A 45,407-nucleotide genomic window follows, 5' to 3' on the forward strand; every position below is an offset into this window, starting at 1 on the left:
CCGGCCTGACTCTTTACGCCGTCCTCCGCGAACTCCAGGCCCTACTCGGCGTCTGGACCGGCGCTTGCCGTCTCTGCCTGCAACCCGTCCTGCCACGCCCACCCACCCCCGCAGACTCGACATAACAAAGTACTACTAGGCACGCACGCGGCCGAGTCGATCATCGCCACCAGGAAGGAGCGCGGCCAGTACTCCTCGTTCACCGACTTCCTCGAGAAGTCGGACCTGACCGTGTGCAACAGACGTCTGGTCGACTCGCTGGTGAAGGCCGGCGGCTTCGACTCCCTCGGCCACACCAGGCTGGCACTCGCCCAGGTGCATGAGGACGCGGTCGCGGCCGTCGTCCCGCTCAAACGGCGCGAGGCGACCGGACAGTTCGACCTGTACGGCGGCGAGGACGCCGGCCCGGCCCGGTCGTCGCCACTGGCGCACCTGCGGGTCGGCACCGAGGAGTACCCGAGGAACGAGCTGCTCGCCCACGAGCGCGAGATGCTCGGCCTGTACGTCTCCGGCCACCCGCTCGACTTCGCGGCACACCTGCTGCGCGCGCACGCACAGCCGATCGCGACGCTGCTCGCCGACCCGCCGGTGCAGGGCGAGGTGACCGTTGCCGGCCTCGTCACGTCGCTGGAACGACGACTGAACAAGTCGGGCGAGCCGTGGGCGATCTGCACCGTCGAGGACCTGGACGCCGCCGTCGATGTGCTGTTCTTCCCGAAGACGTATGCCGGCGTCGCCGGCGACCTCGCCACGGACACCGCCGTCGTCGTCACCGGCCGGGTGAACCGGCGGGAGGACAGGATCTCGGTGTTCGGCAGCACGGCGAAGCGGCTCCCGCTGCCGACCGACGGCCTTGGGCAGGAACCGCCCTTCGTGCTCCGCGCGGCTGCGGACAAGCTCGACCTGCGCGCGGTCACCGAGCTGAAGGAGGCGCTGCTGGCACACCGCGGCACGACACCGGTACGCATCGAGCTGGTCGACGGCGGCAGGACGACACTGCTCGCCGTCGACGACTACGCGGTAACCGTCTCCACGATGCTGGTGAGCGAGCTGAAGGCGGTCAACGGTGTCACCGTCGCCTAGCGGAAGGTGCCGGCGGCGGGAACGTCAGGACCGTGCAGCCGCGGCGCTTCGTGTGTCCACTCCCGAACGCGGCGTCCTCCCAGGGAGTACCGCCCCTTCCGTGCTTCACACAGAAGAGGTGTTCGGGCAACTGGCAGCGCATGAGACCGGCTTGGACGTGCGTCGGGCTGCTCATAACCCAGAGGTCGCAGGTTCAAAATGCTGCCCCCGCTACCAAGAAGGTTCAGGTCAGAGGCCCGGAAGCCGGAAACGGCGACCGGGCCTCCGTCGTTCCGGTGTAACTGCAGCCGAACGGACTCTCATGGCTGCTGCTCCTTGCCGTTCACCGGCGAATCAGCGTGGAGATCGTCTCGGCTGCTTCGCGGTCGTGGCGGCAGAGGGCTCGGTCCAGCCCTGCCTGTAGGTGTGCACCGCCCTGCGGGCCGTCACTGCGGCGGCTACGTGCAACATCGAGTGTTCTTCGGCAACGAGATTGCTGCGGTGCCATTGCTCGCCGGTGAGCACGACCTAGTGTCCTGTGTCAGCGCGTCGTACGAGACGCTCAGCGGTTGAATCCTAGCCCCATCGTGCGGCCGATGATCTCCTTCATCACCTCGGTAGTGCCGCCGTAGATCGTCTGGACCCGGGAGTCGAGGTACGCCTTCGAGATCGGATACTCGGTCCCGTTGGCGTCCTCACTCCTGTCCAAGGTGACATTGGCGCGGCTGAACGTGCTGAACAAGCGTTGAAAGGAACTCGGGGTGAACTCACGCCTGGCAGTTGTCCTCCGCCAGGGTTCGCAGCTCCTTCACCGTCATGACTCGGTTGACTCCGCCGTGCGAGGAATAGCCGAGCACCCTGGACGGCGTCGGCCGGTCGGTGATCGGGAGGTCGCGCCACCGGAATCGCGGAGCGGTACTACTGACCGTGGTCCGACTGAAGGTGCGTGTTTCGGCGAAGTGATGGATGCCCAACAGCAGCTCCGGTTCGCCCGGTGTGCTGGACGCGGCACGCCACCGTGGCGGGAGCACACCGAGCTCCCGCACCACCAGGTCGTCGTCGGTCCGGCCCGCCGCGGTGAGCAGCGACACCTCGGTCGGTGAGGGGGAGCCCGAGGGGCTGGACGCCGTCACCGACGGCGTAGGCGAAGCTGACGGCGACGGTGATGGCGACGGTGTTTCCTGCACGCCGAACACCTCGATCCGTTCGTTCCTGGCACCGGTACACCAGGCCGTCACCAGGACCAGCCGCTGGTCACTGCGGCGTGCCACGCCGGTCCAGCCGGCCAGTCCTGGGCTGCAGCCGGCGAGAAGAAGGACGCCGCCGACCGCTCCCATACCGGCGACCAGGAAACGGCGGCGGTTCACGACCGGAGCTTTGGCGTCGACGGCTGTCCGGGCGCGCGAAACGCCTCCCACGTGACCAGTTCGACAACGAGACGTGTCTCAGTAAGCTGCGAACGCAGCCGCGTCAGCTGGGTGGCGACATCGTCCATGGTCGGTCATTGTGGCACGTGCCGATCGACGGTGGGTCTCGTTGGCCACAAGACGCGCACGGCGCTCGGGACCGGTCCCGAGCCCCAGTGGAGAGCATGTGGGAATGACACACGAAGATCAGGGCATGCGGATCGCGAGCGAAGCACGGCGCGGCATGCCGACGAAAGTGAAGGTGGCCATCGTCGGCCTCTGGCTCAGCGTGGCGATCTACGGACTCGGCGTGGCGTTGATGGTGGGGGAGGCCTTGTCGAAGGTCGAGCACGGTCAAGACGGCGCACCGGTATATCTGGCTGGCGCCGCGATGGTGCTCGTGCTCGTCGCGCTGCTCGTGGTCGCCGCGGTGCTGACGATGCGGGGCAACCGGGTGGGGCGAGGGCTCGCGATCGGCATGGAGCTGTTCCTCTTGTTCTGCGCCGGGCTCGGCACGATCGGCGCCCTGGTGAGCCTGGATCCGGTCGGGATCGCCATCGCACTGGTGCCCGTCGTCATCGCCACCGGTGTCGTCTGGATGCTCTTCGCGTCCGACGCACGGGAGTGGTTCAACCGTTGAGCGTCGCCGTTGCCCGGCGGGCACGGCGATGGCTGTAGCGGCGGCACGGACTCGTGCATGAGCGCCGAGCATGATCTGCTTGTAGACCACGTGATCGGCATCTCTGCGCCCGCGCCGGCCGACGCCCACGAGGCCCACCGCTTACCGGCGCTGTTCAGGACGGTGGCCGCGCTGGCGAGCCCACCGGACTCGTGCCCGGTTGCGCCTCCGTCCAGTTCTGGTGGTGCTCGATCCACCATCGGGCGATGTCGGCCCGGCGCATGAAGATGACGTCGGATCGGTCCTGTGCGTACTCGAGGAAGTCGCGCACTGCGCATGCGCGGTTCGCCTGCCCGCTCCAGCGTTCGTGCAACCCGACGGACATCATCCTCGGGGTGCCACCCTCCGCGACCTCCTGGCACAGGTACTCGACACCTGCTCGCAGGCTCTCCAAGAAGTGCCGGGGCGTGCCGTAGGTCGGTTCGAGGAAGTACCGAGAGTCGTTGTAGACCTTCGAGTAGGGGACCACGAGAAACGGCGTGTCGTGCACGTCGACGAAGTAGGGAAGCTCGTCGTTGCACGAGTCGGAGTCGTAGAGGAACCCGCCTTCCTCGACGAGCAGCTCTCTGGTGTGCACGCTGGGGAACGAGCGCACGAACCAGCCGAGCGGATGACTCCCGGTGAGCCGCTCGAAGACCTCCACCGAGCGAAGCATGTGCTCACGCTCTTCCGCCTTCGTCAGCGAGGAGTTCTCCGTCCAGCGGTACCCGTGGGCCAGCGCCTCGTGGCCCGCGTCGACGATCCATTCGGCCACCGCGGGGTTACGTTCGAGCGCGACCGCGCAGGCACCGACGGAGACGGGGACGCGGAGGCGGTCGAAAAGCCGGGCTAGACGCCAGACTCCTACCCTGCTCCCGAACTCGAAGTGGGTCTCGGTGCCGAGATCCCGTATCTCGGACCCGATCTGGTCGGAGTGCTCCCCCCAACTGTCGTTACGGCCGTCCTCGAGCAACGAGTACTCGGCCCCGGCCTCGTAGTTGAGTACGACGCTGATCACGAGGCTGGCGTCATTCGGCCATCGGACCTTCGGGGGGAATCGGCCGTAGCCGATGAAGTCTCGAGAAGGACCGGTAGTCGGGACGTCAGGTCGACTCATCCGCGAGTTCCTCCAGCCGTGCGCAGAGCAGCTTCAGCGTGTCGAACACCTCGAACGCGGCCGCGGACGCCGGGGCGACTCCAACCCGCCGTGTCCAGCCGCTGGGCTTGAGCATGACGTACCGAACTACCGACCCAGGTGCCTGGTCGGTGGGTCCAGTACAGGTGGGTCCTGAACCGTGCAGATCTAGTTAGTAAACCAACTTAACACCTGAGTCCGATGGTGCCTACACTGTGAGTGTGACGACTGACTCAGCACAGGCCGGTGAGGCAGCGCCCTCCGGTGCGGGGACGGGCAAGCGAGAACGGTTGATCGCAGCCGCGCGCGACCTCGTATATCGCCAGGGCGTGGCGCGCACCACCCTCGCCCACATCGCCCAGGCCGCCGACGTACCGGTGGGCAACGTCTACTACTACTTCAAGGCCAAGGACGACATCATCGGCGCCGTGGTGCACACACACGCCGACCAGCTCGAATCAACGCTCGCCGAGCTGGGACAGCGGCACCGCAGCCCCAAGGCCCGACTCAAGGCCTTCGTTCGCCTCCTGGCCGAGCGAGCGGCCTCGACCCCACCGCAATACGGCTGCCCGTACGGAACACTGAGCTCGGAGCTGGCCAAACAGACCGACGGATCGGATCCACTCGCCGCGCCGCTGATGCAGATCCAGCTCGACTGGAGCGAACAACAGTTCCGCGCCATGGGCCGACGCGACGCACGCGAGCTGGCGGTCGAGCTTGTCGCCTCCTACCAGGGCAGCGCCGTCCTCACCAGCGCGCTCGGACAATCCGAGCTCATGGCCCACCAAACCCGGCGTCTCGAGAAATGGATCGACGCGCTGGCAACCTCAGCGGGAGCCCGTCAACCGAAGACGAGCCGGAAAGAAGGGCGTACGCCATCGTGACTGATCTCGCTGCGTTTGCCGAGCTGGTACCTCTCGATCATGGCTTGTGTGTGATCAACACATTGCGCGGCGACGGCACTGTCCAGTCGTCGGTAGTCAACGCTGGAGTCCTGCAGCACCCACAGCGAGCAGGACGGGTTGTCGGGCTCGTCGCCACCGGCGGCTCCCGCAAGCTGCGAAACCTGCGTGCCCAACCCCGAGCCACCATTGTCGTCCGGGCGGGCTGGCGCTGGGCCACCGTCGAGGGTGACACCGAGATCGTCGGGCCTGACGACCCGTATCCCGATGTCGACAGCGAAGCACTGAGACTGATGTTGCGGGACATCTTCCGGGCCGCCGGCGGTACTCACGACGACTGGGACACCTACGACCGAGCGATGGCAGAAGAGCGGCGAGCTGCCGTACTCATCGCCCCCCACCGCATCTACACCAACCCGCAGACCTCATGACCCGAGACGACGTGCCCGACCTGTGTGCCGTCCTGTCGGGAGTAATCGAGGACTACCCGTTCGGCGAGGGAGTGGCAGTGTTCAAGGTCGGCGGCCGGGGCGTCTGGCGGTGAGGCGGCACTATGCCGTGCGTCAACTCTTGGCAGAGATTGATCCTGGTTCGGCGGCGTTCGAGGTGCGGTAGAGGTCGCGGAGGGTCGCTATCTCGGCGCCGTGGTGGATGACCTCCCTGTTGATGTGCAGCACCAGGGTTGCCCGCGGATGCCGTGCCCACGGGCCCTCCGCCTCTCCGCACTCCTCTGCCAGGCCCTTCTCACCCCAGGAGGTGACGCCGGTGACCCACCTGTCGTACGCGTCGTCGAGAGCGGCGAGGCCGTCGGCCGCAGTTCCCGGCCAGTCCATCGTCTGCAGCCTGTTGCCGTACTCCTGCTGGGAGATGCCCTCGAAGTGCGTCGCGGCGCGCAGGCCGAGCACCAGCACGCTGATGTGCGCCAGCCGCCACGCGATGGTCGTGACCGGCGGCTGGCTGGGTTCTGTCGGCGCCCAGTCACAGGAGAAGCCGCCGCCTTCCCTGGGACGGATGGACCAGCAGCCGTCCACAGGTTCCCAGAAGTACTCGGCGTCGGTCAGGCCGTCCAGCCGCGGCCGGAGCTGACTCTTCCAGTGCCACTGGAGCTGCCCGAGTAGTTCGCGGTGATAGTCGACATCCATGTCGTTGACGATACGGTGAGTTCACGGCAGGCCCGTGTCGGGAATTCGAGAAAGTCCGGCGAGCGGCGCATCAACAAGCGAAGCATCGAGCGTGCCATCCGCGGGCTCAAGGGCGCCCGGACTCCGCCTGCTCCGCCGCGGCGTGACGCTCGGGGCCCGCCTCGGTGCGGGCCCTGCGGCGCCGCCTACGGATGAGCAGCAGCGCGAGACCGACCAGGCTGGTGAGCAACCACATCGGCTACGCACCCTGCCCGAGCTGCCGGCGGACCCAGTCCCGGGCGAGCTCGGGGTCGTCGGTCACCGTCGTGGGGCACTTCCAGACCTTGTCGCCCGACCTGAGCGCCTTGGCGCGCTGCTGTTGCGCCGTCTCGGAGAGCACGAAGGCGAGGCCGCGGCAGCGTTCGGCGAGACCGGGACGCAGCCGCTTCAGCAGCCGTACGCGCTCGACCGCACCGCTCGGCGGACGCCGGCGGGCGGCATCGTCAGCACTGCCGTCGGGCATGTGCACGACAGCGGCGAACTCGGTGCCGCGGTCCAACGCCGACTGCAGCGTCCTGGCGACGAGCGTCGCCGTGTCGTCCGCCGAACCGTCCGCGACCCGGATCTCTACCACCGGCCAGTCCGTCCAGCTCACCAGGCCGTCCATGCACCGCTCCTCGACATCGAGTTAGGCACACCTTAGTTACTTGCGGACACTGTCCGCAAGTACTGTTGCTGCCGTGACCGGCACGGCGCGACGGCAGTGGGGCAGCCTCCGGCAGGGGCAGATCGTCGACGCCGCAGTGCGGCTGGCCCGTACCGAGGGCGTGGCGGCGTTGACCATCCGCCGACTGGCGGACGAGGTCGGTGCGTCCCGGATGGCGTTGTACCGGCACGTGCCGAGCAAGGACGCTCTGCTCGACCTGGTGGCGAACGCCGTCGCCGAGCGCCTGGCCGTCCCCGACGTGTCGGTGGACAGCCCGTGGCAGGACCGGCTGCGGCAGCTCGCCCACGCCATGCGTCGCGAGCTGCGCGCGCTGCCCGACCTCGCCCAGCTGATCATGGCGCGCGGCAACCACAGCCCCGGCGGCCTGCACCTGGCGGAGGCCATCCTGGCGACCCTCACCACCGCCGACCTGGACGACGCGGCGACCGCGCGCTTCTACCTGGTGTACGTCGACCTGGTCCTGGGTCGAGCCCACCGGGAGCTCCGCGGCGACCCGACCAGCCCGAGCCGCAACGAGGCCCTCCTGGCCGGCGCCGAGCACCGCCCCGACGCCCCCCGCCTGCGCGCCCTCGCTCCCCGGTTGCGGTCCGCCGACCCCGACGAGGTGTTCGAGACCGAGCTGGACATGTTCGTCGCCGCCGTCGAACACGCGGCCCAGACTTGCGAGTCGTCATCGGACAATATATAAACGGTACCGTACCGTTTATATATGGGGGAGTGACATGCCCGAGATCCTCGTCCTCGTCGTCGGTGCCGGCCCGGTGGGGCTGACTCTCGCGTGCGGCCTGGCTCAGCAGGGTGTCGCGGTGCGGGTGGTCGACAAGGCTGCCGGCCCGGCGACCACGTCGCGCGCGAACATCCTGCATGGGCGGGGAGTCGAGGTGCTCGACCGGGTCGGCGCGCTCGGCGACCTCCCGCAGCGCGCCGCGTCCGGCTTCACGATGCGCCCGGTCATGGGCGGCAGGGTCTTCACAATCCGGTTCGGTGACGTGGACGGTACGCCCGTCCGGGCGCTGTACATCTCGCAGGCGGAGGTCGAGTCCGAGCTGCGGCGCCGGCTGGCCGAGCTGGGTACCGCGGTCGAATGGGGCGTCGAGCTGACCGACGCCCGACCCGATGCCGCGGGCGTCGACGCCGTACTGGCGTCCGGGGAGTCCGTGCGGGCGCGCTGGCTCGTCGGCTGTGACGGCGGCGACAGCGCGGTGCGTGCGCTCGCCGGCTTCGAGTTCCCCGGCGCGGCGATCAGCGAGAAGTTCCTCCTGGCCGACCTGCACGTCGAGGACTGGGACTTCGACCGCGACGGCGGGGTCGGTTGGTACCACGAGGACGGCATGCTGGTGGCCATGCCCATGCCCGAGCCGGACGGGGCTCGCGACCGAGGTGACCTGTGGCGGTTCATGGCCTACCTGCCGGAAGGGACACGGGAGCGGCTGACCGACGCACAGGTCGTGGACAGTTTCCGTCGCATCGTGCCCAGGCGCTCGGGCGTGTCCGGCGTACGAGTCCGCGACGCCGCGTGGACCTCGGTCTTCCGCATCCAGCGTCGTCTCGTCGACGACTACCGGCGTGGGCGCGTCCTGCTGGCCGGCGACGCGGCACACCTGCACTCACCGTTCGGCGGCCAGGGCATGCTCACCGGCGTCGGTGACGCCGAGAACCTCGCCTGGAAGCTGGCGCTGGTGGTGTACGGCCGTGCCCACGAGGCGTTGCTCGACACCTACGCGGCAGAGCGGCGTCCCGTTGCCGCCACGGTGCTGAAGGAGACCGGCCGAGGTACGTGGCTGCAGACGAGCGACAGCGCGATGGCGCGGGCGCTCGTACGCCGCGTCGTCGCTCCGCTGCTGTCGAGACCGTCGGTGCAGCGGCGGCTCACGCTGGCGGCGTCACAGCTCGGTGTCACGTACCGCGCCGGTCCGCTCGGGTCGCGCCGAGGCGGGCGTCCGTACCCGGGCGACCGGATTCCCGACCTCGGCTGCCGGGCGGCCGACGGCAGGGCGACCCGACTGCACGCCGAGCTGCGCGGACGCTGGGCGCTGTTGACGGCGGCAACCGGTGTGAGCGAGTGCCTCGCAGCCGCCCGCGAGCGCCTCGGGCAGTGCGTTACCGCGCTCGTCCCGGCCGCCCGTCCCGGGGACGAGGTGTGGTTGGTGCGTCCCGACGGTCACCTGGCATGGCGCGGACCGAGTGAGCCGCGAGCGCTGGCGCGTTGGCTGGACGGCACTCTCCAGCGAGGGAGGGCCGGGCGGTGAACGGCGATACGGCTGGTCGGAGCCGCGGACGCGGGCGACCGCGCGACCCGGGAGCGGACGAGGCCATCCTCGACGCGGCGCTGGCGATGTTCGTGGAACGCGGCGTGGAGGGTACGAGCATCGAGCAGATCGCCAGGCGGGCGGGCGTCGCGAAGCTGACCGTCTACCGACGGTGGAAGTCCAAGGAGGAGCTGATCGCGCAGGCCATCGATGCGGCGCGCGTCCGGCTGGCCGGCACCGCGGAAACGTCCCTCGACGGCGTCGACGACCTCCCGGTGCGCGAGCTGGTCGCCGCGATCGTGCCGGATGTGGCCGTGAGCCTCGCCCGGCCCGAGCTGCGCGCGCTGATCGCCCGCACGCTGGGCGTCACCGTGAGCCATCCCGAGCTGGCGAGGGTCTACTGGCAGCACCACAGCCAACCCCGCCGGCAGGCGACGCGGGCGCTGCTCGAGCGCGCCAAGCGGGAGGGCATCCTCGCCGAGCACATCGACCCCGACGTCCTCATGGACATGATCAACGGCGCCGTCATCCACCGGCTGCTGCAGCCGGATCCTCCCGACGCCGCCGAGATGCGCGAGTACCTGACGAAGGTCTACCGCCAGGTCGGCCTGCTGCCCTGACCAGCGCGTGACGTACGTCGTGCCACCGGGCGTACGGGCCCTCCCGCCCTGCGGCAATCGCGTTCTCAGCCACGGCGGGTTCGGATAGCGTGCCAGCTGACATGCCCGGTGCCGGGGTTGGGGATCTGGTCGGCCGCGAGCGGGAGCTGTTCCTGCTCGACGGCCGGTTGCGTGCTGCACTGGGTGGTGCGGGCCAGGTGGTGTCGGTCAGTGGTGAGCCCGGTATCGGCAAGACGCGGCTGGCCGGCCACGTCCGGGACGCCGCAACCGCGGCGGGCATGCGCTGCTTCTGGGGACGCGCCAGCGAGCAGGACGGCGCGCCGGCGTACTGGGCGTTCCGGCAGATCGTCCGTCGTGCCGTGGACGCATCCGTGCCCGATCGGCTCGGTGCCGCGGCTGCGGATCTGGCGCATGTGGTGCCCGACCTGATCGCTCTGGACGCGGGTCGTCGGGTCGACCGCTTCGCCGTCTGTGCGGCGGTCGGTGATCTGCTGTTGGCGGTCGCCGAGGAGACCGGGGCGCTCGTGGTGGTGGACGACCTCCAGTGGGCGGACGCCGGTTCGGTGGAGATGCTCGAGCACCTGGTCGACCGGCTGGTCGAGGCGCGCCTGATGCTGCTCGTGACGTACCGCGACAGCGAGGCGGGCGCTCGTCTGCACCTGGCGCACGCGCTCTCGGGCATCGCGCGGCACCCGGCCGTGACACCGATCCGGTTGACGGGGTTGTCCCGCGCCGGCGTCGCGGCCCAGCTGACCGGGTTGCTCGGCGAGTCGCCGGATGACGTGCTCGTGGAGTCGATCAACCGCCGGACTCGCGGTAATCCGTTCTTCGTCCGCGAGCTGGGCCTGCTGCTCGTACAACACCCGGCGGCGGATGACCGGCTGCCGGACGCGGTGCGTGCCGCGGTCGGTGTTCGTCTGGCGGCGCTACCTGACGACGCGCACCACCTCGTCCGGGTGGCGGCGCTGTTCGGCGGAGACGTGGACGCCACCATGCTCGCCGAGGTCGTCGACGAGCCGTTGCCGGCGGTCCTCGACGGGCTTGATGCCGCGACCCGTGCCGGCGTCCTCACCAGCAGCGCGGGGTTCGTGCACGACCTGGTCGCCGAGGTGGCTCGCGCCGAGCTGTCCACCGCGGAACGGCTGGACGTGCACGCGCGGATCGCCGCGCGCCTTGCCGCGCGCGGCGACGCTTGGCAACGCGCGGAGGAGATCGCGCACCATTGGCTGTCGTCGCTACCGGTCGGCGACCCCGTCGAGGCGGTGCGATGGGCGGAACGTGCCGCCGCCCGCGCCGCCGAGCAGTTGGCCTGGGAACAGGCCGCTGCGATGTTCGCCCGTGCCGTGCATGCGGCTGGCCGGGCCGAGCCGGCCGAGCGTGCTCGCCTGCTCCGGTTACGCGCCCGCGCCTGCCTGCGGGCGTACGACGTCTCCGCCGCTCATGACGCCGTGCGCGCGGCGGCGGCGATCGCCCGCGAGCTGGCCGATCCGGTGGCTCTGGCCGAGGCGGTGCTCTCCTTCGGCGACTTCGCGGATCCCGCGGGACGCGACGAGCGGCAGGCGCTGTGCGAGGAGGCGCTCGCCGCGCTGTCCGACAGGGATCCGTTGCTGCGCGCTCGGCTGCTGGCCCAGCTCGCCAGCCACCTCGACCCCGTCGAGTCGCGGGGCCGGGTCGAAGGGGCGACCGACGAGGCGCTCGCGCTGGCCGAGCAGGTCGGTGACGCGCATGCCCTGGCCTCGGCACTGCACGCGCGGCAAGTGGCTCGCAGCGGGCCGGAGGGACTGGCCGAGCGGCTCCGCCTCGCCGACCGGATGAGCGAGCTCGGCACGACGACCGGCGACGACGAGCGGGTGCTGTGGGGGCATCTGTGGCGCTTCGACGCGCTCCTGCAACTCGGCAAGATCGACGCCGCCGAGGTCGAGGTGCTGCGGATGGCTCGCCTCGTCGAGCGATTGGAGTTGCCACTGGCTCGCTGGCATCTGGGGCGGGCGGGGGCGGCGATAGCGTTCGCTCGCGGCCGGTTCGTCGAGGTACGTCGGTTCGCCGAGGACATGCTCGGCCGGGCCGCCACGGCCCGGCACAGAGGCGGGGTGCACCTGGCCCGGCTGTTATACGCCCTGGTCGCCACGCAGACCGGCAAGCCGCCTCCGACGGAAGCCCTGGGCGCTGACACCGCGTGGCAATCGATGGCCGGCCCGGGCGCGATCCTGCCGCTGTGGCACCTCGCGGTAGGCAACGTGGAGGAGGCTCGCCGGCTCTACGCCGGTTTCCCACCCGCCGACACGTTGCCGCCGTTCGTCGCCGTACCGACGCTGCAGATGAAAGTCGAGCTGGCGGCCGCGTTGGACGACCGGGCGGGCGCGCAGGACGCCTACCGTCACCTGTCACCATGGGCGGACCTGTTCGTCTGTGGCGGCGCCGGTGCGCTGCACTTCACCGGGTCGATCCACACCTGGCTCGGCGTCGCGGCCAGGGCGTCGGGTCGACTGGACGACGCGGTGCGCCACCTGCGGGCCGGGATCGAAGCCAACGAGCGTGCCGGGTCACCGCCCTGCGTCGCCCGCTCGCGGCTCGAGCTGGCGCGCGCGTTGGCCCGCCGTGGCCGGCCCGGAGACGCGGAGGAGGCGGCCGCCTCGGCCCAGCTCGCCGCGGCCGAGGCCGAGCGGCTGGACATGGCACCGCTGCTGCGGTGGAGCAGGGAACTGCAGGCGGCGTACGGAGGTGCGGCACCGGGTCGGCTCACCACTCGAGAACGACAGATCGCCGAGCTGGTCGCCCAAGGCCTGACCAACAGGCAGATCGCGGCCACCGTGCACATCGCGGAGCGCACCGCGGAGACGCACGTGCAGCGCTGCCTGACCAAGCTCGGCCTCACCAACCGCACCCAGCTCGCCGCATGGGTCGCGGAAAGTACGTACCGCGCGTAAGTAGATCGCCGGACGCGGAGCGCGGGACGAGCCGCGACCGTGGACGGTATGACGACGACCACACCACGGGCCACCCGCATCGTCTTGCGCGCCGCCCGGCTGTTCGACGGCGTGACCGGCGCGCTGGTACCCGACCCGCTGGTCCTCATCGACGGTTCCCGTATCTGCGCCGTCGACTCCGGTGTCCGGCCACCCGCGGATGCCGCTGTGCTGGATCTGCCCGGTGCGACGCTGCTGCCGGGGCTCATCGACACGCACGTCCACCTGGCCTTCGACGCCTCCGCGGAACCGGTTCGCCGCCTCGGTGAGCGGACGCCGGACGAGGCGCTCGCCGCCATGACGGCCGCCGCCCGCGCCGCGGCGCGCGGCGGTGTGACGACGGTCCGCGATCTCGGTGACCGCGACTACCTCGCCCTGGAGCTACGCGGTCGTCCCGGGCTGCCGACGATCGTCGCCGCCGGGCCGCCGCTGACCACACCGGGCGGCCACTGCCACTTCCTGGGCGGCGCCACCGGACGTGGTGCGACAGCCGTTCGACGCGCGGTCCGCGACCATGTCGAGCGCGGCGTGGACGTCGTGAAAGTGATGGCCAGCGGTGGCAACCTCACCCCGGGCAGCCGGCCGGAGGACGCTCAGTTCACCAGCGCCGAGCTGCGGGCCGCCGTGGACGAAGCGCACCGGAACGGCCTGCCGATCACCGCCCACGCCCATGGCATCTCGGCGATCGCCGGCGCACTGAGCGCCGGTGTGGACGGCCTCGAACACGTCACGTTCTGGACGTCGGACGGCATCAGCGCGCCGCCCGAGCTCATCCAGCACATCGCCGACTGCCGGGTGATCGTCGGCGCGACGCTCGGCGTCCGGTCGGTCCCCGGCGCGACGGTGCCGCCCCCTGTCGCCGCACGGGCACAGTCGATCAGAGCGAACCTACGTCGGCTGCGGTCTGCGGGGGCGAGCATCGTGGCCGGCAGCGACGCCGGACTCGGCGCGGCCAAGCCGCATGACGCCGCTCGCTACGCCTACGCGGCGCTGCTGGACATCGGCTGCTCACCCGCCGAGGCGATGCGCACGCTCACCTCGGCCGCGGCCGCCGTCTGTGGCCTCGCCCATCGCAAGGGCCGCCTCGCGCCCGGGTACGACGGCGACATCGTCGCCGTCGACGGTGATCCGTTCGCCGACCCCGCGGCCATCCATCGCCTCCGCGCGGTGTACGTCGGCGGCCGGCCCGTCCTGTCCGCAGCACCTCCCATCCCGAACGAGAACACGAGGAGTCGTTCATGACCCGCATCGAGGGACAGCCGAACACGATCGGCGGGATCCACCACCTGAAGCTGCCCGTCGCCGACGTCGAGCGCAGCGGTGACTGGTACGCCAGAGTCCTCGGCTTCGACGTCGAGATCCGGTTCGTCGAGGACGGCGTGCTACGCGGCTTGGGTCTGCGCCATCCCAGCGGGGTTGGACTCGCCGTCCGACACGATCCCGAGCGGGCGGTGGCGATGTCCGGCTTCGACGCGGTGGCCCTCGCCGTTCCGACCCGTGACGGGGTGGTGCGGTGGGCGGGGCACCTCGACGAGCTGGGCGAGACCCATGCCGGAACGGTCCCCGGGCATACCGGTGGGCTCGTGCTGGTCGGGCTGCACGACCCCGACGGCATCGAGATCCGGCTCTACAGTGACGAGACCGCGCCGGTCCAACGGCTGCTCGCGGTCGACGGCGGTCAGATCGCCTACACCGACAGCGGTGGAGACGGGGAGTTGGTCCTGCTCGTACACGCGGGAGTCTTCGGGGCCTGGTTCGAGCCACTGGCCGCCGAGCCCGCGCTTGCCGGCCTGCGGATCGTGCGGATGGTCCGCGCCGGCTACACCGGGCCCACGCCCGACCGACCACTGACCCTCACCGACCATGCCACCCACTGCGCCGCGCTCCTCGACGAGCTCGGCGGCGGGCCGGCCACCGTGGTCGGGCACTCCTCGTCATCGGCGATCGCGCTACAACTTGCGGTCGACCGCCCGGACCTGGTCCGCGGGCTCGTCCTCGGCGAACCACCGCTCATCGAGCAGCTGATCGACCCGGAAGACGCCGCAGCGGTACGCGACGCCTTCCGTCCGGTGGGGCAGGCCGTCGCGGCAGCCGCGGCCGGCGACGACGTGTCCGCGGCTTACGACGCGTTCATGGGCGTGGTCTGTGGGCCGCACCACCGGCAGGTCGTCACCGCGGCGCTCGGGGGCGACGGCCTGGCACGTGCCGTGCAGGATTCCGCGTACTTCTTCCGTGACGAGGTCGCTGCTGCGGCCCAGTGGGAATTCGACGCCGCGACGGCGGCGCGGGTGAGAACGCCGGTGCTGCTCGTGCAGGGCGGCGCCAGTCCTCCGCCGACGCACCGTCTCGTCGCCCGGCTCGCCGCGCTACTGCCGGACGTCGGCGTCGTCACGTTCGACGACGACAACCACCTGCTTCCACTCCAGAGCCCGGCCGCCCTCGCCCGCCTGGTCGCCGATCACACCAGGGCACGGAACTCGTTGGATCATCGGAAGGTGATGGGACCGACGGCGCTCAGCTCGAAGGCGTGAGACAACAACTCATAGGAGCGGATTCGGTCCTCGTGCCTGATGATCAGCCGTGGCACGCGGCGATCTGCGAGACGCTATCGCGAGGTCACCACACAGAACTCATGGCCGTCGGGATCGGCCATGACCACCCAGCTGACCTTGCCCTGGCCGATGTCGATGCGAGTCGCCCCGAGGGAGACGAGACGGTCGACCTCCGCTTGCTGATCACCGTGGACGGGTGGAGCGATGTCGAAATGCAGTCGGTACTTCCCGGTCTTCGGCATCAGTGGCGGACCGCCCCAGGTGATCTTCGGCCCGCCGCGCGGCGAGCGGATCGCGGTCTCTTGGTCCTGGTCCCAGACCAACGGCCACCCCAGCGCTTCGCTCCAGAAGTACCCGACCTCCTGCGAACCGTCGGACGCCAGCGCTCCGACGAATCCGCAGTCGGCGAGGAAGTTGTTGCCCGGCTCGATGACGCAGAACTCATTGCCTTCGGGGTCGGCGAGCACCACATGACCCTCTTCCGGGAGTTGACCGACGTCGAGGTGCCGGGCGCCGAGTCCGAGCGCCCTCGCCACCGTCTGCTGCTGGTCCTCGAGGGACGTGCTCGTCAGATCGAAGTGCATCTGGTTCGGGCCGACCTTCTGCTCCTGAGTTGGCAGAAATCGGATCCGGAACCCGGTGTCATCGCTCGGCAGGAGCGCAATGCCGTCGTGGGGGTCGTCGGCCGTCTCCCAGCCCAGGACGCCGGCCCAGAAGCGCGCGAGACGGAGCGGGTCGTTCGCATCGAAGCAGAGCGCGAGGAGGTGACAGGTCATTCCGCTCCGCACCTCCGATCTGTTGACTCAAGCTGCAGACAGGGCACGTCGGTCTCAGGTGTGATCTGTGGTGGTGCGGCGGGCGGTGAGGTAGGACCGGGCCGCATGGCCGTACAGGACACAGTCGCGCTGCCGGCGTCCGGGCGCAGCAGACCGGTCGCCATCGACAGCGTGGTCGTCTTGCCCGCTCCGTTCGGGCCGACCATCTCGTAGAACGAGCCGGCCGGGACGGTCAGCGAGAGATCATCGACAGCGAGCTGATCGCCGTACCGCTTGGTCAGCCCGCGTAGATCCAGGGCCGGTATGAGACTCATGACCCTATTTCTATCCGGTATCACCGTCCCCACGTGCAAGGTGAATCGCATCTGAGACAAAATCCCGGGCATCACACGCTGACCTGCGGGGTGGTCTCCGGCGTGTCAGGAGCTGCTCCGCCAGGCGTCGGCGAGGAGTTCGAAGGAGCGGACGCGGTCGTCGTGGTCGTGCGTGATGGTGGTGACGAGGAGCTCGTCCGCGTCCGTTGCTCGTTGCAGGGTGCGCAGTCTCTCCGTCACCGTGTCGGGCGTGCCGACGAACTGGGTGTCGAGACGGTCGGCGACCAATGCGCGGTCGTCGTCGGTCCAGGTGTGGTCGGCTGCCTCCTTCGGTGTGGGGAAGGGGATGGCGCCCTGGCCGCTGCGGATGCTCCTGACCCACAGGGCGTACGGCGACGCGAGCTCGCGCGCGGTCTCGTCGTCGCGGGCGACCACGACATCGGCCGACACCATCACGTACGGTCGGGGCGCGTGCGCGGACGGCTGGAACTGGGCGCGGTATGACGCCACCGCCTCCAGTACCGTCGCCGGGCTGACGTGGTAGTTGGCCGCGAACGGCAGGCCCCGGCTGCCGGCCACGGCGGCGCTCTCGCCGCCGCTGCTGCCGAGGATCCAGACGTCGAGGTCGGCGCCCTCGCCCGGCACGGCGTGCACGTCGATGCCGTCGGGAGTGCGGTAGGTGCCGCGCAGGAACGCCCGGATGTCGTCGACTTGCTCGGTGTACGCGGGGGAGTGTGCGCCCGGCTGCTGCAGCAGAGCCGCCTGGGCCCGCAGCCGTGGTGACGCCGCGAGCCGCGCGAACGAGAACGGGGGTGGGATGAGCAGACCGTTCACCGTCCTCGCCCGGGGCGGCGGCGCTTCGGTCTCCGGTCGAGTCTGGCCGGCGCCGTTCGTGGCCTCGGTACGGCGTTGCCCCGACCGGCCGAGGCCGAGGTCGATCCGGCCGGGGAACACCGCGGCGAGCGTGCCGAACTGTTCCACCACGGCCGCTGCCGTCTGATGGCCGAGCTGGACGGCACCCGAACCGACCCTGATCGTGCTCGTCGCCGACGCGACCAGGGCGATCGTGACGGCAGGCGCCGAGCTCGCAACACCGGGCGCGAAGTGGTGCTCGGCGAGCCAGTAGCGCGCGTACCCGAGGTCCTCGGCACAGCGAGCGAGCTGGACGGTGTTGCGTAACGCGTCGCCCGCGGTGCGGCCGGACACCACGGGGGCGAGATCGAGGATGGAGAGCGGGACGTTCTGTGCCACGGTGGATGCCTCCGGGAAACGTGGTGTCGGCTCAGCGGACGGGTGACGCGGGGAACGGCCGGCTGGGGATGTCCCCGGCGCAGGACGAGCCGTCGCGCGGCGGCGGATGGTCGTCGGGTGCGGGGCATCGGCGTCTCTCCTGAGGTCACGAGGCGGAGGGTGAGCGCAAGAGGTCGGGTATCTCTTCGTCACTGCGGAACTGGGGGAGCACTCCTTCGCCGAACGCATAGGCCTCCTCCAGGTGCGGGTACCCGGAGAAGACGAACTCGTCGATGCCGGCGGCACGGTAGTCGTCGATGCGTTCCGCGACCTCGTAGTGGCTGCCGACGAGTGCGGTGCCCGCGCCGCCGCGGACGAGGCCGATCCCGGCCCACAGGTTCGGCGCGACGACGAGTCCGCGCCGGTCCCCGGCGTGCAGGTCGAGCATGCGGCGCTGCCCGACGGACTCCAGCCGCCGCATCGCCGCCTGCCGCTGCCGGACCGTCGTGTCGTCCAGCGACTCGATCAGCCTGGCTGCGTCGTCCCATGCCTCGCGCGACGTGTCTCGCGTGATCACGTGGAGGCGGATGCCGAACCGCACGTCGCGCCCCTCTTCGGCGGCGAGCTCGCGGACGCGCGCGATCTTCTCGGCCACGTCGGCGACGGGCTCACCCCAGGTGAGGTAGACGTCGGCGTGCCTGGCGGCTACCTGCAACGCGGGCGCAGAGGATCCGCCGAAGTAGACCCGAGGGAGTGGGTCGGGCGGCTCCCTGAGCAGCCCGCCGTCGACGGTGTAGTGGGTGCCGTAGTGGTCGAACGGCAGACCGGACAGGGCCCGGCGCACCACGGCGAGGAACTCGTCGGCACGCCGGTACCGCTCGTCGTGGTCGAGCGGATCCCCGTACCCGCGCTGCTCCGCCGTACTGCTGCCGATGACGACGTTGAGCAGCAGCCGTCCGGAGGACAGGCGCTGGAACGTCCCCGCCATGTGGGCGGCCAGCACCGGGGAGAGGAGACCGGGACGCAGCGCGACGAGGAACTTCACCCGCCGTGTCGCGGCGATCAGTGCGGCGGTGGTCAGCCACGCGTCCTCGCAATGAGCCCCGGTCGGTGTCAGGACGCCGTCGTAGCCGAGTGAGTCGACGGCGCGTGCCAGCGTGGTGAGGTAGTCGAGCGTCGCGGGTCGATGCGCGGACGGCGCGCCGTTGTCTGGCACGCCGTCGCCGATGCCGACACCGTGCGACGACCGGCCGAGGATCCTGTCGTCGCCACCGGTCGGCAGGAACCAGTGGAAGGACGGCTCACGAGACGACATCGGCGGTGACCACCTTCGCGAAGCGGCGGGACGACGTCGGTGCGCCGCACGACGGGTGGGTCGGGACCGAGGTGTACCCGTGCCGCTCGAGCATCCGGACGGCCTCGTGCAGTGCCACGGCGGCGGGTTCGTACCAGTCCACGCGATGAGCCCGGATCCTGGCGGCGATCATGGCGCGTCCAGGACGGACGTGTACCTGCCGCGGTGGTACAGCAGCGGTGCGGCCGGGGTGTGCTCGGCGCGGATGACGTCGGCGACGACGACCGCATGATCGCCGGCATCGACGCGACCGCGCACCCGTAGCGCGAGCCAGGCGAGCGAGTCGTCGAGTACGGGGAGGCCGTGCGGTCCGCGTCGCCAGTGGGTGATCGCGGCGAAGCGGTCGATGCCGCTCGTCGCGAACACCGTTGCCACGTCGTGCTGTCCGGCGGCGAGCAGGTTGACGCTGAGGTGCTCGGCACGCTCGACCGTGGGCCAGCTCGACGAGTCGCGACCGATGTTGAAGCTCACCAGCGGAGGGTCGGCCGCCAACGGCACCAGCGAGGTCGCCGTGAACCCCACCGGGCTCGCGCCTCCGGTCATGATGACCGCGACGGGAGCGGCGTGGTGGCGGAACAGCCGCCTGAACGAATCCGCGTCGACGGTGCCGTCCACCGGGCCGTCTTCGGACGAGAGCACGCTGGTCATCCGTCGCCGCCTTCGCTGTCGAGGTCGGTCATCGCCGCTCCACCGCCTGCGCCTCGTGGGCCAGGTGCCGGAGCACGTCGGCGACGACGCTGCCGTAGCGATGCACCCACTCGGCGGCGATGTCTCCGACCGTTCGCGACTCGAGCTCGGGCTCGAGGACGGCGACCGCCGGTGCCGGCACGCTCGCCCCGAGCTCGACCAGCAGGTCGCGCAGGTTCGCCTGCACGGACTGCCGGTGCTCCTCGGCTGCCGCGATGGCGACCGGCACCGCGACGGCGTCGGCCAGGTCGCCGTGCGAGAACTGGTCGAGGAAGATCTTCAGCAGGCCGCTGTACGTCGCCTTGTACGTCGGCGTCGCGACGATGAGCAGGCGTGCGGCCCGCACCGGTCCGAACGGGTCGGCAACGGCCGCTCTGCCCCGCACCGGTTCTGGGTCGAACGTGACGCCGACGAGCTCACCCAGCTCCAGCACCTGGGTCTCGTACGTCGCCGGCGCCCGCGCCATGAGCTCGCCGATGAGCGCGCGGCGGATCGCGTCGGCGAGTGCTCGGGTCCGTGAACTCGGTCGCGGGTTGCCGATCAGCTCGACGACCTTGACGACTCCGTCGTCCACCTGGCTCATGCCGACACCGCCACACCGGTCGACGGCGTGGACAGGCGGGGTGGCCCGAGTCCGAGGTGACCGCGCAGGGTCGACGCGGTGTACTCGGTGCGGAACACGCCACGTTCCTGCAGCAGCGGCACGACCTTGTCGACGAACTCGTCGAGCCCTGCCGGCACCAGGATGAACCCGTCGGAGGCGTCGCTCTGCACGAACGTGTCGAGCTCCTCGGCGACCCGTGCCGGCGTCCCGACGAAGCGCTGCCGGTCGGTCACCTCGATCACCAGATCCCTGATGCCGAGCTTCTTCTCCTCCGCGACGGCGCGCCACCGGCGCGCGGTCTCCACGCGGTCGTCGTGCTGCCGCGCGCGACCCTTGATGATCGTGTCGTCCGACACCCGCGGGTCGTCCGCGGGCAGCGGGCCGTCCGGGTCGTACTCGGACAGGTCCCGGTTCCGCAGCTGTTCGAGCAACGCGATCGCCGTCTGTGGGCTGACCTGCTGGCGGCGGATGTGCCGGGTGCGCTCGTGTGCCTCGCTCTCGGTGTCGCCGAGCACGAAGGAGACTCCGGGGAGGATCTTGACGTCATCGGGCGACCGTCCGTACGCAGCCGCCTTGGACTTGACGTCGGCGTAGAACGCCCTGCCCTCCTCGAGCGTGCCGTGCCTGGTGAACACCGCGTCCGCAGTCGCGGCGGCGAACCCGCGGCCGGCGTCGGAATCGCCGGCCTGGATGATCACCGGGTGCCCCTGCGGGCTGCGTGGCACGGTGAAGTGGCCGGCGATGTCGAACTGGACGCCGGCGTGCTCGAACGCCCCGGCGTCACCCTCGGACACGAACACTCCCGCGGACGGGTCGGCGACGAGCGCGTCCTGGGCCCAGGAGTCCCAGAGCTCGCGCGCGGTCCGGACGAACTCGGCGGCGCGTTCGTAGCGCTGGGAGTGGTCGAGGTAGCCGCCGCGCCGGAAGTTCTCGCCCGTGAACGCGTCGGAGGACGTGACGACGTTCCAGGCGGCCCTCCCGCCGGACAGGTGATCCAGCGTAGAGAACTGCCGGGCGATCTCGTACGGCTCGTTGAACGTCGCGTTGATCGTGCCGGCGAGGCCGAGTCTCGTCGTCACCGCCGCCAGTGCGCCGAGGACCGTGAACGTGTCGGGGCGCCCGACGACGTCGAGGTCGTAGAGGCGACCGCGCTGCTCGCGCAGGCGCAGGCCTTCGGCGAGGAAGAAGAAGTCGAAGAGACCGCGCTCGGCGGTCTGCGCGAGGTGCACGAACGACGAGAAGTCGATCTGGCTGCCGGCGTTCGGGTCCTGCCAGACCGTGTGGTTGTTCACGCCGGGGAAGTGCGCGGCGAGGATGATCTGCTTGGGTCGTGCGGTCATGACGATCTCCTGGTCAGGTCGCCGGCGTGGCCGCTGCGGCGGTGTAGCGGCTCGCCGGTCGGGTGAGGCCGAGCAGGCCCCGCAACGTGCTCTGCTCGTAGTGGCGCCGAAAGGCATCGCGGGCCTGGAGCGCCGGCACGAGCCGTTCGGTGAGGGCGGTGAGGTCGTGCGGGAGGACGCCGGGCCGCAGCCGGAAGCCGTCGACCCCCACGCGCCGCCACGTGGTGAGGAGATCGGCGAGCCGGTCGGCCGTGCCGACGAAGACCGCCGCGTCGGACGCGTACTCCGCGCCGTCGAGCTCGTCGAGAAGCGCCTTGCGCCGTCCGGCCGTCTCGTCGTCCGTGTCGACGAACACCACGAGGTCCACGAAGACGCGCAGTGGCTCGCCGTCTCGACCGGCCGCGCGCTCGGCGTCGCGTACCGCACTCACGGCGGCGTCCGCCTCTTCGATGTCGTGCGGGGTCACGAACACGACGTCGGCCGCCCGCGCGGCGAGCAGGTACGCCGCCTCCGCATGGGCGAGTGCCGTGACGACGGGTTGCCCCTGTGGTGGTCGTGGCGTGATGGAGGGTCCCCGCACACTGAACCAGTCGCCGGCGAAGTCGACGTAGTGCAGCTTGTCGCGGTCGACGAATCGTCCCGTCGTCACGTCTCTGATCACCGCGTCGTCCTCCCAGCTGTCCCACAGCCGGCGCACCACCTCGACCGTGTCGGCGGCCTCGCCGAACAGCTGTGTGATCGCACGGACTGTCTCGGGGTCGTGTCGGCGTTCGTGATCGATCGGCGGGATCCGGCGACGGCCGAAGTGTGCCGCCTCCGTGGCCGAAGCGGACACCTTGACCTGCCAGCCGGCGCGGCCCTTGCTGGCGAAGTCGAGCGTCGCCAGCGCCGTCGAGACATGGAACGGCTCCGTGTGGGTGGTGGTCACGGTGGGGACGAGGCCGATGTGCGACGTGAGCGGCGCCACCCGCGCCGCCAGGAGTGCGGCGTCCAGCCGTCCGCGCACGTGGTCGGTGCGATCGTCGACGCCGTCGCGCCTGGACGACCGCGGTCCGAGGGAGTCCTCGATCGTGACGAAGTCGAGCGACCCACGCTCGGCGGTCGTGACGAGGTCGCGCCAGTAGTCGGCGGTGAAGAGATCGCCCGGCCTGGCACCCGGCGAACGCCATGCCGCCGGATGCCAGCCCGCGCCGTCGAGAGCGACAGCGAGATGAAGTGGAGTTGAACGTGTCATGGCATGGGTCTCCCGCATGGAGGATCGTCAGGGAAGAACGGAGTACCCCGCCGCCCGGCGCTGGCGGCTACCGACGTGTGTCGACGACGACCGTGCGGGCGCGGGTCAGCGACGACACGACGATGTCGTGATCAGGAGCAGGTCGAGGTGGAGCCTGCGGTACCGGTCGCCGCGTTCCCAGCGCCCCGGCGTCGAGACGACGCCGGCGCGCTCCGCATCAGTGTGTGTGTCCACGACCAGACCCCGACTCTCGACAGTGGCGCTCGTGACCTGCTTCCAGGTAACCACGCTCACGGGTAATCGGCAACACCAATCGGCTTAATAGGGATTGATGGTGTACGGCCGTCGTGCACTCGGTGTGAGGGATGAGTCTCAGCTCTCGATACCGACCTTGATAGTCGGCTAGTCCTATGCAAATACTTGAGATGTGCCCGTGCAGCGACTCTTCACTCTGCGACGCGTGATCGACCTCGTGCGCGTCGCCAGCTCGCTCTGTCACAGCTGAGGGTGCGCGGCGCCCGCGGGTAGGCCACGGCCGCCCTCATCGCGTGAGAGACCAGCGATCCCTGACTCATCGTGGGTGACGTCGTCGACGTCGCCTACCTCACCATGCACCGGCACACGGTGCGGCCCGTCATCGACCTGCGAGGTGCGACGAGTTGTCGACACACACTTCAGGACAGCAGCTGCACGCTCTTCTCCATGACGACGGCGAGGTCGCCGTCGTCGACCTGAGGTCTCCGCTCCGTCACGAGAACGGTCACATCGCCGCCGCGTCGAACATCCCCTACCAGGTGCTCGAGCACCGGATCGTGGCGGCGGTGCCTCGTCGTGACACGCCGGTCGTCCTCGCCGGTGAACCCAGGCTGGACGACAAGGGAGCGCGGATGCTCGAACGTCTCGGGTATCGCGATGTGCATCTTCTCGACGGAGGTCTCGAGGGCTGGCGGCGCTTCGGCGGCCGCATCTACACCGGCACCAACGTGCGCAGCAAGGCGTTGGGGGAGTGGGTCGAGCACCGGTTCGCCACCCCGACGGTCGACGCGGAGACGCTGCGGAAATGGCAGGAGACCGGTGAGGACGTCGTGGTGGTCGACAGCCGCACCACGCAGGAGTATCTCCACCACCACATCCCCGACGGGCTCCACTCCGGCGGCGGAGCGGAGCTCGTCTACCGCATCGCCGAGGCGGTGCGAGACTCCGACACCCGTGTCGTCGTCAACTGCCAGGGACGCACGCGCGGGATCGTCGGCGCGCAGTCACTGATCAACACCGGGCTGCCGAACGCGGTCTTCTCGTTGCGCAACGGCACACCGGCGTGGGAGCAGGCCGGGTTCACACTCGCCACGGGTGAGGGCGAACGTATCGGCGTACCCGCGGAGCTTCCGCCGGCCACGGTGGCCTGGGCGGAACGTGCCCTTGCGGGTCTCGGCGTCGAGACGCTGGAGCCCTCCCGGCTGCATGCCCTCCTTCGCGACCCGGCGACGACGTACCTCCTCGACGTCCGGACTGCCGAGGAGTACGCCGCCGGGCACCTGCCGGGCAGCGTGTCGACGCCGGGCGGGCAGCTCGTCCAGGCCGCAGACGAGCACATCGTGGTGCGCAACTCCCACGTCGTCCTGGTCGACTCACCCGACCGGATCCGGGCAGCGAACACGGCTCACTGGCTGCGGTACCTCCATCGCGGACCGCTGTCGGTCGTCACCTCGGACATCGGTGTCAGCCCGGGCGACTGGGGATTCACGGAGGCGAGCCCGCCGGCGGTAGAGCGAGTGGCCTGGCCCGAGCTCGCCGAATGGTTGGCCGACGGATCCGACCTGCGCGTCTTCGACCTGCGGCACTCGGATGCCTACCGCGCCGGTCACATCGAAGGGTCCGTGCACGCCCGCCGGGAGACGCTCGACCGGCTGGTCGCCGAGGACGACACGGGAACGATCGTCCTCGTGGGTGACGCGACCTTCGCACCCGAGTACGTGGCGGCCGACCTCTCCCGCGGCGGGGCGAACGTCAGGGTCCTGGACGGCGGCGTCGCGGCTGTCGAGGACGAGCTGACGCGACACGTCCCCGTCTTCGCCGGCGACATCGAGGACACGGTGGGTCCGCCCGACGTCGGACCCGAGCGGGAGGCGTGGTATCGCGACTACTTCGCCTGGGAGCTGTCGTTGCTGGAGCAGACGGCCGGCGACCCGCTCTTCGACTTCGACGGCGCCTCCCCATGACCGCGCCTCCCGTCGCCGAGTCGCCGCCCACCTCGTCCCCGAGCTCCAGCGCCGCGGCCTGTTCCACAGGGAGTACGAGTCGTCGACGCTGCGGGGAAACCTCGGGCTCCCGCCGATGTAGGGCTGCGACGGGAGCCGAGGGACTGGCCGAGGAGGATGCCGGCGAGGACGAGCACCAGTCCGCCGAGCTGTTGCAGGGTAAGCGATTCCGCGGCGATGACGGTGCCCAGGAGCACGCCGGTGACGGGGTTGAGCAGCCCGACGAGTCCCACCGTCGCGGCGGGTAGGTGGCGCAACCCGGCGAACCATGCGGCGAAGGCGAGCGCGGTCGCGACGACGGTGACGTAGCCGAACGCGGCGATCGTCGTGCCGTCCAGGACGGGCGGTGATCCTTCGACCGCGAGAGCGAACGGCACGAGTACGGCTCCTCCGGCGATGAGCTGCCACGAGGTCAGCGACAGGACGTCGATGCCTGCGCTCCATCGCTTCGCCAGGATGTAGCCCACGGAAGACATCACCATGGCCGCGAGTGAGGCGAGCACGCCCCACTCGTTCACGTTGGCCACTCCGGTGAGCAGCATCAGGGCGACACCGGCGATGCCGATTGCGGCGCCGGCGAGGGGCAGCACCCGAGGGCGCTCGGCCAGCAGCGCCCAGGCGAGCAGCATCATCATCATCGGAGAGGTCGCCATGACCGTCGAGGCGATGCTCGTCGCGAGCAGCTGCGCGGCCAGGTAGACCAGGGCGAAGAACGCTCCCATGTTCAGCGTGCCGAGGATCAGCGACTTCCACCACCACGACCCGCGTGGCAGCCTCCGGCTCACCGCCAGGAGCAGCAGTCCTGCCGGCAGCGCCCGGAACACCGCCCCGTACAACGGGTACTCCGCCGGGAGGAACTGATGGGTGACGAAGTAGTTCGACCCCCAGGCGACGGGTGCGATCGCGGTGACCAGCGACCATCGAAGAGTAGCTTCCATGGAAGGTATTGTACCTGCCGGGGAAGCTACAGTGGGTCTCGTGAACGCCTCTCTCGACCATGTGGCGCGCATCCAGGCCGAATGGGCCCGCGAGCGCCCGGACCTGGACGTGCGCCCGCAGGGCGTGATCGGGCGCCTGCACCGGCTGGCCGGCCACCTCACCGAGCAGCTGTGCGTGGTCTACCAGCGGTTCGGACTCGGTGAGGGAGAGTTCGACGTCCTGGCCGCTCTCCGGCGCGCCGGCAAGCCGTACGAACGCGCTCCGGGTGAGCTCGCCCAGTTCACGATGGTCACGACCGGTGCGATGACCAAGCGGATCGACCGGCTCGAACGCGACGGGCTGGTCACCCGCCGCCAGAGCGCGAGCGACGGCCGCGGCCGGGTCGTCGCGCTCACCACGGCGGGCAGGAAGCTGATCGACCGCGCCTTCGCCGAGCACATGCGCAACGAACGGCGACTGCTCGACGACCTCACGCCGGATGAGGCCGCACAGCTCGAAGCGCTGCTGACCACCTGGCTGGCGCGCCTCGAGACGCCGCACCCGGCGAAGCCCTGAACCGTCTCTCGCCGCTCAGCAGACGGTGTCGCGTGGCTTGGGGTTGGGCAGGCCGAAGAGCGTGCGGCTGCGCAGGCCCACCCAGGTGCCGGCCAGGGCGGCCAGGCCCCAGACCCAGCCGTGCAGGCTGCCGGAGGCGATCCCCGCCAGGTACGCCCCGATGTTGCAGCCCGCGGCGAGCCGCGCGCCGATGCCGAGCAGGATGCCGCCGAGGAACGCGCCGAGTGCGGTCCGCCAGGGGATCCTGCGATGCAGCGTCCAGGCTCCCGCGGTGGCCGCGGCCACCGCGGCGCCCAGCATGATGCCGATGTCGGTGAGGCTGGTCTTGTCGGCGAGGATCGGGGCCGACAGCATGTCCGCCCACATCGGCTGTTGCCAGAAGGCCCAGGTCTCCGGGTGGAGGCCCAGCGTCTGGAGGAGCTTCGACCCCCAGAGCGCGAAGGCGCTCGTCACGCCCCAGGCGCCGCCGGACACGAGGAGGACACCGCCCCCGAGAACGCTCAGGACGACGGCACCGACCGCGAGTGGCCACGATCCCCTTATCGCCCGCGCGATGCCGCGGGCGCTTGGCACGGTGTCGACCGGTGGTGGCACCCGTCGTCGCTGGACGTACCTCGACGCGAGGACGATCACCGCCAGGACGCCGATCGTGATCGCCCACGACCCGAGCCACCCCACGTGCTCGGCGAGGACGAACGGTGGGAGCGCGGGCAGGTCGCGCACGAGCGGCCACTGCCATGCGAACAGGACGGATCCGACGACGAAGCCGCCGAGGGTCAGCACGATGGCCGTCTGGCCGGAGCCGACGGCGAACAGGGTGCCCGAGGCGCAGGCACCGGCGATCTGCATGCCCAGGCCGAAGAGGAACGCGCCGAGGACCAGGGCGATGCCCAACGGCCCCGCGGACGGTTCGGGCTGACTGCCGAACAGGCCGGTGCCGGTGCCGATGAGCAGAGCGAACAGCGTCGCCGTCGTGCCGAGTAGCACGGCATGAGCGCGCAGGCCCGTGCCGTTGCCGACGGCCACCAGCTGCCGCCAGGCGGACGTGAAGCCGAACCGCGAGTGGAACAGCGCGAGTCCGAGACCCAGGCCGAGCAACAGCAGCACACCCGGCTTGGTGCCGTGGACGGCCCAGACGTACGCGACGAGCGCGGCGCTGCCGACGAGTGCGATGCTCAGCGGAATCGTGTTGGGGGGAGCGAGCGGTGGAGCCGCGGGTGGCGGTGACGACGTCGGCGCCGCGGCCAGCCGACGAGACGGTGCGGACGTGGGAGTAGTGGACACACGGGCCTCCGGTCGAGAGCGAACGTACTGCGGCTGATCCGTCGGGTCAGCAACACAGCTCGTCGTCGACCAGGGCAAGCGTCACGGCGAACAGAGCAAGGCACAGGCCGCTCGGCGTGACGCGCATGCCCTCAGGATAACCGGCCCCGAGCACCGACGACCCCGAAATCGACCGCCGCGGGTCCTGGTGGCCGTGTCAATCTGTCGGCACGTAGTGCAGCAGCCTCATGGACGTGGTGCGGCGGACGGCGCGTCGGTCGGCGAGCACGTCGAGGTGGGCCTTGGTCTCCAGCACTGCGAGCATTCGGTTGAACGGGTCCAGGTCCTCGAGCTTGCGTTCCCTGCGGGTCCAGTGGAGGCCCTGTGCCACGTCGTGCACGGTCTCCGTGCCCGCGCGGACCAGGTCGAGGGTCAGCTCCAGCCGCTCGGCGTGGTGTTCCAGCAGCTCGTTCACCCGCTGGTGCGTGCTGTCGGTGACGGGGCCGTGCGCGGCGGCCAGCTTGCCGTCGGGGAGGTCGCGGGTCTTGCGCAGGGAGGCGAGGAAGTCGGCCAGCGGTAGGGGAGTGACTACCGGCTCGAAGCCGATGCTCGGCGTGATCCTGGGCAGCACGTGGTCGCCGGCGAAGACCAGCCCGGCCGCGTCGTCGTGGAAGGTCACGTGTCCGGCGGTGTGGCCGGGCGTGCGCACGACTCGCAAGGTACGGGAGGTCAGCTCGATCGTGTCGCCGTCCTCGAGCCACAGGTCCGGGTCCTGCCAGACGGCGTAGGGCAGCCCGTGCCCCACCTGTTCAGGGTCCAGCTCGCCCACCAGCGAGGCCGCGCCGCACGCGGGGAGCGCGCGCAGCTGTGGCTCGATGCCGTACACCCGTGACGTCCGCACCGCGGTCAGAGACCCGCGCTCGCCCGCGCCCAGGCTCACCGGGGAGCCGACCTCGCGGCGCAGGGCAACGGCGTTGGTGTAGTGGTCGCGGTGCACGTGGGTGGCAAGACACCGGCGCACATCGCCGAGGTCGTGGCCGAGCGTCGCCAGCCCTTCGGTGAGCTCCCGTCGCGCAAGCGGACCGTACTGGCCGGGGTCGACGAGCACGACGCCTGACCCGTCCTCGATGACGAACGTGTTCACCGCACGCAGGCCGTCGTCGGGGAGCGACAGCGGGATCCGGTGGACGCCTTCGGCCACCGGATAGACGCCGGGCTCGTCCCACGCCTCAGCCGCCATCGGACCCGTTCTCGTCCTCGACCAGGCAGAGCACGTCCCCCCGAGCGCTGGTGTCACCGACACGTACGGACAACCCGCGGACCACGCCGGAACGGTGCGCGGTCACCGGGTTCTCCATCTTCATCGCGTCGACGACGGCGACCAGCTCGCCCTCGGTCACCCGCTGTCCCTCGGTCACCGCGACCTTCACGACGGTGCCCTGCATCGGTGTCGCGACCGCGGTGCCGGTCACGATCGCCCCGCGGTCACGTGCCGCCTGCTCGCCCGACTCGGCACGGATCCGCTCGCCGACCTCGCCGAGTGTGCGCAACCCGGGTAACGGCACCCGCAGGGCGCGGCCGCCGACGTACACGGTGACGACGACGCCGTCGTCCTCGACCGGCGGCCGGTACGGCTCGATGCTGCCGTCGAACTCCGTCTCGATCCACCGGGTGTGCACGGCGAACCCGTGCTCGGCGGTGAACGCGGGATCGCGTACCACGGCGCGATGGAACGGCACCACGGTCGCGATGCCCTCGACGGACAGCTCGGCCAGAGCACGCCTGCTGCGCGCGAGTGCGGTGTCGCGGTCCTGGCCGGACACGACCAGTTTGGCCAGCAGCGAGTCGAACTGCTCACCGACGACGGTGCCGGACTCGACCCCGGAGTCGACCCTGATGCCGGGGCCGTCGGGTACGTGGAACCGGGTGATCCTGCCGGGCGTGGGCAGGAAGCCGTTTCCCGGATCCTCACCGTTGATCCGGAACTCGAAGGCATGTCCCGCCGGTCGCGGGTCGTCCGACAGGGACAGCCGGTGCCCGGCGGCGATGCGGAACTGCTCGCCTACCAGGTCGATGCCGGTGGTCTCCTCGGTCACCGGATGCTCGACCTGCAGCCGCGTGTTGACCTCGAGGAACGAGACCGTGCCGTCGGCACCGACGAGGTACTCCACCGTCCCCGCCCCGTGGTAGCCGGCTTCCCGGCAGATCGCCTTCGCCGAGGAGTGGATGGTCGCCCGCTGCTCGGCGGAGAGGAACGGGGCAGGCGCTTCCTCCACCAGCTTCTGGTGCCGCCGCTGCAGGGTGCAGTCGCGCGTGCCGACGACCACCACGTTGCCGTGCTGATCGGCGAGCACCTGTGCCTCGACGTGGCGTGACCTGTCCAGGTAGCGCTCCACGAAGCAGTCGCCACGCCCGAACGCGGCGACCGCCTCGCGCACCGCCGAGTCGAGCAGGTCGGGGATCTCCTCGAAGGTACGCGCCACCTTCAGTCCGCGGCCGCCACCGCCGAACGCCGCCTTGATCGCCACCGGCAACCCGAACTCGCGTGCGAACGCCACCACGTCGTCGGGTCCCGACACCGGGTCCTTCGTGCCAGGTGCCAGCGGTGCGCCCGCCCGTGCCGCGATGTGCCGTGCGGTCACCTTGTCACCGAGGTCACGGATCGCCTGCGGTGACGGGCCGATCCAGGTCAACCCCGCGCCGAGCACCGCCTCCGCGAAGTCCGCGTTCTCCGACAGGAACCCGTAACCGGGGTGCACGGCGTCAGCTCCGGTGGCCTTCGCCACGTCCAGCAGCTTGTCGGCGTCGAGGTATGTCTCCGCGGCGGTCGACCCGTACAGCGAGTGCGCCTCGTCGGCCAGCCGGACGTGCGGCGCGTCGCGGTCCGTGTCGGCGTACACGGCGACGCTGGCCAGACCGGCGTCCGCGCAGGCCCTGACCACCCGCACTGCGATCTCGCCCCGGTTGGCCACCAGCACCTTGTCGATCTCACCGGTCACCGCGGCCTCCTCCCGTCGGGCGCAGGCTCGGTGGCGGTGACTGCGGGCAGCACCTCGGCGGCGAACCGGTCGATCATCGAGTCGAGCTCCGCGATCGGGCAGGCGGGCGCGAACACCATGTCCCGCGCACCCGCGTCGGCGTACTCCCCGATACGCCGGACCACCTGATCCGGCGTGCCGTGCACCAGGAGGTCCGCGAGCCCGGTGAAGTCCTGTCGGTATACGCGGCCCACCTCGGTGACCGCCGCCCTCCGGGCGTACGCGGCATCGCTGTGCACGGCAGTCCAGCAGTACACCGCGCCACGCACCGAGTCCGGCGTACGACCGAGGTCTGCGGCCCGTTCGCGCACCGCGGCCAGGCTGCTGGCCAGCCGTTCCGGCCGCACCAGGTACGGCAGCCACACGTCTGCGTACCTGGCGGCGCGCCGGATAGCCGCCGGGCGCCGCCCGCCGACCCACACCGGCGGGCCCGGCCGCTGCACCGGCACGGGGTCCAACGCCTGGTCGGTCAGTGTCGTGAACCGACCGTGGTGCGTGACCCGCCGCCCGGTGAACAGCGCCGCCAGCAGGTCGAGCGCCTCGTCGGCCCGCTCGCCACGTTCCGCCACGGGTACGCCGATCGCCTCGAACTCCGGCGGGTACTCGCCGCCGACACCGACGCCGAGCTCGAACCGGCCGTGCGCGACGCGGTCGAGGGTGGCCGCCAGCTTGGCGGCCAGCGCGGCGGGGTAGGCGGGCAATATTGTCAGCGCGCTGAGCAACCGGATGCGCTCGGTGGCGCCCGCGGCCGCGGCGAGCGTGACGAACGCGTTGGCGGTCGGGCCGTGGAAGAACACGTGCTCGCCACAGCAGAAGTAGTCGAACCCCAGCCGTTCGGCGCGCCTGGCGAACCGGACCACGTCGGACTGGTCCTGGCCGGGCGGGAACATCAGGCCGACCCGCATCAGCCATCACCCCCACCGGGTGCGCGCGTGCCGGTCATACCGGGCTCACCGCATGGTGCCGGCGACGGCCGGAACGCTGCCAGCCGGACGCGGCGCGCAACCGGCTGAGCAGCTCCTCGCGCAGCTCGCCCGGCTGCACGACGGCATCCACCACCAGCTCGCTGCCCATCCTGGCCAGCGAGAAGTCGCCGGCCTGCTCGGCCACCCGTGCGCTGACGAACGCCTCCCGCTCGGCCGGGTCCTCGATGGCCGCGATCTTGTTCGCGTACACCGCGTTGGTCGACGCTTCCGGTGACATGGTGCCGATGGTCGCCGTGGGCAGTGCGATCGTCACCCGCGGCTCGAACCCGGGCGCGCACATCGCGTAGAACCCGGCCGCGTACGCCTTGCGCAGCACGACGGTGAACTTGGGCACCTCGGCGCTCGCCATCGCAGTGATCATCTTCGCGCCGTGCCTGATGATGCCCTGCCGTTCCACGGCCACGCCGACCATGAAGCCCGGCACGTCCTGCAGGAACACCAGAGGGACGTTGAACGCGTCGCACAGGGAGATGAACCTGGCCGCCTTGTCGGCCGAGTCCACGAAGATGGCGCCGCTGCGTACGGACGGCTGGTTGGCGATCATGCCGACGACCTGCCCGTCCAGTCGGCCGAACCCGGTGACCAGCTCGGTCGCCCACGTCGACTTGACCTCGAAGAAGCTGCCCGCGTCGACCAGCCGCAGGATCACCTCGCGCACGTCGTACGCGGTGTTGGGGTCGAGCGGGACCAGCCCGTCCGGCCAGCTCTCCAGCTCCGGCGCGGCACCGGGCATGGTGGGCGGCGTGGACTGCCAGCTGTCCGGCAGGTACGAGAGCAGCAGCCGGGCGGCGGCGATCACCTGCCAGTCGGAGTCGAACACCTCGTCACCGCAGCCGGACACGGTCGCGTGCATGACCGCGCCGCCCATCTCCTCCAACGTGGTCCGCTCGCCGGTGACCTTCTCGGCGATCCGTGGGGAGGCGAGGTACATCGAGGCATGGCCGGCGACCATGCCCACCCAGTCGGTGAAGGCGGGCATGTACGCGCCGCCGGCCGCGGACGGTCCGTGCAGGCAACAGATCTGCGGCACCCGGCCGGACAGCTTCACCTGCAGGTTGAAGATCGCCGCGGCGCCACGACGGCCGGAGAAGAACCCGAGCTGGTCGGTGAGCCGACCACCGGCGGAGTCCACCAGGTAGACGACGGGCAACAGGTCGCGGTCGGCGCGTTCCAGGATCCGGATCTGCTTCTCGCAGTTCAGCCTGCCCCAGGACCCGGCCTTCACCGCGAAGTCGTGCGCGATCACCGCGACCGGCCTGCCCTCGACTGTGCCGACGCCGGTGAGTACGCCGTCGGCGGGCAGCCGGTCGCCGGTGGCGTTCGCGAGGAGACCGTCCTCTACCCAACTGCCCGGGTCGAGCAGCAACGCGATCCGCTGCCGTACCGGCAGCTTGCTGGTCCAGCGTGACGAGTCGGCGCCGGCCAACGCCGCCGCGGTCGCGGTCTCGGCCTCGGCGATTCCGGCAGCGACCCGCTCCGCGGTGGTGTCCGTCGCCTCGGTCATGACTGCCCTCCCGTACGTCTTGCCACCAGCGTCTTCAGGCTGGCGGCGAGCACCGTCTCGTCGCGCTGGTTCAGCACGGTGAATGCGGACGTGACCACGCCGGTGTCGTCGTCTCGCCGGGTCTTCTCGGTGACCTCGGTGCGCACGCGCAGGGTGTCGCCGATCCTGGTGGGGGTGACGAACCGCAGCCGGTCGATGCCGTAGAACGCCTTCATCGCCTCCGGCCAGAACGTGACCAGCCCGAGCGCCACCGACAGCACGAGCGCGCCGTGCGCCACCCGGCCGCCGAACACCGGGTCGGTCTCGGCGTACGTGACGTCGGTGTGCGCGGGATGCCAGTCACCGGTGAACATCGCGAACGTGACGAGGTCCGTCTCGGTGATGGTGCGTGCCCGGCTCAGGTGTGTGTCGCCCACCGAGAGCGCGTCGAAGTAGTCCGTGATCATGCCGGCGCCTCCCGCGGCTTTCGGTACATCAGCCCGGTGCGGCGGCACTCGCACACCAGCACGTCATCCTGGTTGTGCGCGCGATGCTCGAACACCACGACGCCCGCCTCGGCGCGCGACTTCGACGGTCGCGCGTCGACGACCTCGCTCTCCACCCGCACGGTGTCTCCGGTGAACACCGGCGCGGGGAACCGCACGTCGGTCAGGCCGAGCTGGGCGACGATGGTGCCCAGGGTGAGCTCGGGCACGGACAACCCGACCACCAGCGCCACGGTGAACATGCTGTTCACCAACGGCTTGCCGAACTCGGTGCGCGCCGCGTACTCGGCGTCCAGGTGCATCGGCGCCGGATTCATCGTCATCGTGGTGAACAGCACGTTGTCGGTCTCGGTGACCGTACGCCGGGTGGCGTGCCGTACCACGGTGCCCACGGTGAGCTCCTCGAACCACCTGCCGGACACCGGACGCCCCGGGTCGATGCTCATTCCGCGGTCACCTCCTCGCGGGCGGCGGCGTCCATGTCGCGGCTGCCGGTGGCGAGGTCACGCCGGCTCACCAGAAGGACGCTGACCAGCGATACCGCAGACACCACACAGACGTACCCGGCAACGGACATCGACGTGCCGGTGGCGGCGATCAGCGACGCCGCCACGAGCGGGGCCACGGCCCCGCCGAGCAGCACGCCGAGCTGGAACGACATGGACGAGGCGCTGAACCGCACGCGGGCGTCGAAGAGCTCGGTGATGAAGGTCGCCTGTGGTCCGTAGGAGACGCTGAACAGGACCGCCCCGACGACGTAGGCGAGCAGGATCAGCGGAACACTGCCGCTGTCGATGGCGAGGAACGTCGGGAAGATCCACACGCTCATCGCGGCGAGCCCGATGAGAATCATGGGCCGGCGCCCGCGCCGCTGGGCCAGTGCACCGAAGTACGGCAGCGCGGCCACCGCGACCAGCGCCGAGAGCAGGACGGCGACGAGCATGGTGTTGCGGCTCACGACCTCCGCCGAGGCGGCGTAGGACAGGGCGTAGGTGTTGACGACATAGAAGTAGGCGCCGGTGCTGATCATCGAGCTGGTGGCGAGGACGATCTGCTTCGGGTACGTGCGCAGTGCCTCGGCCAACGGCACCCGCGCGGCCTGCCTGACCCGCGTGACCTGCTCGAACACGGGCGTCTCCGCGAGCGTGAAGCGGACCACCATGCCGATGGCGACCAGCACGATGCTCGCCAGGAACGGGATCCGCCAGCCCCAGCTCAGGAACGCCTCCTCGGGCATCTGCGCGACGAGGAAGAACCCGCCGGTGGCCAGGAACAGCCCGGCCGGCACCCCGATCTGCGGGAGGCTCCCGTAGAAGCCACGCCGCCGGGGGCTGGCGTACTCGACGGCGGTGAGTACTGCCCCGCCCCACTCGCCACCGACTCCGAATCCCTGCACCAGCCGCAGCAGTACGAGGATCAGCGGCGCCGCAACGCCGATCGAGGCGTAGGTAGGCAGCAGGCCCATGAGGAACGTCGCCACGCCCATCATCGACAGCGACAGCACCAGCATCTTCTTGCGGCCCAACCGGTCGCCGAAGTGTCCGAGGACGATTCCGCCCAGCGGGCGCGCGACGAACCCGACCGCGAACGTGCTGAACGCGAGCAGCGTCGAGGCGACCGGGTCGGCGCTCGGGAAGTACAGCGGGCCGAGGACGAGAGCGGCCGCCGACCCGTACAGGATGAAGTCGTACCACTCGACGGTGGTGCCGACCACGACGGAGACGGCAACCCGCCGCATCGGCGGGGCGGTGGTGGTGAGCTGGGTACTCGAACGTCTCGTCATGACGGGTCCTCCTCGACCTTCGTCAGCGGCCGGCCGGGTGTCGGCGCATCGGCCCGTGCAGTGCCGGCCCGCCTGCCGGAAACCGGACGGCCGTGGTCATGGTGCGACCGCGGCCGGTGCGGTGGGCCGGAAGTCCGGGCCACGTCCCTCGGCGAACGCGGCCAACCCCTCTCGTGCGGTCGCGCTGCCCAGGTGGTCGAGCAGCGCGTCCCGTTCCTCGGTGACCGCCCGCGCCGGTTCGACGGCGCGAGCGTTGGCGTGCAGGCGTTTCATGAGTGCCAGAGCGTCCGGGCCGTGCCTATCCAGCCGGGCGACGAGCGCGTCGACTGTGGCGTCCACGTCCGCAGCGGGGACCGCGTGGCTGACCAGCCCGAGCCGTGCCGCGGTACGGCCGTCGATCATCTCGCCGGTGTACAGCAGGCGGCGCGCCTGCATCGGGGGCAGCGCACGGGTCAGTCGTACCGAACCACCCGCGCCGGGCACCAGCCCGTACTCGAGATGCCGGTCACCGATCGTCGACGTCTCGCTGACCACGGCGAGGTCGCAGGCCACCAGGATCTCGCAGCCGCCCGCCACGGCGTACCCGTCCACCACGCACACCGAGACGAACGGCGCCGCCTCGAGCCGGTCCAGGGTGGCGCCGATGGACGTGATGTAGCAGCGCAGCGCCTCCGGTTCGTCCACCACGGCGAGAAGGTGCTTCAGGTCGGCGCCGGCGGACAGTGTCCCGTCCACGCCGCGCAACACCACGACGCCGCACCCGGCCTCGAGCGCGACGTCGATGGCGGCGTCGAGACCGGCGACCACGGACGGGCTCAGCGCGTTCCTGGCTTCCGGTCTGTTGATCGTGACCCGACCGACCGACCCGTCGATCTCCACCAAGACGGCGCCGCGCGCCGATTCCTCATCGGCGGATGACAATGCCCGCTGCCTCCCTGTCCCACAGGTTGCCGAGCCGCTGCGCCGCGTCGGTCTTCAACTTGTACTTCTCGATCTTCTCGCTGGGTGTCTTGGGCAGCTCGGCTATGACGGCGAGGTACCGCGGCACCATGAAGTACGGCAGCTGCTCGCCGCAGAACGCGATGATCTCCTCGAACGTGATGGTGGCGCCCGCGGCGGGCACCAGGTACACCATCACCTCGTCCTCGCCGAGCTCGGACGCCACCGGGACGGCGGCCGCCTCGTGCACGGCCGGATGCCTGCAGATGGTGGTCTCCACCTCGTACGCGGAGATGTTCTCGCCACGCCTGCGGATGGCTTCCTTCTTGCGGTCGGAGAAGTACAGGTACCCGTCGTCGTCCACCCAGCCGCGGTCACCGGTGTGGAACCAGCCGCCCCTGTGTGCCTCGGCAGTCTCCTCCGGCATGTCGTAATAGCCGAGCATGGTCATGCCGGGCTCGGCCGGCCTGATCCGGATCTCCCCGACCTCGCCCGTCGGCACCTCGACCCCGCCATCGTCCACGATCTGCACCGCGACGTCGTCGCGCACCCGTCCGGCGGACGGCACCTTCTCCGCGGGCTCGTCAGGACCGAACACGGTGATCGCGCAGTTCTCGGTCATCGCGTACACGGAGGTGACGGTGATCCCGTAACGGTCGAGGAAACCGCGGCTCAGCTCGCGCGAGTTGGGGACCATCATGCAGATCCGTGCGTGGTGCTCGCGGTCCGCGGGTGACGGTGGCTGCTGCCAGACGATGTTGGCCATCGCGCCGAGGCAGTTGAACACGGTCGCCTTCGACTCCCGGATCTGCGACCAGAACCGGCTCGCCGAGAAGTGTGGGTACAGCGCCACCGACGCCTCCGCCCACAGCGCCGCGTACACCGTGTACCAGATCGCGTTGCCGTGGAACACCGGCAGGCACGTGTAGAGCACGTCGTCCGGCCGGTAACCGTTGATCGAGCTCATCTGGTGACCGACCGCGTGGCCCTGGGACTGCGGGCAGATGGCGCCCTTGGACGGCCCCGTGGTGCCCGAGGTGTAGAGGATCAGGTGCGGGTCCTCGGCCCGTACCGGCTGGGCCGGCTCGGGCGCGGTGCCGGGGGAGGAGCGGAGCGCGGCCAGCGGGTACGTACGGACACCGTCCGGCAGGCCGGCCGCGGTCAGTGCATCCGCGTCGACGTCGTGACCGAGCACGGTGCGTACCGCCGGCACCCGGCCGAGTACGTCGACCAGCCGCGGCAGCAGTGACCCGTCCACGCACACCATCACCGAGTCGGACTGGTCGAGGAAGTAACGCAGCAGCTCACCCTTCGCCGCGGTGTTCAGCGGCACCGCGACAGCCCCGAGCTTGCCGAGGCCCCACAGGGCCCAGAGAAGCTCCGGGCAGTTGGGCAGGAGGAGAGCCACGTGGTCACCCCTGCCGACGCCGAGGGCGGCGAACCCGTTCGCGTACCTGTTGGTCAGCTCGTCCAGGTCGCGGTACGTGTACGTGCTGCCCTGCCAATGGAGGAACGGCCGGTCGCCGACGGTCGCCGCCTTGTCCGCCAGGATGCGAGCCGTGGTCCGGTCGCTGACGTCGTAGTAGCGCATGGTGGCTCCGCCTTCTGCTCTCGACCGCGACCGTAGCCGTCCTGGCGGAGAGCGTCAACAAACACTTGTTGGCTAGCCGTGCCATGCCGTTCATCGTCGCCCGCGCGTGGTGTGTAATGGCCCGATGACCGACCGCGCCGCAGGTAGCCACGACTACGTCGCCCCGATCGTGCAGACAGCAGCCGAGCTCTTCGCCCGGCAGGGTTACCGCGGCACGTCGATGCGGGACATCGGTAGGGCGGTCGGCGTCCATGCGGGCAGCCTGTACGTGCACATCGCGGGCAAGGAGGACCTGCTCGAGGCGATCGTGTTCCACATCATGGAGCGCTCCGAGCAGGACATGACCGAGGTGCTCGCGGCGGGCGGCACGGCGACCGAGCAGCTCTACGGGATCGCGGTCAGGGACCTCAAGCTGATCGGTGAGAACAAGGAGTTCGCCACCGTCTTCTTCCACGAATGGCGGAACCTCGGCGAGGACCGTCAACAGAAGGTCATCGCCACCCGGGACCGCTGGGAGGCGAACCTGCGGGGCGTGTTCGCCCGCGGGATCGCCGCCGGCGAGTTCCGTGACATCGAGCCGCGGATCGCCGGCATCGCACTCACCAGCATCCTGAACTGGGCGTACGTCTGGTACTCGCCCGACGGCGGCCTGTCCACCGACCAGCTCGCGAAGCGGTTCGTGGACATCGTGATCAACGGCGTTCGGGCATCTGGGAGTGGCGAAACCGACCTCGGCTGAGCCGGCCTACGTCCCTCGATCGACCGGTCTCCCCGCACGCGCTTCAGCACCATGCAACAACTGTTTGTTGACTCGCTCGGTCAGATGTGGTTCGCTCCCTGCACCCCGCGCGGACCTGCGCAGAGGAACCCAGCCTCGGGGCGCGGCATCGTCGTGCGCCGAGGCGCGGCCGCGAAGGAGCGGATATGCCATTCGTCCCGGCTTCGGACGGTGTCCTGTTGCACTACTCGTCCACCGGCGCCGGCCAACCGATCGTCCTGGTACACGGTTGGACCATGAACGGCCGGTTCTTCAAGAAGAACATCGACGCGCTGGCCGTCGACCATCAGGTCATCACCGTCGACTCGCGCGGCCACGGCCGGTCGGGCAAGGAGCTGGTGCACCTGACCATGGAACAGGTCGGCCGTGACGTCGAGACGGTGCTGGCCGCGCTGGACCTGCACGACGTGGTGCTCGCCGGTTGGTCGATGGGCATGGCCACGGTCTACAACTACCTCGATCAGTTCGGCACCGAACGGCTCGCCGGGATCGTGGACGTCGACATGACCCCGTGCCTGTTCGCCGACGACGACTGGCCGCACGGCGTGTTCGGCAACCTGAACGCCAGGAGCTCGCTGGACGTGCAACGGCAGATGATCGCCGACCGCACCGGGCTGATGGAGGGTCTGATACCGGGCATGTTCGCGGCCGGGTCCGCCCCCGATCCGGAGACGGTCGCCTGGTGGTCCGACGAGTCGACGACGGTGCCTGACCTGACCGCGTTGGCGCTGTGGGTGTCGTTCTCCAGCCAGGACTGGCGACCGCTGCTGCCGTCCATCGATGTGCCGGTGCTGCTCGCGCACGGGCGGAGGAGCCAGATCTACCCCACCCCGGTGTGGGAGGCGCTCGCCGAGCTGATCCCGCAGACCTCGCTCGCCCTGTTCGACGACAGCGGCCACTCGCCGTTCTGGGAACAGCCGGAAGAGTTCAACACCGCGGTGCTCGACTTCGTCAAGGCGCTCTGATCGCACGTCGAAGCAGGACCAGGCGCTGCCGTGGACGTCCAGGTGCAGTCGCTGTCGTGGTAGACCGCCGCGATCAGTGCCGTGCACCCGACGGCCGGGTGTCGCTACCGCACAGCTGACCCTGCCGGCGTTCCGGCCGCATCCGGGTCACGTCACGCGGCTGGTACCGGTGTGACCAGTGCACCGAGATCAGCGACGACGCCACACCCAACACCATCACCGCCACCAGGAGCAGCATCGTCAACATCGCGCCTGACATGGTCGGACTCCTCTCGTCTCGTTCCTTCACCTGTCAGGCTCGCAACAGGGACCATGTACGTCCAGGTTGACTTGTTTACCGATGTTGTTAAGCATGGCCTACATGATCGACATGCGCAGACTCCGTGTCCTGCGGGCCGTCGCGTACCACGGCACGGTCACCGCCGCCGCCAAGGCGCTGCACTTCACGCCGTCCGCGGCGTCGCAGCAGATCCGGCAGCTCGGGCGGGAGCTCGGTGTGACGCTGCTCGAGCCGAACGGCAGGCGCGTGCGGCTCACGCCCGCCGCGCGGAGCCTGCTTGCGCACGCTGACGCGATCGAGGCGCAGTGGGAGCGGGCGGAGGTCGACCTGCGTTCCGCCGACGACCAGCCGGCCGGGCTGCTGCGCGTCGCCGGCTTCCCCGTCGCCGTCTCGACGTTGCTCGCGCCGATGACCACGGCGCTGCGCGCACGGTATCCGCGGCTCACCGTCGAGATCAGGGAGACCGAGCCGAAGGACAGCTTCGACCTGCTGTTCGAAGGCGCCGTCGACCTCGCGATCGTGGAGGCCACCACGAACAACCCGCCGCCGTCCGACGTACGGTTCGACCAGCGGCCGCTGGTCGACGACACCTTCGACCTGGTCGTCCCTGCGACGCATCGCCTCGCCGGCCGCGACACCGTGGACCTCGCCGAGACCGCAGACGAGTGCTGGATCGCGCCCATCCCGCAGAGCACCTGCCACGGGCATGTGTTCTCCGCATGCAGTGCCGCCGGGTTCACGCCGAACGTCGTCCACCGCGCACTCGAGTGGAACGCGATCGCGCACCTCGTCGCGTACGGTCTCGGCTTCGCGCTCGTCCCGCGGCTCGCATACCTGGCGCCACACCTGCCGATCGTCCGCGTACCACTCGGCGACGGCGCGCCGCGCAGGAAGCTGCTCACCTGCACCCGCGGTGGGGGCCACCAACACCCGGCAGCAGCGGCCGCGCTCGACGAGCTGCACCGCCTCGCCCCCGCCGTAGCAGCGGACGCCTCGCCCGGGGGGATCGATCGGTCCGAGGTGAGAGTATCGAAGGACCATGAGCACTCCGAACAATCCCACTCAGCGACACGCGCTGGTCACCGGCGCCAACAAAGGAATAGGGCTCGCGGTCGCTGAAGGACTACTCAGCCTAGGGATGACCGTGTTCCTCGGTGCTCGCGACACCTCCCGGGGTACGGCGGCCGTGGCCGCTCTCGTCGCCCGAGGATTTGACGCCCGCTTCGTCCGACTCGACGTCACAGACCACACGTCACTCGACGCGGCGGCGGACGTGATCGCTCGTGACGTCAGAGAACTCGACATTCTCGTCAACAATGCCGGCATCCTCGTCACCCCTATTCGCCTCCCGAGTGAGACGTCCGTCGACGAGATCCGCGCAACTTACGAGACGAACGTGTTCGGCGTAGTGGCGGTCACAAACGCGATGCTGCCCCTCCTGCGCAGATCATCCGCCGCGCGCATCGTGAATCTCACGAGCGACCTCGGTTCTCTGACCCTTGCGTCGACCGATGAGAACTTCCCTCAGCTGCTGGCCTACAACTCCTCGAAAACTGCCCTCAATGCCATCACCGTCACGTACGCGAACGAACTGCGGTCCGAGGGGATTCTCGTCAACGCCGTCTCTCCCGGATCCGTCGCCACCGACCAAAATGGACATGCTGGCGTTCTCACCACCGAGCAAGGCGCCCGGTTACCCATCCGGATGGCCACGCTTGCCTCCGGTGGGCCTACCGGAACCGCTGTCACAGCAGACAACGACCTGAATCACCAGCTGCTGGCGTGGTAACCGGCTGGCCGAGACGGACAGGTTGTAGTAGGAAACGCAGTACGGAGGTGGGCGATGAAGCCAGATCAGGTCACCGCAGTACTCAACGACCCGGTGGCGCAAGAGCTGTTGGCGTCGACGATTCCGGCCCGATTCGCCTATGCGGCCGGGGACGGTACGCCGCGCGTGGTGCCGGTCGGTGTGTACTGGGACGGCTCCCGGATCCTGTCTGCGACACCGACGAACGCACCGAAGCTGCCGGCGCTGCGGGCGAATCCGTCGGTCGCACTGACGATCGACACCAACGTGCCGCCGCAGAAGGTGCTGCTGGTACGTGGCCGCGTCGAGATCGAGATCGTCGACGGCGTGCCCGACAGCTACCTCGCCGGCGTGCGCAAGTACGTCACCCACGGTGACAAGGACGAGGCATGGCTGGTCGAGTTCGAGCAGGGCGTCCGCGCACTGTACGACCAGATGGCGGTCCTGACGACCACCCCGGTCTGGGCGAAGATCTTCGACTTCGAGACGCGGATCCCGAGCCCGGTCGAGGAGTTGGCGCGCCAGAAGTTCGGCCCGCCTGCGTAGTCGACCGCACGATCACGCATGCTCACGAGGAGACCTCCTCGGGGCTCTCGCCGACGTCGTCAGCCGGACTCGCACCTGCGGCCAGCAGCCGCTGCCCGAGCACGCGCGCGGCTTCCCGGAGCTCGGGGCATCGCACGATCCGGTACGACGCCGGGGCCGCCGCGAGTTGCTCGGCGTACCACGTCGGGTTGCTGGTGCTGCCGACCAGGCGGGTGGTCTCGGCGTCGAGCGGCTCGAGCCGTCCGAGGGCGCGGCGGACGCAACGCGCCACGATGTCGAGTGGCGCGTCGATGATGACCTCGACGTCGTACTCCCACCCGACGGCGAGGTGCTCCTCGAGCATGGCGACCGGGTCGAGGTCGGCGGGCGGGCTGCAGGCGTCGTCGAGGACCTCGACGGCCGTGACCCGGTCGATCCGGTACGCCCGCCGGGCGTCCCTGGTGTGCGACCGACACAGCAGGTACCACCGGCCGTGGCGGACGACGACCGCCCACGGGTCGACCTCCATGACCCATTCCGATCCGGCCTCGGAGCGGTACCCGAGCCGCACCTGCCGGTGGTTCGAGCAGGCCTGCACGAGGGTGGTCGTGGTCCCGGGGTCGGGCCGGGCGGCGGCGCGGTCGGGGGCGGGCGCCGTGGTCCGGCGGACCACCTCGACCCGGGCGGCCACCGGCTCCGGGAGTACGCGCACGAGCTTGCCGAGTGCGCTGCCGACCGGGCCGGTGGAATCGCTCGCGTCGTGGTGGCCGTCGAGCACGGCCATGACCAGGCCGAGACCCTCGGCGGCGCTGAACATCAGGGGCGGGAGCCGGACGCCGCGGCCGAGGCGGTAGCCGCCGTAGGGCCCACGGACGGACTCGATCGGGATGCCGGCCTCACGGAGGATGCCGACGTAGCGTCGGGCCGCCCGCGCCGAGACGCCGAGCTTGTCGGCGAGCCTGTCCGCGGTGATGCCGGGGCTGCCCTGGACCAGTTCGAGCGCGAGGAGGGCCCGCGCTGTGGGACTCGCGTCGGGTTGCACGGCACCCCCCAATCCGGAAGCAGAACGTCCGGAACGGAGCGTAACGTGCCGCGCCGCCGACCTGATCCGGCAGGCCGTCGAGGGCGTCATCCGGGCCGCGTTGACGCGGTCGCGAGGTGCGACGCACCCGGTCAGTGGGGGATCAGCGGGACTGCCGAGGCGCCGACGACGGCGAGGAGGGTGATGGCCGCGACGGTCGCGACGAGCAGGCGGGGTCGGAAGACGCGGGTGAGGAGGACGAGTTCGGGGAGGCTGAGGCTGGCGGCTGTGATCATGAAGGCGAAGGTGGCGCCTACGCCGACCCCGGCCTCGCGGAGCGCCCAGCCCAGGGGTGCGAGTGCCTCGGTCGGCAGATAGAGGGGTGCTCCAAGAACTGCTGCCGCCGGGACCGCGAGCGGTGCGCCGGATCCGGCGAGACGTGCGATCAGGTCGGTGGGCGCGTGGTCGGCCATGGCGACGCCGACGGCGCAGGTGATCGCCAACGGTACGAGTAGCTGCCGCATCTGTCGCAGGGCGAGCCGGACTGCCTGCGTGGCTTCCCTGTGCCAGCCCTCCCATGGAACGTCGTGTGTTCGTCCTGCCGCGGGTGACGGCTGATCCTGGTCTGACGTGCGCGTGTCGGAGGCGAACACGCGAGGGTGGACGAGCCGCTCGAGGTGGAGGCGTTCGGCGAGATGCGCGATCACGATGCTGGTGACGCTCAAGAAGACGGTGAACCAGACCGCGACCCAGAACCCGAACAGCCAGCCGAGTGCGACGACGAGAACCGGGTCGAGGACGGGTGAGGCGAGGAAGAATGCGGCCACCGCTGAGGTCCGGACGCGGGATCGCAGCAGGCTGAGGAGGACCGGTATGGCCGACCAGCTGCAGAACGGCGTGACGATCCCGAACACCAGCCCCTTGAGTGGCGCGGTGACGCTGTTGCCGCCGGCCCACCGCCGCAACCGGTGCTCACCCACGAGCCTGGTGCCCAACGCGGTCACCGCGGTCAAGGAAGCGAAGAGGACGAGCGTCCCGCCGAGCAGGAGCGCGAACTTCCCGAGGAGAGAGATCAGTCGCTCTGCCTGCGCCATGGCGGTGTCACGTCGGTGTCGGGCAGCGGGAGGGTGCCGGCCAGCGTGCCCATGATCTGTTCCGCGGCTTGAGGGAACTGCTCGATGCAGGCCTCGTTCACGAGGTACCAGCTGGCATTACCCGAACGGTCGACGAGGACGAACTCGTCGGCGAGGAGCCGCTGCAGGTGGACCGACGCGGTCGACTGGGCGATGCCGACTGCGCCGGCGATCTCGCCGACCCTCATCGGTCGCAGCTCGCACGCGAGCAGGTGGAGCACCTGCAGTCGGGTGGGGTCGGCTACACAGCGAAACCACGACGCGTAGACCTCCGCGGCACGCCTGTCCAGTAGATTCATCGTCCATCGACGATACACGATGAATGGTGCAGGGGTTGAACGTCAGTACGCCTACCGGTCGCACGCACGGCACGATCACGCACAACCCCCCGAGACTGGTTCGCGTCTGGGTTGTCAGTGCCAGACGTGGCTAGTGTCCTGCGTCGCCTGGCACTGAATCGTCAGGAGGCTCGCCGCCCGCACCGTTTGATCACGTGCACGTGATCAACGTGGACTTCACCTCGTGCCGGGACGAGGTGAAGTCCATGTCGGTGAGGTGAAGCTCCACCGACGACCCTCGCAGCGCACCCGTGAACGGCACCCTCACCATGCCCCGACACG

The 45,407-nt window shown here is 70.2% G+C and carries 43 protein-coding genes and 3 pseudogenes; 18 read left to right on the forward strand and 28 right to left on the reverse strand.

What is annotated here, in order from left to right; translation table 11 throughout:
- Window positions 1-153: 153 nt before the first annotated feature.
- Window positions 154-1,083, forward strand: a pseudogene (locus GEV10_14555) (DNA polymerase III subunit alpha).
- Window positions 1,084-1,624: 541 nt separating this feature from the next.
- Here GEV10_14555 and GEV10_14560 read toward each other — a convergent pair.
- A pseudogene (locus tag GEV10_14560) lies at window positions 1,625-1,741 on the reverse strand (hypothetical protein).
- Window positions 1,742-1,829: 88 nt separating this feature from the next.
- Complete coding sequence (locus tag GEV10_14565) at window positions 1,830-2,429, reverse strand: hypothetical protein (GenBank protein ID MQA79678.1); 600 nt, start codon at window positions 2,427-2,429, stop codon at window positions 1,830-1,832.
- 232 nt (window positions 2,430-2,661) lie between these two features.
- On the opposite strand from GEV10_14565, the gene GEV10_14570 reads away from it, so the two are divergent.
- Window positions 2,662-3,108, forward strand: a complete 447-nt coding sequence (locus GEV10_14570) for a hypothetical protein (protein MQA79679.1) — start codon at window positions 2,662-2,664, stop codon at window positions 3,106-3,108.
- 154 nt (window positions 3,109-3,262) lie between these two features.
- Here GEV10_14570 and GEV10_14575 read toward each other — a convergent pair whose 3' ends face one another.
- Window positions 3,263-4,243: a polysaccharide deacetylase family protein gene (locus tag GEV10_14575; protein ID MQA79680.1), complete on the reverse strand. Its 981-nt coding sequence runs from the start codon at window positions 4,241-4,243 to the stop codon at window positions 3,263-3,265.
- A 239-nt stretch (window positions 4,244-4,482) separates the two neighbouring features.
- On the opposite strand from GEV10_14575, the gene GEV10_14580 reads away from it, so the two are divergent.
- Together GEV10_14580 and GEV10_14585 are read left to right on the forward strand one after the other, a co-directional pair.
- Window positions 4,483-5,145, forward strand: a complete 663-nt coding sequence (locus GEV10_14580) for a TetR family transcriptional regulator (GenBank protein MQA79681.1) — start codon at window positions 4,483-4,485, stop codon at window positions 5,143-5,145.
- Window positions 5,067-5,594 carry a TIGR03618 family F420-dependent PPOX class oxidoreductase gene (locus GEV10_14585; protein MQA79682.1) on the forward strand — a complete coding sequence of 176 codons (528 nt, stop codon included), beginning with the start codon at window positions 5,067-5,069 and terminating at the stop codon, window positions 5,592-5,594. Before GEV10_14580 ends, GEV10_14585 begins: the two co-directional genes overlap by 79 nt.
- A 132-nt stretch (window positions 5,595-5,726) precedes the next feature.
- Here GEV10_14585 and GEV10_14590 read toward each other — a convergent pair whose 3' ends face one another.
- Both GEV10_14590 and GEV10_14595 read right to left on the reverse strand, forming a co-directional pair.
- On the reverse strand, window positions 5,727-6,305 hold the full coding sequence (locus tag GEV10_14590; GenBank protein MQA79683.1) for a DinB family protein: 579 nt from the start codon (window positions 6,303-6,305) through the stop codon (window positions 5,727-5,729).
- A gap of 238 nt (window positions 6,306-6,543) precedes the next feature.
- Window positions 6,544-6,951: a hypothetical protein gene (locus GEV10_14595; protein MQA79684.1), complete on the reverse strand. Its 408-nt coding sequence runs from the start codon at window positions 6,949-6,951 to the stop codon at window positions 6,544-6,546.
- Window positions 6,952-6,991: 40 nt separating this feature from the next.
- On the opposite strand from GEV10_14595, the gene GEV10_14600 reads away from it, so the two are divergent.
- The 7 genes and pseudogenes from GEV10_14600 to GEV10_14630 all read left to right on the forward strand — a co-directional run bounded on the left by GEV10_14600 (window position 6,992) and on the right by GEV10_14630 (window position 15,377).
- The gene (locus GEV10_14600; GenBank protein ID MQA79685.1) at window positions 6,992-7,699 is read left to right on the forward strand and encodes a TetR family transcriptional regulator; all 708 of its coding nucleotides are present in this window, start codon (window positions 6,992-6,994) and stop codon (window positions 7,697-7,699) included.
- A 34-nt stretch (window positions 7,700-7,733) separates the two neighbouring features.
- Complete coding sequence (locus tag GEV10_14605; GenBank protein ID MQA79686.1) at window positions 7,734-9,260, forward strand: NAD(P)-binding protein; 1,527 nt, start codon at window positions 7,734-7,736, stop codon at window positions 9,258-9,260.
- Window positions 9,261-9,346: 86 nt separating this feature from the next.
- Window positions 9,347-9,880 (forward strand): TetR family transcriptional regulator, encoded by a 534-nt coding sequence (locus GEV10_14610; protein MQA79687.1) that lies wholly within the window; start codon window positions 9,347-9,349, stop codon window positions 9,878-9,880.
- A gap of 101 nt (window positions 9,881-9,981) precedes the next feature.
- A complete protein-coding gene (locus tag GEV10_14615; protein ID MQA79688.1) occupies window positions 9,982-12,807 on the forward strand; it encodes an AAA family ATPase in 2,826 nt (941 codons plus the stop codon).
- A 48-nt stretch (window positions 12,808-12,855) separates the two neighbouring features.
- Window positions 12,856-14,088: an amidohydrolase family protein gene (locus tag GEV10_14620; GenBank protein ID MQA79689.1), complete on the forward strand. Its 1,233-nt coding sequence runs from the start codon at window positions 12,856-12,858 to the stop codon at window positions 14,086-14,088.
- Window positions 14,085-14,483: pseudogene (locus tag GEV10_14625) on the forward strand (VOC family protein). The gene GEV10_14620 and the pseudogene GEV10_14625 overlap by 4 nt, the downstream one beginning before the upstream one ends.
- 45 nt (window positions 14,484-14,528) lie before the next feature.
- Complete coding sequence (locus GEV10_14630) at window positions 14,529-15,377, forward strand: alpha/beta fold hydrolase (protein MQA79690.1); 849 nt, start codon at window positions 14,529-14,531, stop codon at window positions 15,375-15,377.
- A gap of 74 nt (window positions 15,378-15,451) precedes the next feature.
- Here the strand turns inward: GEV10_14630 and GEV10_14635 are convergent, their stop codons facing one another.
- The 8 genes from GEV10_14635 to GEV10_14670 form a co-directional block, all read right to left on the reverse strand.
- Entirely contained in the window at window positions 15,452-16,174 is a 723-nt protein-coding gene (locus tag GEV10_14635; protein ID MQA79691.1) for a VOC family protein, read from the reverse strand.
- Window positions 16,171-16,509, reverse strand: coding sequence for an ATP-binding cassette domain-containing protein (locus GEV10_14640; GenBank protein MQA79692.1), 339 nt, complete (start codon window positions 16,507-16,509; stop codon window positions 16,171-16,173). Before GEV10_14640 ends, GEV10_14635 begins: the two co-directional genes overlap by 4 nt.
- Window positions 16,510-16,593: 84 nt before the next feature.
- Window positions 16,594-17,967 carry an MsnO8 family LLM class oxidoreductase gene (locus GEV10_14645; protein MQA79693.1) on the reverse strand — a complete coding sequence of 458 codons (1,374 nt, stop codon included), beginning with the start codon at window positions 17,965-17,967 and terminating at the stop codon, window positions 16,594-16,596.
- Complete coding sequence (locus GEV10_14650) at window positions 17,885-19,033, reverse strand: LLM class flavin-dependent oxidoreductase (GenBank protein MQA79694.1); 1,149 nt, start codon at window positions 19,031-19,033, stop codon at window positions 17,885-17,887. The genes GEV10_14645 and GEV10_14650 overlap by 83 nt, the downstream gene beginning before the upstream one ends.
- 168 nt (window positions 19,034-19,201) lie before the next feature.
- A complete protein-coding gene (locus tag GEV10_14655; protein ID MQA79695.1) occupies window positions 19,202-19,720 on the reverse strand; it encodes a flavin reductase in 519 nt (172 codons plus the stop codon).
- 28 nt (window positions 19,721-19,748) lie between these two features.
- The gene (locus GEV10_14660; protein MQA79696.1) at window positions 19,749-20,342 is read right to left on the reverse strand and encodes an NADPH-dependent oxidoreductase; all 594 of its coding nucleotides are present in this window, start codon (window positions 20,340-20,342) and stop codon (window positions 19,749-19,751) included.
- Complete coding sequence (locus GEV10_14665; protein ID MQA79697.1) at window positions 20,339-21,703, reverse strand: NtaA/DmoA family FMN-dependent monooxygenase; 1,365 nt, start codon at window positions 21,701-21,703, stop codon at window positions 20,339-20,341. The genes GEV10_14660 and GEV10_14665 overlap by 4 nt, the downstream gene beginning before the upstream one ends.
- A gap of 13 nt (window positions 21,704-21,716) precedes the next feature.
- Window positions 21,717-22,937 carry an LLM class flavin-dependent oxidoreductase gene (locus GEV10_14670; protein MQA79698.1) on the reverse strand — a complete coding sequence of 407 codons (1,221 nt, stop codon included), beginning with the start codon at window positions 22,935-22,937 and terminating at the stop codon, window positions 21,717-21,719.
- Between the two features lie 659 nt (window positions 22,938-23,596).
- Between GEV10_14670 and GEV10_14675 the strand changes: the two genes are divergently transcribed.
- Window positions 23,597-25,156: a sulfurtransferase gene (locus GEV10_14675; GenBank protein MQA79699.1), complete on the forward strand. Its 1,560-nt coding sequence runs from the start codon at window positions 23,597-23,599 to the stop codon at window positions 25,154-25,156.
- Here the strand turns inward: GEV10_14675 and GEV10_14680 are convergent.
- The gene (locus GEV10_14680) at window positions 25,078-26,133 is read right to left on the reverse strand and encodes an EamA family transporter (protein ID MQA79700.1); all 1,056 of its coding nucleotides are present in this window, start codon (window positions 26,131-26,133) and stop codon (window positions 25,078-25,080) included. The two genes, GEV10_14675 and GEV10_14680, sit on opposite strands and share 79 nt — an antisense overlap.
- On the opposite strand from GEV10_14680, the gene GEV10_14685 reads away from it, so the two are divergent.
- Window positions 26,132-26,689, forward strand: coding sequence for a MarR family transcriptional regulator (locus tag GEV10_14685; protein ID MQA79701.1), 558 nt, complete (start codon window positions 26,132-26,134; stop codon window positions 26,687-26,689). The two genes, GEV10_14680 and GEV10_14685, sit on opposite strands and share 2 nt — an antisense overlap.
- Window positions 26,690-26,704: 15 nt before the next feature.
- On the opposite strand, the gene GEV10_14690 is transcribed toward GEV10_14685, so the two are convergent.
- The 10 genes from GEV10_14690 to GEV10_14735 form a co-directional block, all read right to left on the reverse strand.
- Window positions 26,705-27,973, reverse strand: coding sequence for a YeeE/YedE family protein (locus GEV10_14690; protein ID MQA79702.1), 1,269 nt, complete (start codon window positions 27,971-27,973; stop codon window positions 26,705-26,707).
- Between the two features lie 196 nt (window positions 27,974-28,169).
- Window positions 28,170-29,192, reverse strand: coding sequence for an MBL fold metallo-hydrolase (locus GEV10_14695; protein MQA79703.1), 1,023 nt, complete (start codon window positions 29,190-29,192; stop codon window positions 28,170-28,172).
- Window positions 29,182-30,939 carry an ATP-grasp domain-containing protein gene (locus GEV10_14700; protein ID MQA79704.1) on the reverse strand — a complete coding sequence of 586 codons (1,758 nt, stop codon included), beginning with the start codon at window positions 30,937-30,939 and terminating at the stop codon, window positions 29,182-29,184. The genes GEV10_14695 and GEV10_14700 overlap by 11 nt, the downstream gene beginning before the upstream one ends.
- Before the next feature lie 8 nt (window positions 30,940-30,947).
- Window positions 30,948-31,895 (reverse strand): LLM class flavin-dependent oxidoreductase, encoded by a 948-nt coding sequence (locus tag GEV10_14705; GenBank protein ID MQA79705.1) that lies wholly within the window; start codon window positions 31,893-31,895, stop codon window positions 30,948-30,950.
- Window positions 31,896-31,929: 34 nt separating this feature from the next.
- A complete protein-coding gene (locus GEV10_14710) occupies window positions 31,930-33,480 on the reverse strand; it encodes an acyl-CoA carboxylase subunit beta (GenBank protein ID MQA79706.1) in 1,551 nt (516 codons plus the stop codon).
- Window positions 33,477-33,926 carry a dehydratase gene (locus tag GEV10_14715; protein ID MQA79707.1) on the reverse strand — a complete coding sequence of 150 codons (450 nt, stop codon included), beginning with the start codon at window positions 33,924-33,926 and terminating at the stop codon, window positions 33,477-33,479. The genes GEV10_14710 and GEV10_14715 overlap by 4 nt, the downstream gene beginning before the upstream one ends.
- Window positions 33,923-34,411 carry a MaoC family dehydratase gene (locus GEV10_14720; protein ID MQA79708.1) on the reverse strand — a complete coding sequence of 163 codons (489 nt, stop codon included), beginning with the start codon at window positions 34,409-34,411 and terminating at the stop codon, window positions 33,923-33,925. Before GEV10_14720 ends, GEV10_14715 begins: the two co-directional genes overlap by 4 nt.
- On the reverse strand, window positions 34,408-35,748 hold the full coding sequence (locus tag GEV10_14725) for an MFS transporter (protein ID MQA79709.1): 1,341 nt from the start codon (window positions 35,746-35,748) through the stop codon (window positions 34,408-34,410). The genes GEV10_14720 and GEV10_14725 overlap by 4 nt, the downstream gene beginning before the upstream one ends.
- 96 nt (window positions 35,749-35,844) lie before the next feature.
- On the reverse strand, window positions 35,845-36,669 hold the full coding sequence (locus tag GEV10_14730) for an enoyl-CoA hydratase/isomerase family protein (GenBank protein MQA79710.1): 825 nt from the start codon (window positions 36,667-36,669) through the stop codon (window positions 35,845-35,847).
- Window positions 36,653-38,278 (reverse strand): AMP-binding protein, encoded by a 1,626-nt coding sequence (locus GEV10_14735; GenBank protein ID MQA79711.1) that lies wholly within the window; start codon window positions 38,276-38,278, stop codon window positions 36,653-36,655. Before GEV10_14735 ends, GEV10_14730 begins: the two co-directional genes overlap by 17 nt.
- 124 nt (window positions 38,279-38,402) lie before the next feature.
- Between GEV10_14735 and GEV10_14740 the strand changes: the two genes are divergently transcribed.
- Both GEV10_14740 and GEV10_14745 read left to right on the forward strand, forming a co-directional pair.
- Window positions 38,403-39,017, forward strand: a complete 615-nt coding sequence (locus GEV10_14740) for a TetR family transcriptional regulator (protein MQA79712.1) — start codon at window positions 38,403-38,405, stop codon at window positions 39,015-39,017.
- Between the two features lie 185 nt (window positions 39,018-39,202).
- On the forward strand, window positions 39,203-40,021 hold the full coding sequence (locus GEV10_14745) for an alpha/beta fold hydrolase (protein MQA79713.1): 819 nt from the start codon (window positions 39,203-39,205) through the stop codon (window positions 40,019-40,021).
- Window positions 40,022-40,094: 73 nt separating this feature from the next.
- Here GEV10_14745 and GEV10_14750 read toward each other — a convergent pair whose 3' ends face one another.
- On the reverse strand, window positions 40,095-40,280 hold the full coding sequence (locus GEV10_14750; GenBank protein ID MQA79714.1) for a hypothetical protein: 186 nt from the start codon (window positions 40,278-40,280) through the stop codon (window positions 40,095-40,097).
- Window positions 40,281-40,373: 93 nt separating this feature from the next.
- Here GEV10_14750 and GEV10_14755 point away from each other — a divergent pair, with 93 nt between their 5' ends.
- From GEV10_14755 to GEV10_14765, 3 genes are read left to right on the forward strand one after another with little or no spacing between them, the layout of a single operon-like run.
- Window positions 40,374-41,420: a LysR family transcriptional regulator gene (locus GEV10_14755; protein ID MQA79715.1), complete on the forward strand. Its 1,047-nt coding sequence runs from the start codon at window positions 40,374-40,376 to the stop codon at window positions 41,418-41,420.
- On the forward strand, window positions 41,341-42,090 hold the full coding sequence (locus tag GEV10_14760; protein MQA79716.1) for an SDR family NAD(P)-dependent oxidoreductase: 750 nt from the start codon (window positions 41,341-41,343) through the stop codon (window positions 42,088-42,090). Before GEV10_14755 ends, GEV10_14760 begins: the two co-directional genes overlap by 80 nt.
- A gap of 54 nt (window positions 42,091-42,144) precedes the next feature.
- The gene (locus GEV10_14765; GenBank protein ID MQA79717.1) at window positions 42,145-42,654 is read left to right on the forward strand and encodes a pyridoxamine 5-phosphate oxidase; all 510 of its coding nucleotides are present in this window, start codon (window positions 42,145-42,147) and stop codon (window positions 42,652-42,654) included.
- A 22-nt stretch (window positions 42,655-42,676) separates the two neighbouring features.
- Here the strand turns inward: GEV10_14765 and GEV10_14770 are convergent, their stop codons facing one another.
- From GEV10_14770 to GEV10_14780, 3 genes are all read right to left on the reverse strand, one after another.
- Window positions 42,677-43,675 (reverse strand): WYL domain-containing protein, encoded by a 999-nt coding sequence (locus GEV10_14770; protein ID MQA79718.1) that lies wholly within the window; start codon window positions 43,673-43,675, stop codon window positions 42,677-42,679.
- 131 nt (window positions 43,676-43,806) lie between these two features.
- Window positions 43,807-44,748 carry a hypothetical protein gene (locus GEV10_14775; protein ID MQA79719.1) on the reverse strand — a complete coding sequence of 314 codons (942 nt, stop codon included), beginning with the start codon at window positions 44,746-44,748 and terminating at the stop codon, window positions 43,807-43,809.
- Window positions 44,727-45,086, reverse strand: a complete 360-nt coding sequence (locus tag GEV10_14780) for a metalloregulator ArsR/SmtB family transcription factor (GenBank protein MQA79720.1) — start codon at window positions 45,084-45,086, stop codon at window positions 44,727-44,729. Before GEV10_14780 ends, GEV10_14775 begins: the two co-directional genes overlap by 22 nt.
- Window positions 45,087-45,407 lie beyond the last annotated feature (321 nt).

This window comes from Streptosporangiales bacterium (assembly GCA_009379955.1).
Classification (GTDB): domain Bacteria; phylum Actinomycetota; class Actinomycetes; order Streptosporangiales; family WHST01; genus WHST01.

Excerpts from the sequence above, each read along its gene's own strand:
- GEV10_14570 (MQA79679.1), top strand. The coding sequence starts at position 2,662 with ATGACACACGAAGATCAGGGCATGCGGATCGCGAGCGAAGCACGGCGC.
- GEV10_14575 (MQA79680.1), bottom strand. The coding sequence starts at position 4,243 with ATGAGTCGACCTGACGTCCCGACTACCGGTCCTTCTCGAGACTTCATC.
- GEV10_14585 (MQA79682.1), top strand. The coding sequence starts at position 5,067 with ATGGATCGACGCGCTGGCAACCTCAGCGGGAGCCCGTCAACCGAAGAC.
- GEV10_14590 (MQA79683.1), bottom strand. The coding sequence starts at position 6,305 with ATGGATGTCGACTATCACCGCGAACTACTCGGGCAGCTCCAGTGGCAC.
- GEV10_14595 (MQA79684.1), bottom strand. The coding sequence starts at position 6,951 with ATGGACGGCCTGGTGAGCTGGACGGACTGGCCGGTGGTAGAGATCCGG.
- GEV10_14605 (MQA79686.1), top strand. The coding sequence starts at position 7,734 with ATGCCCGAGATCCTCGTCCTCGTCGTCGGTGCCGGCCCGGTGGGGCTG.
- GEV10_14610 (MQA79687.1), top strand. The coding sequence starts at position 9,347 with ATGTTCGTGGAACGCGGCGTGGAGGGTACGAGCATCGAGCAGATCGCC.
- GEV10_14615 (MQA79688.1), top strand. The coding sequence starts at position 9,982 with ATGCCCGGTGCCGGGGTTGGGGATCTGGTCGGCCGCGAGCGGGAGCTG.
- GEV10_14620 (MQA79689.1), top strand. The coding sequence starts at position 12,856 with ATGACGACGACCACACCACGGGCCACCCGCATCGTCTTGCGCGCCGCC.
- GEV10_14635 (MQA79691.1), bottom strand. The coding sequence starts at position 16,174 with ATGACCTGTCACCTCCTCGCGCTCTGCTTCGATGCGAACGACCCGCTC.
- GEV10_14645 (MQA79693.1), bottom strand. The coding sequence starts at position 17,967 with ATGCGTTCGGCGAAGGAGTGCTCCCCCAGTTCCGCAGTGACGAAGAGA.
- GEV10_14650 (MQA79694.1), bottom strand. The coding sequence starts at position 19,033 with ATGTCGTCTCGTGAGCCGTCCTTCCACTGGTTCCTGCCGACCGGTGGC.
- GEV10_14655 (MQA79695.1), bottom strand. The coding sequence starts at position 19,720 with ATGACCAGCGTGCTCTCGTCCGAAGACGGCCCGGTGGACGGCACCGTC.
- GEV10_14660 (MQA79696.1), bottom strand. The coding sequence starts at position 20,342 with ATGAGCCAGGTGGACGACGGAGTCGTCAAGGTCGTCGAGCTGATCGGC.
- GEV10_14665 (MQA79697.1), bottom strand. The coding sequence starts at position 21,703 with ATGACCGCACGACCCAAGCAGATCATCCTCGCCGCGCACTTCCCCGGC.
- GEV10_14670 (MQA79698.1), bottom strand. The coding sequence starts at position 22,937 with ATGACACGTTCAACTCCACTTCATCTCGCTGTCGCTCTCGACGGCGCG.
- GEV10_14685 (MQA79701.1), top strand. The coding sequence starts at position 26,132 with ATGGAAGGTATTGTACCTGCCGGGGAAGCTACAGTGGGTCTCGTGAAC.
- GEV10_14680 (MQA79700.1), bottom strand. The coding sequence starts at position 26,133 with ATGGAAGCTACTCTTCGATGGTCGCTGGTCACCGCGATCGCACCCGTC.
- GEV10_14695 (MQA79703.1), bottom strand. The coding sequence starts at position 29,192 with ATGGCGGCTGAGGCGTGGGACGAGCCCGGCGTCTATCCGGTGGCCGAA.
- GEV10_14705 (MQA79705.1), bottom strand. The coding sequence starts at position 31,895 with ATGCGGGTCGGCCTGATGTTCCCGCCCGGCCAGGACCAGTCCGACGTG.
- GEV10_14710 (MQA79706.1), bottom strand. The coding sequence starts at position 33,480 with ATGACCGAGGCGACGGACACCACCGCGGAGCGGGTCGCTGCCGGAATC.
- GEV10_14715 (MQA79707.1), bottom strand. The coding sequence starts at position 33,926 with ATGATCACGGACTACTTCGACGCGCTCTCGGTGGGCGACACACACCTG.
- GEV10_14720 (MQA79708.1), bottom strand. The coding sequence starts at position 34,411 with ATGAGCATCGACCCGGGGCGTCCGGTGTCCGGCAGGTGGTTCGAGGAG.
- GEV10_14725 (MQA79709.1), bottom strand. The coding sequence starts at position 35,748 with ATGACGAGACGTTCGAGTACCCAGCTCACCACCACCGCCCCGCCGATG.
- GEV10_14735 (MQA79711.1), bottom strand. The coding sequence starts at position 38,278 with ATGCGCTACTACGACGTCAGCGACCGGACCACGGCTCGCATCCTGGCG.
- GEV10_14740 (MQA79712.1), top strand. The coding sequence starts at position 38,403 with ATGACCGACCGCGCCGCAGGTAGCCACGACTACGTCGCCCCGATCGTG.
- GEV10_14745 (MQA79713.1), top strand. The coding sequence starts at position 39,203 with ATGCCATTCGTCCCGGCTTCGGACGGTGTCCTGTTGCACTACTCGTCC.
- GEV10_14750 (MQA79714.1), bottom strand. The coding sequence starts at position 40,280 with ATGTCAGGCGCGATGTTGACGATGCTGCTCCTGGTGGCGGTGATGGTG.
- GEV10_14755 (MQA79715.1), top strand. The coding sequence starts at position 40,374 with ATGGCCTACATGATCGACATGCGCAGACTCCGTGTCCTGCGGGCCGTC.
- GEV10_14760 (MQA79716.1), top strand. The coding sequence starts at position 41,341 with ATGAGCACTCCGAACAATCCCACTCAGCGACACGCGCTGGTCACCGGC.
- GEV10_14765 (MQA79717.1), top strand. The coding sequence starts at position 42,145 with ATGAAGCCAGATCAGGTCACCGCAGTACTCAACGACCCGGTGGCGCAA.
- GEV10_14775 (MQA79719.1), bottom strand. The coding sequence starts at position 44,748 with ATGGCGCAGGCAGAGCGACTGATCTCTCTCCTCGGGAAGTTCGCGCTC.
- GEV10_14780 (MQA79720.1), bottom strand. The coding sequence starts at position 45,086 with ATGAATCTACTGGACAGGCGTGCCGCGGAGGTCTACGCGTCGTGGTTT.